We start from the raw sequence: 55,367 nt of genomic DNA on the forward strand, positions 1-55,367 counted from the left end.
GATGTTGACGTCCGGCGGCGGCGGCAGAATGCGCTTGCCGGTTTCAATCTCCCAGTCGCAGGCATAGACGATGCCCATCGTAGTGGCCACCGGGCCTTCCATGCGCGCCATCAGATCGATCCATTGGCCGACGCCCGCATCCTGCTTGAAATAGCGCGGGTCGACCATGTTCATGCTGCCGGTATAGGCGATGTAGTTGTCGATCAGCACCACCTTGCGGTGCTGGCGCAGATCCATGCGGCGCAGGAATACGCGCAGCAGGTTGACCTTCAGCGCTTCGACCACTTCGATGCCTGCGTTGCGCATCATCGCCGGGTAGGGGCTGCGGAAAAATGGCAGGCTGCCGGCGGAGTCCAGCATCAGGCGGCAGTGTACGCCGCGCCGCGCGGCGGCCATCAGCGATTCGGCCACCTGATCGACCAGGCCGCCGGGCTGCCAGATATAGAACACCATTTCGATGTTGTGGCGCGCCAGCTCGATGTCGCGGATCAGCGCTTTCAACGTGTCGTCGGTAGTGGTGAGCAGCTGCAGCTGGTTGCCCTTGACGCCGTCGATGCCCTGGCGGCGGTTGCACAGCTGGAACAGCGGTTCGGCGACTTCACTGTATTCGGTGGCGAAGATGCGGCGGCTCTCTTTCAATTCTTTCAGCCAGCGCGCGGTCGACGGCCACATGGCCTTGGCGCGCTCGGCACGGCGCTTGCCCAGGTGCAGTTCGCCGAACGATAAATAGGCGACGATGCCGAACAGCGGCAGAATATAGATAACCAGCAGCCAGGCCATGGCAGAGGGAACCGCACGGCGTTTCATCAAAATGCGCATCGTCACGCCGGCGATCAGCAGCCAGTAGCCGAACACCATGAGCCAACTGATTACGGTATAAAATGTTGTCATAAAGGCGAAAAATCCCGTTCGCAAACCACCAATGATGAGTGTACGCACAGATCGGGCAAGGCGAAACCTTTTATCGGCGCTTATGTTACATAAATATGATGAAGTTAAGGCACTTGCCGAAATCGAAAGGGCGGCTTTTAGCGGCGCGACGCCTGCGATGTCGCCGATAACGGCGGCTTGGATCGCGGGCGGAAAGGACTATAATGCCCGCGGTTGGCATTAGACGAACGAGTGACGGAATTATGAGACGCAGTAGAAATGAAGTGGGCCGCTGGCGCATGTTGCGGCAGAGCCAACGTCGGCGGCATCGCTGGCTGGAGCGCCAGTCGTGCAGCAATCGCCATATTATCCGGGTGCGGCGCCGCCTGGACGATCAGCATCGGCGCGCGCTGCTGTTTGCGGTATCCTGCGAGTGGTAAAACGAAAACAGTCCCGTAAGGGACTGTTTTGTTATGGTGTCTGAGTTATTTGCCCAAATAGGCGTTGAGCATCCAGACCTGTTTTTCCTGCTCTTTGATGTAATCGCTCATCAGCGACGCGGTGCCTTCGTCGCCGGCGTCTGCCGCCACCGTCAGCAGCTCACGCTGCTGTTGCAGCAAGATTGAATACCCTTCCAACAGGCCGCGCAGCGTACCCTTATCATCGGTCACGTTGGTGTGTTCCTTGATGTCGGCGGTTTTCAGATAATCGCTGAAAGCGTGACGCGGCTGCGAGCCCAACGTCAGAATACGTTCCGCCAGCTCATCTACCTTGGTCAGCAGATCGTTATATGTCTCTTCGAATTTCGCGTGCAGTTCAAAGAACTGCGGGCCGGTAATGTTCCAATGATAGCCGCGCACGTTCATATACAGCACCTGATAGTTTGCCAACAGCGCATTGAGCGCTTCGGCGAGTTTTGCCGATTGTTTACTGTCAAGGCCGATATGGGTTTTCGCTGCTTTCTTTGCCGTTGCCATAATAATCTTCTCCTGATTATTTGTTCCGATAGTAGACAGAATCAATTTCCATAGCTGTTACAGTAACCGGATTTATCGCAGGGTTAAATACGATAACAGGCATTATTGCCATCGCTCAAACCGATGACGATAAATCCGCCGAGCAAATTGCCGAATCAGTTTACGCAGGTTCCGCAGGCGAAAAAAGCCGCTTTTCTCGGTTACTTGCGCAGCGCCAGTTTTACCACACCTGCGCCCAGCGCCATTAACAGCGCGGCGGCGATCAGTACCGAAATAAAGGCGCGATCAAAGGCCAGACGCGCCAGCTGCGTCAACTGCTGCGCTCGATCGGCCGCCATTCCGGCCGCCAGGCGCAACGCTTCGTCGATGCTGTCGTAGGCTAAATCGCTGACCGGCAGCTCCGCCGGCAGCGCCAGGCTGTGGCTGTAAACCGCCGTCATCAGCCCGCCGAGCAGCGTCACGCCCAGCACGCCGCCCAGCTCGTAGGAGACGTCTTCGATGGACGCCGCCATGCCGGATTTCTCCTCCGGCGCGTTCAGCATGATGGCGGTGGAAGCGGCGGTGATCACGCCGCCGAGGCCGAAGCCCACCAGCGCCAGGCTCACCAGCTGCGGCGCTATGCCGCTCTGAGACAACAGGGCGAGGGCGGCAATGCCGACGGCGGTCAGGGCGAAACCGCCGAGGATAATGCTGCGTTCGCCGTAGCGCGGCAGCAGCAAACCGGCCATCGGCCCCGCCAACGCCGAGGCCAGCGGGATCGGCAAGATGAACAGCGCCGCCTGCAGCGGACTGAGGCCGAGCACCAGTTGCAAGCGTTGGCTGAGCACCAGCTCGACGCCGATCAGCGCCACCATCGACAGCAATGCCACGCCGATGCCGCCGGCGAACAGCCGGTTGCGGAACAGAGAGAAATCGATCATCGGGTGGGCGCTGCGCTGCTGACGACGCACGAACAGCGCCAGGAACAGGATGCCGATCAGGGCCGCCGCGAGCAAGGCGCTGACGTCAGGCGCCGGCTTGCTCAATTCTTTCAGCGCATAGATAGCGCCGACCAGGCCTATCATGATCTGTATCGAGCCGACGATGTCGGCGGGGCGCGGGTTATCGCCGCCGCAGCGCGGGATCAGTTTCCATGCCAACGGCCAGACCAGCAACACCACCGGCACATTGATCAGGAACACCGAGCCCCACCAGAAATATTCCAACAGCAGGCCGCCGACCACCGGGCCGATGGCCGCGCCGCCGGAGGCCACCGATGCCCAGATGCCGATCGCCAGCGCGCGTTCGCGTTCGTCGGTAAAGACGTGGCGTACGATGGACAGCGTGGCGGGCATCATCATTGCCGCGCCAACGGCGAGGAATACCCGCGCGGCGATCAGCCACTCGGCGGTAGGCGAGAAAGCGGCGCACAGCGACGCGACGGCAAACACCGGCAGCCCGGCGAGAAACAGCCGTTTATGGCCGATGCGATCGCTCAGCATGCCGGCGCCAGGCAACAGACCGGCCACCACCAACGGGTAGGCGTTGACGATCCAGAGTTTTTGCGAGGCGCTGGCGTCCAGCGCCTGGGTTAAACGCGGCAGAGCGGTATAGAGCACCGTCATATCGATGACGATCAGGAACAGGGCGCTGGCGACCATCGTCAGGATCAACCAGCGGTTCTTGGCGTACATAAGTCATAATCCAGTTAAAGTAGGCGGCGCGAAGGCGCCGCCATTCGGGTAACCCATCCGGCGATGCCGGATGATATACTGGTGATAATATATATCCATACGTTTGTATTGAAAAGAAGGGTTTCTTAATGGGACGTCAACGCAGCATCGATCGCGACAAGGTTTTGGACGCCGCCGAAGAGATCGTCGCCACTCAGGGGGCCGCCGGTTTGACCATCGACGCCGTCGCCAAAGCGATGGGGATCTCCAAGGGCGGGGTGCAGTACTGTTTCGGCAGCAAAGACGCCCTGATTGACGCCATGTTCGATCGCTGGGGCAGTGCCTACGAGACGCTGTTCGCCGCTATCGCCGGTGACGATCCTTCACCGCAGACCGGCGTGCGGGCGCATATGCTGGCGACGCAAAGCTCGGATCAGACCGCCAGCGCCAAGGCCGCCGGGCTGATGGCGACGCTGATTCAAACGCCGGAGCATCTGGCGAGCACGCGCGAATGGTATCGCAGCCGCATCGCCGGTTTGGATTTGACGACGGAAGAAGGCAAGCGCGCGCGCCTGGCGTTTCTCGCCACGGAAGGCGCCTTTATGCTGCGTTACTTTGGTTTGATGGATATCGATCAGGCGGAATGGGAAGCGATGTTCACCGATATGCAGGCGTTGATTTTAACTGGGGGTGCCTATCGCACTGATAGCTAGTAAAGCCCGCAGTGAAAGGCGTATGTTTATCGCACAAGATATTCCCTCGAAGAACTTTTTAGCCAGCCACTCCGTGCTGGCTTTTTTTTGTTTGCAGGCAAGCGCCCCAGCGGGGCCCCCTGAAGGCAGGGGGCGGGGGAAATTATTTACGAGCGTCCAACAGCGACTGGGCGTTCTCTGCGGTAACGACGGTCCACGGAATGTAGTAATGCTTTTGCGTGCCGCCCTCCCATTTCAGATCCTTGGCGTATTGCTTCCAGATCTCCGACTGCGGTTGATAGCTTTCCCCTTTCACGGCGCGCAGCGCGACGTCGATGGAGCCCTGCATCTGGCCTTTGGCATCTTGCAGAATAGAGACCATTTCACCGGCCTGCACCGCATGAATCGCGTCGGAAACGCCGTCAACGCCGGCAATCGCGAAGTCCTTCACATTCAGGCCGGCGCCTTTGATCGCCTCGATAGCGCCCAGCGCCATCTCGTCGTTTTGGCCGATCACGCCGTTGATTTTGCCCCGGTGTTTCTGCAGCCAGTTTTCCATCAGCGGCTGCGCTTCCGCGCGTGACCAGTTGGCCGTTTTACGTTCAAGTACCGTGACCTGGCCGGCGCCGCACTCGGCAATCGCTTTATCATTGCCCTTGCCGCGCTGGATCTCGCCGCTGCCGCCTTTCGGGCCTTCGATAATCACCACGTTCACCTTTCGGTTCTTGCAGTCGAGTTTGTCCAGGACTGCTTTGGCTTCCAGGTATCCCCCCAACTCGTCATTAGACACTACTTCAGACGTCATCGCGTCCGTGTTCAGGCGCGCGTTGGTGACCACCACCGGAATTTTGGCTTCGTTGGCATTAGTGACGATATCGATATTGGCCTCAAAATCCATCGGGTTGACGATAATGGCATCGGCGCGCGTCTGGATAGCGGTGGCGGCCTGATCGTTTTGCACCGAGGCATCATAACGCCCATCGTAGAAGGTCAGCACGGCTTCGCCGCTTTTCACCGCCGGGTGCTCCTTGCCGAATCTTTCCATCAATTGCACGAACTCGGCTTTGTTGCCGTACATCAATACCGCGATTTTTACCGGGGCGGCCTGAGCTGCCGACAGGCTACCGAGCATCATGGCAGAGGCAAACAACGCTATCTTGGTCTTATTCATGGTTTTCTCCTGGTAGAGTTGGGTCTGATGTTATTAATCGCGCTGTTGCTTACGCGATGGGTCGAGCAAGACGGCAAGAACGATCAATGCGCCTTTGATAATTTGTTGGTAATACGATTGCACGCCGAGCAGATCGAGGCCGTTATTCATCACCCCGATAATCAGCACGCCGAAGAAGGTGCCGACCAGCGTACCGACGCCGCCGGCCATGCTGGTGCCACCGATCACCACCGCTGCGATGGCGTCCAGCTCATACCCTGCGCCGGCGTTGGTCTGCGCCGAACCGGTGCGTGCGGTGAGGATCAGGCCGGCGATGCCGGCCAGCGCGCCGCACAGCGTATACACCAGTATTTTGATGCGCGTGACGTTAATCCCCGAGGTGCGCGCGCTTTTCGGGTTGCCGCCGACGGCGTAGATGTAGCGCCCGAAGAGGGTTTTATTCAGCACCAGCCAGGCGAGGGCGAACAGCACGATGAAGATAATGACCGGCACCGGAACGCCGCCGACATAACCATTGCCCAACCAGCGGAAATCGCTGTTCAATTGCGAAACCGGATTGCCGTTGGTGGTCAACATGGTTAAACCGCGCGCCGCAGAGAGCATGCCCATGGTGACGATAAAGGGTTGCAGCCGGTAGCGAGCCAACACGGTGCCGTTCACCAGGCCGCAGACGATCCCGATGCCCAGCGCCACGATCAGCGGCGCCATGACGGCGGTCGCGGTGTCGCCGATAGCCAATCCGCTGTTGTTGGTGGCGAAGCGAGCGGCGACGATCCCGCTTAGCGCCAGCACCGAGCCCACGGAGAGATCGACGCCGGCCGTAATGATGACGAAGGTCATGCCGATCGCCAGAATGCCGTTGATCGAGACCTGGCGCAGGACGATCAGGGTGTTTTCATTGCTGAGAAAATAATTGCTGCTCCAGGCCCCCTGGGCGACCTGATATTCGCCAATCAGCGCCACGATCAGGCACAGCGCGAAGAAGGCGATGATAATGCCGTATTTGTGCATACGGCGCTTATTGCGGGTGAAAAATGAAATTCCTGGTGATAAGGAGTGGGCGCTGCTCATTTTTTTTCTCTCTCTGTTAAACCGCAAGTTTCATCAGTGCTGCCTGGGTCGCATCGGCTGCCGAAAGCTCACCGGCCAACTGCCCGTCACGAAACACCAATATGCGATCGCTCATGCCGATAATTTCCGAAAGCTCGGAGGAAACCATGATGATCCCCTTGTTTTGCAAGGCGAACTCCGACATAAATCGATAGATCTCTTTCTTGGCGCCGACGTCGATGCCGCGCGTCGGCTCGTCGAGCAACAACACCTCCGGATCCAGCAGCGCCCAGCGGCCCAGCACCACTTTTTGCTGGTTGCCGCCGCTTAGGTTGCCCACGGGCTGTTCGCCATCGTGGGTTTTAACGTTGAAGCGCTGGATCATGTCGCGGGTTCGCGCTTGCTCCCGTTTCTCGCTGACGAACCCCATTCGGCTGATGCCGGCAAAAGAGGCGATATTGATGTTTTCACTGACGGAACGGCACAGCACCAGGCCGGTTTCCTTGCGATCTTCCGTCACGTAGGCAATGCCGCTGTCGATGGCCTCTCGCGGGGAATGGCGGTTCAGCGTCTTGTCGCCCAAACGGATCGTGCCGCTGTCGGCATGCTGAATGCCGAAGATAAGATCGAGAAATTCGCTGCGGCCCGATCCCACCAGCCCGTAGATGCCCAGGATTTCACCGTGCTTAAGCTGCAGGCTGATATCCTTTATCTTGCTGCGCCAACACAGGCCGTTGACCTCCAGCAAGACCTCCTCGCCGGGCTGATTGAATTTGGCGAACTCGCTGTCGTACTCGCCGCCGATAATGTGTTCGATCAACTGCTCACGGGTAATGTCGGCGATATAGCCTTCATGGATATAGGCGCCGTCGCGGAAAATGGTGTAGCTGTCCGCAATTTGAAATATCTCTGACAAACGGTGAGAGACGTAAATAATGCCTTTACCTTTCGCCGCCAATTGCTGAAGCGTCTGAAAGATTTTTTGCGCATCCTCCTCGCCAATCGCCGAGGTGGGTTCATCCATGATGATGATGTCGGCATTGGCATGCGACAGCGCTTTGGCGATCTCGACCAGCTGCTGCTCGGCGACGCTCAGGTTGCGCATTTTCTCTCGGGCGTCGATCTTGAAATCGAGTTCCTTGAGCAGGCTGGTGGTGCGTTGATTGAGCGTGGCGAAATCGACGAATCCCAGGCGTCTCGGCTCACGGCCCAGCCAAATGTTTTCGGCCACCGTCAGATCCGGGATCGCGCTCAGTTCCTGCTGCACGATGGCGATGCCGGCGTTGAGGGCTTCCCGGGGATGATGAAATTCACAGCGTTGGCCATTGATAAAAATGTCGCCGCCATCGGGTTGAATAAAGCCCATTAGAATGCTGAGAAAGGTGGATTTACCCGCGCCGTTGCCGCCGCACAGGGCATGGATGGAACCACGCCGCAGGCAAAACTCCGCATTCTTGAGCGCCACGACCGGGCCAAAGGCTTTTCTGACGCCGCTGACCTCCAGCAGGTAGGCGGGCGCTTGCGTATGGGGATCTCGCGTCACAGTTGCACCTCCAGGTAGGTCTGCTGCAAGCGTTGCAGGTACCGTTGATAAAGCGTCTCGTATTGCGCCCGTCTGCCGGCATGTGGCCGTGCACGTGTGGCCTCATCCAGCGCAACGAAACGTTGGCACAGTTCGGACAGCAACGCGCCGGCATTCCGCAGCGGATCGTCGGCCAACGTCGTCGCCCACATCGCCTGAATGGCACCGCCCAGCGCAGCGGTCTCTTTGGCTTTCAGACAGACCACCGGGCACCCCATCACGTCCGCGACGATTTGTCGCCAGGCGGCGCTGCGAGCGCCGCCGCCGGTGAGGCGGATCTCGCGCGCTTCAATGCCCTGACGGCGAAACAGCTCGATGCCATAGCGCAGGCCATAGGTGGCGCTTTCGACCACCGCCAGGCAGAGATTGGCGCGGGTAAAATTGTCGCTATCGAGGTTATGCAGACTGGCGCGCGCGTGAGGCAGCGGCGGAACGCGTTCGCCATTGAAGAACGGCAGCATCTCGACACCGCCTGCGCCGGGTGAGGCCTGCGCCAATAAACCGTTAAAGCCGGCAAGGTCTTCGTCCAGCAGCGTTTGTACCGCGGTGGTGGCCGAGGTGACATTCATGGTGCAAATCAATGGCAGCCACCCGTTGGTGCTGGAGCAGAAGCCGGCAATCATGTCTGATTCCGCCGCGACGGGGGCGGCAGACCAGGCGAACAGCGTGCCGGAGGTGCCCAGGCTCAGGGTGAGGGTGCCGGCCTCGATGTTGCCGGAACCGATGGCCGCCATCATGTTGTCGCCGCCGCCGGTCGATACCCGCACCGTTGGGCTGAGGCCGAGTTTTTCCGCCGCGGCGGGGCGCACCGTGCCGATGCAGCACTCCGCATTTTTGAGCGGCGGCAGGGCTTGCCACAGACGGCCGCTGTCGTCGATGAGATCGACGGCGGCTTTGCTCCAGCTACGGGTGCGCACATCGAACAACCCGGTGCCGGAAGCGTCACCGTATTCCGCTACGCGCTCTCCGGTCAGCCAGAAGTTCAAATAATCATGAGGCAACAATACGGTGTGCAGTTTTGCCCACAACGCCGGATGGTGTGTCTTGAACCAAAGGATTTTTGACGCGGTATAACCGGTGGCGATCCGCAGGCCGAGTGTTTCCAGCGAGCCGTTGGCACCGCCGAGCTGCTGCAGGAGCCGTTCGTTTTCATCTGCGGTTTCGGTATCGCACCACAGCTTGACGCTGTGCAGCACGTTGCCGTCTGCGTCCAGAGGTACAAACCCATGTTGTTGGCCCGAGACCCCCAGAGCATGAATCTCCCGTGCATCAACGCCGGCGTTAGTCACGGCTTGGCGAAAAGCGATGACCAGCGCCTCAATCCACCAGTCGGCCTCCTGTTCGCGCCGGCCATTGGCTTGGCTGATGAGACGGTGAGGGGCGTTGCCCTCACCGAGGATCACGCCCTGTGTGCTGTCGACAATCACGACTTTCGTGCCTTGCGTACCGCAGTCTATGCCAGCATAGAGCGCCATAGGATCACTCCATTTCCAGCATGATTTTGATGTCCGAGGCATGTCCCGCCGCCGCGCGCTCGAAGGCGGCCACGCTGTCGGAGAACTTGTAGGTTTGGCTTATCAACGGCTGGACGCGCAATTTGCCGCTGCTCAACAGTCGCAGCGTGCGCGGGTACATGTTGGCGTAGCGGAAAATGGTCTTGAAGGTGATTTCCTTGGCCTGCGCGGCGACGATATCCATCGGCGCGGCATCGATCGGCATGCCGACCAGCACGGCGGTCGCTCCTGGCGCCGCATGTTCGGCCAGCGTAGCGATGGCCGGTTTTGCGCCGCTGCATTCAAACACGACATCGGCGCCATTGCCGCTGGTGAGCGCGGCCACTTTCCCCGCCAGGTCGCCGGTTTTGATATTGACGGCGTGCAGCCCCTCATAACTGGCCGCAACGGCGAGTTTTTCGTCAAACAGGTCGCAAATAATGACGTCCGAGCAGCCGCCCGCCAGCGCCGCGAGAGCGGTGACCACGCCGATCGGCCCGGCGCCGATCACCAGCGCGATATCGCCGGGTTTGATCCCGGCTTTGGTGGCTGCTTGCATGCCGATGGCTAAGGGTTCCACCATGGCGCCTTCGGCGAAACTGACGTTGTCCGGCAATTTGAACGTGAAGGCGGCGGGGTGGATGACGGTTTCGCGCAGGCAGCCGTGCACCGGCGGCGTCGCCCAGAAGCGCACGGCCGGGTCAAGGTTGTAAATGCCGGCGCGCGTCTGCGCCGAGTTGAGATCCGGAATGCCGGGTTCCATGCAAACGCGATCGCCGATACTGAGGTGAGTGACGTTTTTACCTGTCGCGAGCACCACGCCAGAAGCTTCATGGCCGAGCACCATCGGGGCGTTAACCACGAACGGGCCAATGCGGCCATGTTGGTAATAGTGCACATCACTGCCGCAGATGCCCACGGAATGAATTTTTATCTGCACATCATCGGGCCCCAGCGTTTCGGCAAGCTGGACGTCCTCGATAGCGATTTCCCCCGCTTTGGCCAACACTAATGCTTTCATATTGCCTCCTGGTGAATCATTTTTATGGTAACGATATCATTTCAATGCGGCGATAGTGGGCTAAAGCGGGTGGTTAAACTGTGATCGATGTTGGAATTACTCGATGGGAGTTAATTTTACTGGTGGGTTGTTATTCAATATGGGGATGAAGATCACAAAATCGGCGATGTAATGACGGTTTTAATATCAGTATTCTGATATCGATACCGTTACTTTGCAGGGGAAATGATGAACAAACAACAACGTGCCATAGCCGCTACGCTGGAATATTTGCGCGAGGCGGACATCGTTCTGACCGAAGAAGAACAGCAACGTATTGAAATTGCGACGTTTGGCTTGGCCGACTATCCTGTCTCAGGGCTGCAGCTGCTGACCTATGTCAACTCACCTCGGTATTGTGCGAAAGAGTTGGTGCTGTTTCCTGAGCAGACTTGCCCAGAGCATTTGCATCCTCCTTTTGCCGGCACGCCCGGCAAGCAAGAGACGTTTCGCTGCCGTTGGGGCGAGGTGTTTCTGTTTGTCGAGGATGAAAACCTGACGCTTAATGACGCCGGCGGTGAACCGGTATGCCGGGTGCCGGAAGGCGCGGAGCAGTGGTATACCTGCAATCGCTATATCCTCTTGCGGCCTGGCGAACAATATACCATCGCGCCCAATACCCGGCACTGGTTTCAGGCTGGAAAGCGGGGGGCGGTGGTGTCCGAGTTCTCTTCCGAGAGCCGTGACGAGCTGGATATCTTTACCGATCCCCGGATTAACCGGCTGGCAGGCGTAAACCATTAGCGCCACGATGAAAGTTCTGTCATGATGTTGTTAATGGTACAAAATGATAACCTTAAGCTAAGGAGCTGCATTTGGCGGTGGGGCGAGGACGGAAAGCGACGCTGGCTAGCGTGGCCGCACAGGCAAACGTCAGTAAAATCACCGCGTCGCGGGCATTTTCACAGCCGGACAAGGTTCATCCGGAAACGCTGCGCCGCATTCGGGAGACCGCTGCCGAACTCGGTTATGTGGTCAATGCTGCGGCGCGCAACCTGCGGGCGAAAAGCAGCAGAACCATCGGCATCGTCAACCCTGATATGGCCAACCCGTTCTTTGGCGGCCTGACGCGGTTGATGACGCTTGAAGCGCAAAAAATGGGATATGACACCCTGGTGTTCGATTCCTATGAGTCTCAGGAAAGCGAAGACAGAATCATCGACAAACTGATTGGCTACAACGTCGATGCGATCATTCTCTCGGTCATTTCCAACGATCATCTGTACCAGCCTTCCTATCTAAAGCGGTTGGAAACATTGAATATCCCGGTGGTATTGATCGACCGTGAGCTGGACAATCGCCACTGCAGCGGGGTGTATATCGATAACCTGGACTGCGGCCTTCAGGCGGGGCGCTGGCTGCTGGAACAGAAAGCGCAGCGGGTGGTGGTGGTGTCCGGGCCGGAGAACTCCAACGTTGCACGGGACAGGGTTACAGGGCTGCAGGCGGCGCTGCAAGGGAAAGTGGCGTCGTTTGAAGTGCTGTATGCCGATTTCTTTATGGATGTCGCCTGGCAAGAGACGAGCCGTTGGCTGGCCAATCACCGCGCCCCGGACTTTTTCGTTGGCTGCAATAACCAGATCTCCCTGGGCATTATCAAAGCCTGCATCGAACACCGGCTGCCGTTGATGCAGGAGGTGTCGCTGTTCAGCATCGATGAGGTTTCACATGCCGAGATCTACGGTTTTCATTTCCCGTGCGTGTCACACGACTTGCAAGAGATCGCCTGGCAAGCGTTGAATCTGGCGATCCGTCGTATTGCCGACCCCGAGATCAAGCCGGGCAAGGTGGTGGTGCGGGGAAAACTCGTCGCATAACGGCGCCGCCTTTCGCCTTATCCGTCATTTTTCAGCGCGTTGCGCTGTTTTGGGCTCATCCCGCCCGGCGGGACGGATTAGCAGCCATAAACCGCTTCCCGCCACCGCCGCGCCTAGCAGCATGGGCCAGGAAAGGGGTTCATTGAACATTAACCCTGCCCAGCAGAAGGTGACGAAGGGGCTGAGAAACAGCAGGCTCGTCACGCGCAGCGCAGAAGTGAGCCTTAGACAAAACCAGTACAGACCGTAGCCGGCCAGCGTCGCCAGTAGCGCGGTCCAAAGCACGCCGATCACAAACCCCGTCGTTACCGTTGGCAGCAGCGGGCCTTCCGCGCCGGCCATGGCGGCGAAAGCCAGCGCGGAAACCGCGCTTTGTATCCCCAGCGAGGCTGGCAAACTCATTGCTTGCGTCTGCGGCAGCCGTTCCTGCCACAGCGTTGCCAGCGCCAGCGCCAACATCCCCGCCAGCGGCAACAGGTAACTCCACAATGGGGCATCTCCCCATGAGATGGCGCTGCCGGTCGCCAGCGTTACCCCGCTAACCCCCAGGGCTAACCCGGACCAAACGCGGCCATCGGGCAAGCGGCGTTGCAACAGCATGCTCAGCAGCGCGGTGCCGAGCGGGAGCAAATCGGCGATGAGCGCGGCCAACCCGGCCGGCACGCCATATTCGATGCCTTTGCTGACGCCGGTCAGGTAACCGGTCATGGCGAGCAACCCAATCCCGGCGTGAACAGCTATCGTCAGCGGAGATGCGCGCCTGATGGCGCGCACACTAAGCGGCAGCAACGCGAACGCGACCACCACGCAGCGCCAGAACGCCACCAGTAACACCGGCGCGTAATCGGCGGCGAAGCGGATGCCGACGAAGCCGGAGCTCCAGGCCACGATCAGCAGGACCTCGGCCGCAGCCAGCCAGAGGGCGGCTTTGCCTCGGTGGGAAGAGGGGCGAAATGGTGGCAGGGACATGATGGTCACCTCCTTTCCGCCCGATGGTAGTGAGTGGCTATAATTTAATAAATCGAATGATTTTCGTTCAGTTGTTTAATGGAGTTAAATCATGCGGCCGACATTGGATATCGATCTCTTGCGCACTTTTCACGCTATTGCGCGTTTGGGGCAATTTCGCGCGGCGGCGGCATTTGTCAATCGCAGCCCCGCCGCCGTGAGCGTGCATATCCGGCGCCTGGAACAGGTGGCGGGCGGCCGCTTGCTGGAGCGTGACAATCAGTCCGTGGCGTTGACGCCGCTGGGCAACAAGCTGCTGGCTTCGACGCTCGGGCTGTTGAGCGCCCATGACGATATTCTGCGGGAACTGCGGGGCGCGCCGCTAAGCGGCCATATCAAATTGGGGTTGCCTGATGAGTACGCTTCCCATGTGATACGCCATATTTTGCCGCGGTTTGCCGACAGTTTTCCCGCGGTGGAACTGGAGGTCTCTACCGCTGCCAGTCAGGCGCTGGCGGAACAAGTTGGCCGTAATCGGCTGCATCTCGCGCTGGTGGTTCAACCCTCGGGGAAACCGTGCCAGACACCGCTCGCGGTGACTGCGCCGGTGTGGGCCGGAGGCCGTTCGCTGGCGCTGCAGGCTAACCGGCCACTGCCGCTGGCGTTGCATGCCGCCGATTGCCCTTATCGTGAGGCTATGATCGATGCATTGACCAGGGCGGGAAGGCGTTGGCGAGTGGTTGTGAGCAGCCCTTCGGCCAGCGTGGTGGCGGCTGCCATCGAGGCAGGATTGGCCGTCACGCTGCTCGACCGCGCACGGGTTTCGGCGGCGATGCGGATACTCGACGAATTGCCGTCGGTCGCACCACATGAAGTGCAACTGCTCCGTTCTGCCACGGCCGCCAGTCAACCGGCGGTGGCGATGCTGGAAAGCGTCATCGGTGAGTATTTTCAGAGCGGTGAACACATCGTGCCGTAAACGCGGCCAAACCTATGTGGGCCGCTTCACATTCTGCAACCCAAACAGCACAGCCGCATTGCGATCCAAAATGGCGTTCACATCTTCCTCCGGCAAACCCGCTCGCCGGATGTCGTCGACCGTGGTTTGAAACAGTTCGCCCGGCTGGATTGGAAAATCGGTGCCGAACAACAGTTTCTTTATGGGCGTCGCCTGGCAAGAGACGAGCCGTTAGCTGGCCAATCACCGCGCCCCGGACTTTTTCGTGGGCTGCAATAACCAGATCTCTCTGGGCATCATCAAGGCCTGCATCGAATATCGGCTGCCGTTGATGCAGGACGTGTGCTGTTCAGCATTGATGAGGTTTCGCATGCCGAGATCTACGGTTTTCATTTCTCCTGCATTTCGTATGATTTGCACGAGATCGCCTGGCAAGCGTTGAATCTGGCGATCTGTCGTATTGCCGAACCCGAGATCAAGCCGGGCAAGGTGGTGGTGCGAGGAAAACTCGTCGCGTAACGGCATGTCTCTGCCTTTGTATGGAGGGGATAAAAGGAGCAGAAGGAGGCCATCCAATAGACCGGTATGTTCGGTGGGCAATAGAACAACACTCCCGCTATTGATGCACGGTTCATTCGTTCATAGAGTTATATGGCTGTATATAAATACAGTAACTCTATGAGGATAATATGATGAATACCTGCCCTGATATCGCTACGTTACGAAACACTCTTCCTGGCGCAGTCGGCGAATTGATCGCCGTGACCGCATACTATGGCGATTGGAATGCCGGCAATCGTCAGCCTCTCGGCGGCGGTATCTTCGTCGCCAAAGCACAATCGACACCGATGGATGATGGCGGGATGTTCATCCGCCCCAACGCCGCTTGGTTGTGGGTGCGCGTCCTGGACGTTGCCGGCACGGTGTCGCCTTATATGTTCGGTGCGAAAGGTGACGGTATTTCAGAAGATGCCGCTGCCATTCAAGCCGCTCACGATTATGCCAGTTCGCAGGCTGTATCCAGCGGTTCACGCGTATTGAAAAACGGGAATCTGCAGTTCGGGAGCGGGCAATTTAAATGTACGGAAACGCTAAAGCTGGATTTGAAAACCGTCGATTACGATTTCTCCGGCGCCTTGCTGGATTTTAGCGCCATGACACAGGGCAACGCCACCGAACGTAAAATCGCGATTCAATGGCAAAACAACGCCGGTTATACCCAGGGCAATCTCAGCGTGAAAAATTTGCGTATGATTGGCCCTGGCGCCAATTCATTTGTCGATGGCATGACGTTTTCTACTTCGCTCTCGGCTAGCTATGGTCGCAATTCGTTGACCTTTATCGGGGGTGGGATCGAAGGTTTTGCCTATGGCATAACCGGCACTACCGATTTCTACTTCCTGCGCATGTATGGCTTTAGTTTCAATCACTGCGACATTTGCTATTACTTCCCCGACAATACTTCCAACTCCGGTGAAGAAATGAATTTCCACAGCTGCATTTTCGCTCAGAGCAATTGCGGTGTGAAATTACAGGGGGGCTACAGCTATTTCTTCAACTGTTCCTTCGATTACATTTATGGTAAAAACGGGCCGCAAACCTCCTCCAGCCATGTCGGAAAGTATATGCATATCGAGGGGGGGCAACATATTTTCCGCGATTGTCACGTTGAAGGCTATGGCCCGCAAAATTATATCCTGAACATCCCGGATGCCAAAAGTTGCAAAGTCAACGTTATCGGCGGTCTGTTTACCTTCAAAGCCGGCGGTAGCCCAACGGCCTATCCGACAACCTCTAACCCATTCTATGTGGGTGATTTGGCGCGAGTGGTCTTTGATAAGGTCAATATCGGTCAGATGCAACAAGGTGGTGACTCCAACGTCAGTGGTTGGATTGATGGCACGGGCTCTGTCTCTTTGCGTAATACGCAATTGCCTATCGCCTGGCCTTATCTGTTAACTCAGGTGCGAACCGATACCGCCGTACAGGACAATTGGCTGGATGGCACGACGTATAGCAACGGTAGCGACAAATGGACTGAGGAAGTTTGGGTTCTGCCGCCGGGAGGCGTTAATACGGTGCGCAAATCTCGCTACGGGTGGGGTACGACTAACAGCACCAATTTCAGCCTTATTCGCCAGGCCGGTTTCGTTTCATTGGGGCGCAACGCGGCCGCTGGTAATGGTGTGTTCCAGGCGGTGCTGGGAACCATCAGCCTGAAAGGTTACGGCAGCGTTATTCACCATGTTCGCGCCAACACTTACGCGGGTGATGGGCAACGCTGCCAGGTCAAAATCCTATGGGCGAAGCTGCGCGAATATGGTCCGCAACAAGACGTGGAACCCCAAATTCTCAAGCAGCAAACCGGTCACGTTTACACCTATCAATTTAGCGGCAATGAATCCGATCTGAAGAGCGTTATCATCCCAGGCCAAATGCAGGGTTATCCTACGCAGCCTCCCGCCTTTGAGCGAGCGCCGGACTGGGCTACGCACGCTTTCTTGCTTATTGACGTCACCGAAATGAAAAGCAACTTTGACCTGCGCATTACGGATGTTTACCTGCGACAGGTCTGACGCAGTTTCCCAACATTGACCGGTTCACGACATGTCGCACATCCCGTTATTACGGGGGATGTGCGACATTGAGGACGCAGCGTTTTGCGCGGCTGTCGCTGGCCTGCGTGAAGCACAACGTGAAAGAACCGTATAAAGCCCACTTGAGCTAACCGAAATCCGGGGCCGGAATGGAGTCTCCTGCCCGTTACTGAATGAGGACGGATCTTCAGTCCGCACCCAGCCCAAACAGCGCAGCCGCATTGCGATCCAAAATGGCGTTCACGTCTTCCTCCGGCAATCCCGCGCGCCGGACGTAGTCCACCGTGGTTTGAAACAGTTCGCCCGGCTGGAACGGGAAATCGGTGCCGAACAACAGCCGCTCTGTGCCGAACGTCGCTGCCGCCGCTTGCAACGCGGGCACCTGATCGTGGCCTACCGTGTCGTACCACATGCGCAGGGCGGCGCGGCTCGGGGGTTCCGGCGTATTCGGCGCTTCCCACGCGACGGTTTGGTCGAGGCGTTCCAGTGTCATCGGCAGCAGGCCGCCCAGGTGTGGCACAATGATTTTCATTTCCGCAAAGCGTTGGGGGATGCCGTTGAGGATAAAGTGCATGGCGGCGACCGTGTCTTCGATCGGCGCGCCGATCGACCAGGTTAAAGCGTAATCGGCGATGAGCGGCGAGTGCGCGCCGCGGCCAGCGGGATGAATGGCCAGCACGCTGCGGCGACGGTTGAGTTCCTGATAGAGCGGCTCGAACAGTGGGTTGGCGATAGACAGCCCGAGCACCGAGGTGGTGATACACGCGCCCAGCATGCCGAGCTGGGTCAAGGCTCTGTCCAGCTCGCGTAACGCAGCGTCGATATGCGGCAGCGGCAAGGAAGCGATGGCCCGGAAGCGGGCGGGATAACGCGCTGCCAGCTCCGCATATTCATCGTTGATCCGGCGCGCGGCATCAACGGCCGCCTGCTCGTCTTTCAGGTGCGGCGACAGCGGCGTCGCCGACAAGATTTGCATGTCGATGCCGGCGCTGTCCAGCAGAGCGAAGCGGGCTGCCAGCTCGCGATCGCTGCGGCCGGCGCCCAATTGCCGATAGGCGGCGACTTCGTGCAGGCCATGAGATTGCAAAAGATCCAGATACTCAGTGCTCCACAGGTGAGCGTGAACATCGAGTCGCATCGGTCGATCTCCCGGAGTACGCGGCGATGCCGCTGGTTCAGGAGAGTATAGGCGGGCGGTGCGACAGCCCCTGGAGGGAAGGCATTTTTTCTACCGACGGGAGCGGGCGAGAGCACGCATTGATCCGGGAACGGTGCGCCGCTCCCGGTCAGCTAATGAGGTCAGAACACCTGTTTGAACGGTTTCACCGTCACGTCGGCGTAGACGCCGGCGGCGATATAGGGATCCTGCTGCGCCCAGGCCTGGGCTTCCGCCAACGAGGCGAATTCGGCGATCACCGTCGAACCGGTAAAGCCGGCGGCGCCGGGATCGTTGCTGTCGATGGCCGGGTTAGGGCCGGCGACCACCAGACGGCCGGCGTCGCGCAGCGCCTGCAGGCGCGCCAGGTGTGCCGGGCGCACCGCCAGACGGTTTTCCAGCGAATTGGGGACGTCTTGCGCGTAGATCAGATAAAGCATGTTTCACCTTTAAAATCATGGCTATAAAACGGTGCTACCAAGGTAGCGCAAAAGGCGCGGCAGGGGAACGGCATAGGGCGAATTTCCCGGCGGATTGGCGCTTATGCCTTGAAGCCGCTACTTTTTATTCGTATAGTGCGGCGCGCTTAAACTGATATGCCATTGAGGTGAGGACATGACGGAACTGGTAAGGGAAAAACTCGATTTGCCGGCGGGCAAAAACAAACTGCTGCTGCATTCGTGCTGCGCGCCCTGTTCCGGCGAGGTGATGGAAGCGATTCAGGCCTCCGGGATCGAGTATGCCATTTTCTTCTATAACCCCAACATTCACCCGCAAAAAGAGTATCTGCTGCGTAAAGAAGAGAACATCCGTTTCGCTGAGCAGCACGGGGTGCCGATTATCGATGCCGATTACGACACCGACAACTGGTTCGCCCGCGCCAAGGGGATGGAGAATGAGCCGGAGCGCGGCATTCGTTGCACCATGTGTTTTGATATGCGTTTCGAGCGCACGGCGCTGTATGCGCATGAGCATGGTTACGACACTATCTCCAGCTCGCTGGGCATCTCGCGCTGGAAGAACATGCAGCAGATCACCGACTGCGGCATCCGTGCGGCGGAAAAGTACCCCGATCTGGTGTACTGGGATTACAACTGGCGCAAGAAGGGCGGTTCGTCGCGCATGATAGAGATCAGCAAGCGCGAACGCTTCTATCAGCAGGAATACTGCGGCTGCGTCTATTCGCTGCGCGACACCAACCTGCACCGTAAGGCGCAAGGGCGGCCGCTGATCAAGCTGGGCGTGCTTTACTATGGCGATGAAGAATAACGCTGACTCACCGAAATTAACCCGCTCCGGCGGGTTTTTTACTTTTTGACGCCTGGCCAGACGTTAATAAAGCGTGTCGCCCCGGCGGTAAAAAAGCAACGGCCAGGTTAATATCCTTATGAGTTTGCTGGTTTTCGCCGCGCATACTGACGATTAAAGCGATAGTTTGCCTTTCGTTATTGAATATGATTGCTATTTGCATTTAAACTTGGCGAACCAGAGGAAACAGAATCATTATGCCGCTAAAAAAGATGTTCCTTAATCGCCGTATATCCGTGCCTTTCGTCTTGTCCGTAGGCCTGCACAGCGCCCTGGTGGCGGGATTGCTTTACGCTTCGGTAAAAGAAGTGGTGGAGCTGCCGAAGCCAGAGGACGCGCCGATCAGCGTCATGATGGTCAATACCGCCGCGATGGCCGAACCGCCGCCGCCGGCACCGGCCGAGCCGGAGCCGCCGCAGGTCGAACCTGAGCCGGAGCCAGAACCGGAACCTATTGTGGAGCCGCCGCCGAAGGCGATTGTGAAGCCGGAGCCGGTCAAGCCGAAACCGAAACCCAAGCCGAAGCCGAAGGTCGAAAAACCGGTGAAACCGGAGCCGAAAAAAGTCGAGCCGCGCGAACCGTCGCCGTTCAACAACGACTCGCCGGCCAAGCCGATCGACAAAGCGCCGGTGAAACAGGCGCCTGCCGCGCCGGTGCAGGGCAACTCGCGCGAGCTCGGCCCAAGGCCGATCAGCCGCGCCAATCCGCTCTATCCGCCGCGGGCCCAGGCTTTACAGATCGAAGGCAGCGTGCGGGTGCAGTTTGATATCGACAGCGACGGGCGCGTCAGCAACGTGCGTATCTTGTCGGCCGAACCGCGCAACATGTTTGAACGTGAAGTGAAGCAGGCGATGCGTAAATGGCGCTATGAAGCCAAAGAAGCGAAAGATCGCACCGTCACTATCCGCTTCAAGTTGAACGGCACCACCGAATTGAACTGAGTTTGGTCATACCAAAAAGAAAGGGTCGCCTCGGCGACCCTTTTTGCATTTGCAGTGTAGCGTCAGTTTATTCTTCGAAGCCGACGCGGAAATTCATTTTGCCCTCAGGCAGCGCGCGCGAGTTGCCTTCCGCATCGACCGCCACATAGGTGAACACCGCTTCGGTCGCCCGGTAGCGCTGGCCGATCGGGGCGGAAGAGACTTTTTTGACCCACACTTCGATATTGATGGTGATCGAGCTGCGTCCGGTGCGAATGCAGTGCGCATAGCAGCAAACCACGTCGCCTACCGCCACCGGTTTCAGGAAGGTCATGCCGTCTACGCGTACCGTCACTACGCGCCCCTCGGCGATCTCTTTTGCCTGGATAGCGCCGCCGATGTCCATTTGCGACATCAGCCAGCCGCCGAAGATATCACCGTTGGCATTGGTATCGGCCGGCATCGCCAGCGTGCGCAGCACCAGCTCGCCGCTGGGTAAAGGTCGTTGTTGTGTCATAGCAGTCTGCTTTTAAAAGGAGGGAATAACATCATACTGCCCGCGGCAAGCGCCGCAGGCATTAACAATTTTGTAACTATTTTTTCTGTTCTGCCGGCATGTGCCGGTAAATATAGATACCGCTGAGGAGGGTGAAGACCAGCGTCAGCACCGTCAGGCCAAAGACTTTGAAATTGACCCAGACGCTTTGCGGCAGCCAGAAGGCGACATAGATATTCGCCAGGCCGCAGGCCAGGAAGAAGACCGCCCAGGCCAGGTTAAGGTTGCTCCACACTTTGTCCGGCAGCGTCAGCTCTTTACCCAGCATGCGCTGAACCAGCGGTTTTTTGAGCACCCATTGGCTGATCAGCAGCGCCAGCGCGAACAGCGCGTAAATCACCGTGACCTTCCATTTGATGAACAAATCGTTGTGGAACACCAGCGTCAGGGTGCCGAACACCAGCACCATCAGGAAGGTGATCAGCGTCATCTTCTCGACCTTGCGGTATTTCACCCAGGTGAACACCAGCGCCAGCGCGGTGGCGACAATCAACGCGCCGGAAGCGACGTAAATGTCGTACAGCTTGTAAAAAGCGAAAAAGACAATTAGCGGGAGGAAATCAAGAAACTGCTTCATAAATCAATCCATCATCTGTTCATCGGCCGACTATACCGGATTCGGCGAGCTCTGTGTACCGCCGGGCGTTGCCGATTATCGGCGTTTGGCCGGCGGATTTCTGCCGCGAAAGCAGGAATTTGCATAAACTTACGCAAGAAAGCGCGGGCGCATTGCCAGCGCGGGCCGCAGGCCGCATAGTAAGCGTCATAATAACCAGATAATTTACCGCGGAAAACAGCATGCAGTGGAAATCTCTCCAGGCCCTGACGCCTGGTTTGACGCATTTATTGGGCTATCAACGCAGCTGGCTCAAGCCGGATATTCGCGCCGGTCTTTCCGTCGCCGCCGTGGCGTTGCCGGTGGCTATCGCCTACGCAGAGTTGGCCGGGGTCAGCCCGGTAGTGGGGCTCTATTCCTGCGTCTTGCCGATGGTGGCCTATGCGCTGTTCGGCTCGTCACGCCAGCTGATCGTCGGGCCTGATGCCGCCACCTGTGCGGTGATCGCCGCGGTGGTGACGCCGCTGGCGGCGGGCAATATGGAACGCCATTGGCAATTGACCATCATGATGACCGCCATGATGGGCGGTTGGTGCCTGCTGGCCAGCCGGTTCAAGCTGGGGGCGCTGGCGGATCTGCTGTCGCGGCCGATCCTCAGCGGGCTGCTGAACGGGGTGGCGATCACCATTATCGTCGATCAGATTGGCAAGGTGTTGGGGTTTACGATGCGCCCGGCACAGTTGATCGAGCGCATCTACGCGCTGCCCGGTAACCTGCTGCACAGCGACTGGCTGACGATGGCGGTGTCGTTGCTGACGCTGGTGACGCTGCTTGGATTTAAAAAATGGCGGCCTAATTGGCCGGCGCCGCTGTTCGCTATCGTGCTGGCGGCGTTCGTGACCTGGGCGGGCGGCCTGCAGCAGCATGGCGTGGTGACGGTGGGCGGTTTTAGCGGCGTGCTGCCGATCGTCCAGTGGCCGGACTTCCAGCCTGGTTTGCTGCGCGATATGGTGATCCCGGCGCTTAACCTGGCGGTCGTGAGCTTTGTCAGCATGATGCTCACCGCCCGCAGCTTCGCCGCCAAAAACGGTTATGAGGTGAACGCCGACGCTGAGTTTCGCGCGCTGGGACTGGTGAATATCGTCTCTGCACTGTCGCAAGGTTTCGCCATCAGCGGCGCAGATTCTCGCACCGCGGTGAATGACTCCAACGGCGGCAAGAGCCAGTTGGTGTCGATCATCGCCGCCGCTGTCATCGCCTTTGTCTTGCTGTTCCTGATGGCGCCGCTGCAGTTTATTCCTGTGGCGGGATTGGGTGTGGTGCTGATGTATGCGGCCTGGTCGCTGCTGGACATTCGCGGCATCTGGATCTTGCGCCGTCGCAACGCGCAGGCGTTCCGCCTGGCGCTGTTTACCTTCCTCAGCGTGCTGCTGGTGGGCGTGATCAGCGGCATCGGGCTGGCGGTGTTGCTGGGGCTGATGCAGTTTCTGCGCACCGTCTTCCGGCCGACGGAACAACTGCTGGGCGTCAACGATGAAGGCATGATCCATTCCATGGGCAATAACAATGGGGTGAAGGCGGTACCTGGCGTCATGATGTATCGCTTCAATTCGCCGCTGACCTATTTCAACGTGGCGTATTTCAAACGCCGTATCCTCAATTTGGTCGACGGCACGCCGTTCCAGCCGCGTTGGGTGGTGGTGGATGCGGTGGCCAGTTTTACCCATGCCGATATCAGCGTGCTGGCGGCTATCGATGAATTGAAACGCGATCTGTTACAACGTAACGTAAGGCTGGTGCTGGCGGGGCGTCGCACCGAACTGACGCGTTGGTTCCGCATCAACCGCTTAGGACGCGATAAAGAGTTGATTTTGGTGCCGGATCTGTACCTGGCGCTGAAGCTGATTCAGAGTAAGGAGCAGGCGGAAGCCGCCGTGGTGGGGTAAACAAAAAAGGGGCGCGCCGAAGCGTGCCCCTTGGTCTTTGCTTACGCCGGCGTTAGCCGCGCAGCAGCATATACAGCCGGAACAGGTAGATCAGCAGCAGGGCGGAGACCAGGTTGCTCAACGCGGTCAGCACCACGCTGGCGACGTTCGGCGTCAGCACCGACAGATGGCTCACCAGGAACAGCACCAGCAGCTTGGCCGCCAGCCACAGCATCATCGCCGGCACAATCACGCGCGCATTGGCGAAAGCCAATTTGCTGCTCAGCTTGAGCGAAGCGAACACGCCTTTTTTATCGACGGAGGCGATCACCGGCGCCAGCGCGAAGGCGATAGCCATTAGCACGCCCGGCACCACAAACAGCGTCAGGCCGAGCTGGATCAGCAGGGTGCAGATAAACAGCAGCAGCAGCAGGCGCGGCAAGTCGGGCGCCGAGGCGCCGAGCGCGCGCAGGGCGCTGGTGCGTTGCCCTTGCGACACCAGACGGATCAGCGTCAGCATCCCGCCGACCAGCAGCACGTTGCCGACCAGCGCAGAGAAGGTGGCGGCCGCCGACACTTTCAGCAACACCATCTGCTGTTCCGGCGTCATCTGCTGGATCACTTCCTGAATGCCCATGCCGGTAGACGAGGCGAAATCGCTGGTGGTGGCAGCGAGCGTCGCCAACTGTTCGGCATCAGGGCTGAAGGCCTGATTCAGCAGCACGGAGATAAACGCCGTCAACAGCGCCAGCATCAGGATGCTGGCCAGTTGGTTGCGTAAAAAGTTAAAACTGTCACGGTACAAAGCGTTGGCCGTGATAGGCATGCAGACTCCTTGGCGTCGGGAAAACAGAGATAAATCAGTGGGTGATTGTACCCTGTTCCACGCCGCTGTGGCACCCCGCGAATTGCACTACGCCTATTTCTTCAACGATCGTCGTCTCAGGCAGCGAAAGCGGCAAGGGCACCGGCAACGGCGGCAGGCCGTAGCGTTCCCGGGCGCGATCGCAGGCTTCGTTGCGCAGGCCGTTTTCACCGGACTGATCGAACTCTCTGCACGGGCTGGGCCGATTGAGGTAGATCGAGCAGGACACGGCGGTGCCGATCTCGCCGTCCAGCGCGGTGCAGCGCGGGGACTTGCTGTTGGTCCCCTGCATGCAGCGCAGGAACGGGGTCAAAGGCTCCGTTAGGGAAAGAGGGACGGTGCCGCCGCCGTCTTCGGCTTCGGCCCAATAGAATGACACTCGAAAATAACCGCAGCATGCGCCGCAGCTGACACAGGGATTAAGGATTTCGCTCATCTTGATTGCCCGCCGACTCCTTACGGCACCAACCAAAACCAACACGGAAAACGAAATTACCTCAGCCGCATTTTTCTCCGCAACTGAAATTTGAACATGTAGATAATTTGCAACAAAATCGATTTTTTGATGCAGATCAATCCTTGATTTATTAAGCGGTTAGGTAACCTTGTTTTTAGTGGGATTTTAAATTTTTACACATAAGATGTGATCTCGATGGGATCACAAATACCCGAAAGTAGGTATATTCCTCCCCGAGAGATTAACCACACAAATGGAATGGATAATGAAAAAGACAACTCTGGTGGTATTGGCGACGATGATGGCGCCTATGTTGGCAAGTGCGCATCAGGCTGGTGATTTCCTGTTCCGCGCGGGTACCGCGACGGTACGCCCGAATGCGGGGTCGGACAACGTGCTGGGCTTAGGTTCGCTGGATGCGAAAAACAACACCCAGCTCGGCCTGACCTTCGGGTATATGGTGACGGACAACATTGGCGTTGAGCTGTTGGCCGCAACCCCATTCCGCCACAAGGTGACGCTAGGCGGCACCGATCTGGCGACCGTTCACCAACTGCCGCCAACGCTGATGGCGCAATACTACTTCGGCGACAAGCAGGACAAACTGCGTCCTTACCTGGGCGTCGGCGTTAACTACACCACTTTCTTTGACGAGAAGTTCAACGACTACGGCAAAAGCGCCGGGTTGAGCAACCTCGATCTGAAAGACTCCTGGGGTGTTGCGGCGCAGGCCGGTCTGGATTACAACCTGGACGAACACTGGATGCTGAACATGTCGGTGTGGTGGATGAATATCGAAACCAAAACTCGCTTCAACGATGCGAATGGCGGTCACCACAGCTTCGATACGCGTCTGGATCCGTGGGTGTTCATGTTCGGGGCGGGTTACCGCTTCTGATCAAAGCCGCAAGCAGGGAGGCGCAAGGCCTCCCTGTCGGTATTATTTAACCTGCATCACGTTTTCAACCGATTTCACGCCGGCCACGCCGCGTGTGACCTGCACCGCACGGTTGGCGTCATCGCTGGATGTCACGAAGCCGCTAAGCTGTACACGCCCTTTAAAGGTTTCCACGCTGATCTCGCGCGACTTGATGTTTTTATCCGCCAGCAACGCCGATTTCACTTTGGTGGTGACTACGGTGTCATCGATATAACCGCCCGTTCCCTCTGATTTTGCCGTCGGCGCGCAAGCGCTCACCGCGACCGCCACAACGGCTGCCATGCACAAGGCTGAAAGGGTTTTAAACAGCTTCATAAATTACTCTCCATGCAATGTTATGGTTGAAATTCGCTACGGTTTTTCGCCGCAGCGAGCGCATTCCCCAAATCAAACGAAGAAATGCATAGCGAACAAAGTTCATTGTGAGACAAGACGGCGGTTTGTTCAAATTTTTGCGGTAAATAAATGGAACAAACTTTGAAGGGAAACAAGCTGTTAAAGCGAGCGCCGGCAAGGCGCTCGCCAAAGAGGCTCATGCCCGGGTGGCGTGCTTCATCGCGCTGACGAAGGTCGCCAGTTTAGCCAGCATCTCCGCCGGGTTGGCATGGTACTGTTCGATGATTTTGACGATGGCCGAGCCGGAGATCGCGCCGGCGGCGCCGGCCTGCAGCGCGGCCTTCACCTGCTCCGGTTCGGAGATGCCAAAGCCCTGCAGCGGCGGCGCGGCGTGGTACTCGCGCAGCTTGTTCACCAGATGATGCAGCGGCAGCTGCGCCCGGCTTTCGGTGCCGGTTACGCCGGCGCGCGACAGCAGGTAGGTATAGCCGCGGCCGTGCGAAGCGATTTCACGCAGCAGCTCGTCATCGGCGTTCGGTGGGCAGATGAAGATCGGCGCGATACCGTGGCGCGCGGCGGCGGCGCGGAACGGCGCAGACTCTTCAAACGGCACGTCGGCGACCAGCACCGAATCCACGCCCACTTCGGCGCAGCGTTGGTAAAACCCATCGATGCCTTTATGGAACACCAGATTGGCATACATCAGCAGGCCGATAGGAATGGTCGGGTGCTTTTGGCGGATGGCCGCCAGCATCTCGAAGCACTGGGTCGGGGTGACGCCGGCGGCGAAGGCGCGCAGCGTCGCGTTCTGGATCGTCGGCCCGTCCGCCAGGGGATCGGAGAAGGGGATGCCCAGCTCCAGCGCGTCTGCGCCGGCTTCAATCAGGGTGTCGATAATCTGCAGTGACAGCGCCGGGTTGGGATCGCCCAGCGTGACGAACGGGACGAAGGCGCCTTCCTTGCTGCTTTCCAGACGCGTGAACAGTTGCTGATAACGTTCCATCAGATTTCTCCCCGTGCTTTCAAAATGTCGTGAACGGTAAATATGTCTTTGTCGCCGCGGCCGGACAGGTTGACCACCAGGATCTGCTCTTTCTGCGGCGTTTCACGGATCATTTTCAGCGCGTGCGCCAGGGCGTGCGAAGATTCCAGCGCCGGGATGATGCCTTCATGGCGCGACAGCGCCTTGAACGCTTCCAGCGCTTCGTCGTCGGTGATTGACACGTATTCTGCGCGGCCGATGCTGTTCAGGTAGGCGTGCTGTGGCCCGACGGACGGGAAGTCCAGCCCGGCGGAGATCGAATAGGACTCTTCAATCTGGCCTTCGTCGGTTTGCATCATCGGCGCTTTCATGCCGAAGTAGATGCCGACATGGCCATGCTTGAGCGGCGCGCCGTGCTGACCGGTTTCGATGCCCAGACCGGCGGGTTCCACGCCGATCAGGCCCACTTCGGCGTCATCGATAAAATCGGCGAACATGCCGATGGCGTTGGAGCCGCCGCCGACACAGGCGATGACCGCATCCGGCAGACGGCCTTCGCGCTCCAGCACCTGCGCTTTGGTCTCTTCGCCGATCATGCGCTGGAATTCACGCACGATGGTGGGATACGGGTGCGGGCCGGCGGCGGTGCCGAGCATATAGTGCGCGGTTTCATAGCTACCGGACCAGTCGCGCAACGCTTCGTTGCAGGCGTCTTTCAGCGTGGCGGAACCGCTGTGCACCGGGATCACTTCCGCACCCATCAGCCGCATGCGGAAGACGTTCGGCGACTGGCGTTCGACGTCCTTGGCACCCATATAGATGCGGCATTTCAGGCCGAGCAGCGCGCAGGCCAGCGCGGAGGCGACCCCGTGTTGACCGGCGCCGGTTTCCGCGATGATCTCGGTTTTGCCCATGCGTTTGGCCAGCAGGGCCTGGCCCAGCACCTGGTTGGTTTTGTGCGCGCCGCCGTGCAGCAGATCTTCACGCTTCAGATAGAGCTTGGTGTTGCTGCCGGCGGTGAGGTTTTTGCACAGCGTCAACGCCGTTGGGCGGCCCGCATAGTTCTTCAACAGATCGATAAATTCTGCCTGAAACGCCGGATCGCGCTGAGCGCTGACAAAGGCTTCTTCCAGTTGTTTCAAGGCCGGCATCAGAATTTGCGGCACGTATTGGCCACCAAATTCGCCGAAGTAGGGGTTAAGCAGCGTCATGAGAGTTCCCGTTATTATCCGTTATTAATGTAGAGCCATATTCAGTAGGCGCGCAGGGTCTGGAAGACCGAGGCCAGGCGCGCGGGATCTTTGATGCCCGGTTCGCTTTCCACGCCGGAGTTGAAGTCCAGACCGGCGCAGCCGAGCTTGGCCGCTTCAACGCAGTTGTCTGCGCGCAGGCCGCCCGCCAGCATGACGTTAGTCAGGTCTTCGCCTTGCAATACCGACCAGTCGAAGCGTTGGCCGGTGCCGCCTGCGCCGTTGTCGAGCAGATAGCGATCGACATGCTGCAGATCGCGCGCCGGCACCCGATCTTTCACGCTCAGCGCTTTCCAGATGCGGCAATCGGCCGGCAAACGGGCGCGCAGTGCGCTGATATAGGCCTGGTCTTCCGCACCGTGCAGCTGAACCGCCTGCAAGCCGAGACGCTCAACGGTCAACGCCACGGTATCGACCTGGGCGTCGCAGAATACGCCGACGTACTTCAGCGGCGCGCCGGAGATCACTTCACGGGCGCGGGTGATGTCCACATAGCGCGGCGAACGGCCGACGAAGATTAGCCCGCCGTAGATGGCGCCGGCCTGATAAGCGGCGGCGGCGTCCTGCGGGCGAGTCAGTCCGCACACTTTGTTGTCGCCGAGGATCACGCGACGCACGGCGGCGCGCAGATCGGGCTCCGACATCAATGCGCTGCCGATCAGGAAGCCGTTGGCGTAGTGGCTCAGCTCGCGGATCTGCCCGTAGTTGTTGATGCCCGATTCGCTGATCACCGTCACGCCATGCGGCACGCGGGGCGCCAGTTGACGGGTGCGGTTCAGGTCGATGCTCAGATCGCGCAGATCGCGGTTATTGATGCCAACCACCCGCGCTTCCAGCGCGATCGCACGCTGCAGCTCTTCTTCACTGATCACTTCGGTCAGCACGCCCATATTGAGGCTGTGGGCCACCGCCGCCAGCTGGCGATACTGGTCGTCGGTCAACACCGACAGCATCAGCAGGATGGCATCGGCCTGATAGTAGCGCGCCAGGTAAATCTGATACGGATCGATGATAAAGTCTTTGCACAACACCGGTTGGCTGACGGTTTTACTGACCAGCGGCAGGAAATCGAAGCTGCCCTGGAAGTATTTCTCGTCGGTCAGCACCGAGATCGCCGAGGCGAAATCTTTATACACCGTGGCGATCTCTACCGGATCAAAGTTTTCGCGAATCAGCCCTTTGGAAGGCGAGGCCTTCTTGCATTCGAGAATGAAAGCCGTCCGGGTGCCCTGCAGCGCGTGATAAAAGCTGCGTTCGCTCGGCACGATGTCGTTCTGAAAGCCGGCCAGGGGCTGTTGCTGTTGTCGCGCCGCGATCCATTGCGCTTTGTCGCGGACAATCTTGTGTAGCACGGTTTCCTGCATCATTTATCCTCTTGCCGCCAGTGCGATGACACGCTCATAGGCCTGCCCGCTGTTGATCATATCCAGTGCCTGCCGCGCATTTTGGCGCAGGTCTTCATGTCCGAATAACTTCAGAAGCAACGCGACGTTGGCCGCGACCGCCGCGGCGTGCGCCGGCTCGCCTTTACCTTGTAACAGCCGCGCCAAAATGTCACGGTTTTCTTCCGGCGTGCCGCCCAGCAAGGCTTCCAGCGGATAGGTTTCCAATCCGAAGGACTGCGGCGTGAGCTGGTAGCTGCTGATTTCGCCGTTGTTCAATTCCGCCACGTGCGTCGGGGCGTGGATCGCCACCTCGTCCATGCCGCCGCCGTGAACCACCGCCGCACGCTGATAACCCAGCACGCGCAGGGTTTCGGCGATCGGCAGCACCAGTTCCGGGCTGTAAACGCCGATCAGCGCCAGCGGCGGACGCGCCGGGTTGATCAGCGGGCCCAGCACGTTGAACAGTGTGCGGGTCTTCAGCTGCTGGCGCACCGGCATGGCGTGACGAAAACCGGTGTGGTACTGCGGCGCGAACAGGAAGCACACGCCAAGATCGTCCAACGCCTTGCGCGCTTCTTCCGCCGGCAGATCCAGACGGATACCGAACGCCGCCAGCAGATCCGAAGAGCCGGAACGGCTAGAGACGCTGCGGTTGCCGTGTTTGGCGATCTTCGCGCCGCACGCCGCCGCGACGAAGGCGCTGGCGGTGGAAATATTGATGCTGTTGGTGCCGTCGCCGCCGGTGCCGACGATATCGGCGAACAGATAGTCAGGGCGCGGGAACGGCTGAGCGTCGTCCAGCAGCGCTTTGGCGGCGCCGGCGATCTCTTCCGGGCGCTCGCCGCGGACTTTCATGCTGATCAACGCCGCCGCCAGTTGGCTCGGTTCCAGCTCGCCGCGCACGATGGCGCTGAACAGCTGTTGGCTTTCCTGCTGGCTCATCGACTCGGCGCGGTACAGTTTCTCAAGAATAGGTTGCATCGTCGTGTTCCTTATATTACTTCGCCAGCGCCCAGGCCAGGGTCTGCTCAAGCAGGCGCGCGCCGTGGGTGGTCAGAATCGATTCCGGGTGGAACTGGAAGCCGCACACGCGGCGGCGGTCGTCGCGCACCGCCATCACCATTTCGCCGAAACGGGCGTTGACGGTGAGATCGGCCGGGATATTGCTGCCGACCAGCGAGTGGTAGCGCGCCACCGGCAGCGGATTGGCCATGCCGGCGAACATGCCTTCGCCATCGTGAGCGATCGCCGAGGCTTTGCCGTGCAGGATCTCGCCCGCCTGGCCGACCTGGCCGCCATAGGCTTCGACGATCGCCTGGTGGCCTAGGCAGATGCCGATGATCGGCAGTTGGCCGCGCAGACGCTGCAGCAGTTCCGGCATGCAGCCCGCTTCGGAAGGGGCGCCAGGGCCGGGCGACAGCATCAGCACCGGCTGTTCCATCTGTTGCAGACGCTCGATGATCACCTCGGCGGCGATCTGGTTACGGTAAATCACCACCTGGTGGCCGCTGGCGCGCAGCTGATCGACCAGGTTGTAGGTAAAGGAGTCGACGTTGTCGAGCAGCAGGATATCGGCCATCAGAACACCTCCTTGGCATGGTGCGCAGTGGCGATGGCGCGCAGCACGGCACGGGCTTTATTACGGGTTTCGTCGGCTTCCGCCTGCGGGATGGAATCCAGCACGACGCCGGCGCCGGCCTGCACGGTGGCGATGCCGTCTTCAACGTAGGCGGAGCGAATGACGATGCAGGTATCCAGATCGCCGGTGGCGGTGAAGTAGCCTACCGCGCCGCCGTAGCTGCCGCGGCGCGTGCCTTCGGAGGAGGCGATCAGCTGCATCGCCCGCACTTTCGGCGCGCCGCTGAGGGTGCCCATGTTCATGCAGGCCTGGTAGGCGTGCAGCACGTCGAGATCGGCGCGCAGGGTGCCCACCACGCGGGAAACCAGGTGCATGACGAACGAATAGCGATCCACTTTGGTCAGGTCGGCCACGTAGCGGCTGCCGGCCTGGCAGATGCGCGCCAGATCGTTGCGCGCCAGATCGACCAGCATCAAGTGCTCGGCCAGCTCTTTGTGGTCGGTGCGCATTTCCAGCTCGATGCGGCTGTCGAGATCCAAATCCAGCGACCCATCGGCGCGGCGGCCGCGCGGGCGGGTGCCGGCGATCGGGTAGATTTCGATTTGGCGATTGCCCGCGTCGTATTTCAGCGCGCTCTCCGGCGAAGCGCCGAACAGGGTGAAGTCATCATCCTGCATGAAGAACATGTACGGGCTGGGGTTGTTGTCTTTCAACGTTTGGTAGGCCGCCAGCGGCGCCGGGCACGGCAGGGAAAAGCGGCGCGACGGCACCACCTGGAAAATCTCGCCCTGGCGGATCGCTTCCTGCAGCTCGCTGACCACCGCGCCGTACTCTTCGTCGCTCTGGTTACAGCTCAGCTGCATGTTTTCCAGCGTTTGGTGCGGGATTGGCTGCGGGGGTTGTTGCAACTCAGCCTGCAGCTGTTCCAGGCGGTGCTGTAAACGCTGCGCTTCACTCGCCTGCTCACTGAAGACGCTGGCCTGCAGACGGGCCGAGCCGCGTTGATGATCCAGCACCAGCAGGGTTTCCGCCAGATAGAAGCAGAAGTCCGGGCAGCGTTGATCCTGGCGCAGCGCCGGCAGGTTTTCAAAACCGGCGACCAAATCATAGGCGAACAGGCCGCCCAGCATCACGGCTTCGCGCTCGTCCGCCGGGGAGTCCACCAGCGTCAGCAGTGTGCGCAGTGCGTCGAACACCGACAGGGAGCGCAGGCGCGCGTCTTCGTCCTGCACCTCGTCGATCGCCGGGAAGGTCAGCTCGCGGCCGTTAGGGCGTGCCTGATTGCGCACCTCGGGCGGCAGCGCTTCGTCCAGCAGCGGCAGCAGCGCCGCGCCGTTGGCGGTCAGCGCCTGCACGCTGACGGTGTGGCCCAGTGCGGTAATGCGCAGCGCGCTGTCGATGACCAACAGGCTCTGCAGATTCTGTTTGCTGTTGATTTCCGCCGACTCCAGCAGCAGGGTGGCCGGCCGCGCGCCGCACAGCTGGTGGAAAAGGGTGGTGGGGTCGCCCCGGTAGCTGGCTTGCGCCTTCAGCAGTGTCAGTTGTGGTTTGGTGTTCATCATCGGTGGTTCCAGTGAATTCTGTCCATAAAAAAGCCCGCATCAGGTGCGGGCTCAGGAAATCTGCATTGTCAGATGACAGCTATGCGCGATTACACCGCCCGCAAGAGGGAGGTACGCCACCAACCGTGAAGAGAAATGTATGTGTTCATTTGCAGACTCTCTTTGTTAACTCTCATCCGACACGGCCGTTGCCGTGAACTTGTGTACTAGTTAACTGGTTCGAGAAGGCAAAGTCAACCCTCTTTTTGCACAATGTTTTAGCGGTCAGCGTGAATTCTATTCATCGTCTGCCTGGCGCAGAATAGATTTCCGTCCGGCCGCCGATCGCGGGTATGATAGAAAACCAAGCCATTGCCGGATAGCCGTTTTGACAGACAGTAACCCCCCATCCACCGCTTTTACTCTGTACGATCTCCACAGCCACACGACCGCCTCCGACGGCTATCTGACGCCGACGCAGCTGGTGCAGCGGGCGGTAGAGATGCGTGTGGGCGTGCTGGCGATCACCGATCACGACACCACCGCAGGCTTGGCTGAGGCCGCCGCCGCCATTGCGGAGCAGGCGTTGCCGCTGCGGCTGGTCAACGGGGTGGAAATCTCGACGCTGTGGGAAAACCATGAAATTCATATCGTTGGGTTGGGCATGGACGTCGCGCACCCGGCGCTGGTGGCGCTATTGGCGGAACAAACCGAACGTCGCAACCGGCGGGCGCAGGAGATCGGCGCGCGTCTGGGTAAAGCGCGCATTCCCGACGCCTATGCCGGCGCCCAGCGGTTGGCGGGGGCCGGTGCGGTGACCCGCGGCCATTTCGCCCGTTACCTGGTGGAGATTGGCGTGGCGGACAATATGGCGCAGGTGTTCAAGAAATATCTGGCCAAAGGCAAAACCGGCTACGTGCCGCCGCAGTGGTGTACAATAGAACAAGCCATTGATGCGATTCATCAATCGGGCGGCCAGGCGGTGATAGCGCATCCCGGCCGTTACGATCTGACCGCGAAGTGGTTGAAACGTTTGCTGGCGCATTTCGCCGAACACGGCGGCGACGCCATGGAAGTGGCGCAGTGTCAGCAGGCGCCGCATGAGCGCTCGCAGTTGGCGAAATACGCCCAGGACTACCGCCTGTTGGCCTCGCAAGGATCTGATTTTCATCAGCCTTGTTCGTGGATCGAACTGGGCCGCAAACTGTGGCTGCCGGGCGGGGTCGAGCCGGTGTGGCGCGATTGGCCGCAGCCTGGCGAGGCGGTCTGATTTTTCGCGCGTGGCAACGCGCGCGGGCATCATTTTAGGAGCAAGTCATGAGTCAGCTTTTTTATATTCACCCGGACAACCCACAACCGCGTTTGATTAACCAGGCGGTTGAGGTGCTGCACAAGGGCGGGGTGATCGTTTATCCCACCGATTCCGGCTACGCGCTGGGTTGCATGTTGGAGGAGAAGGCGGCGATGGAACGCATTTGCCGCATCCGTCAGTTGGACGGCAACCACAATTTCACCCTGATGTGCCGCGATCTGTCCGAGTTGTCCACTTATGCGCACGTCGATAATACGGCGTTCCGCCTGATTAAAAACAATACGCCGGGCAACTACACCTTCATTCTGAAAGCGACCAAAGAAGTGCCGCGCCGCCTGATGAATGAAAAGCGCAAAACCATCGGCCTGCGCGTGCCGTCGAACCCGATCGCATTGGCGCTGCTGGAGGCGCTGAACGAACCGATGATGTCAACCACCCTGATGCTGCCGGGCAATGATTTTGCCGAGTCCGATCCGGAAGAGATCAACGATCATTTGGGCAAGGTGGTCGATCTGGTGATCCACGGCGGCTTCCTCGGCCAACAGCCGACCACGGTGATCGATCTGACTGAATCCTCGCCGGAAGTGGTGCGTGAGGGGGCGGGCGACGCGGCGCCTTTCCGTTGATGTCAATTGTTGCCACCTTGCCCATTGTCTGAAAATCGGCTGAAGCGACGCTATTTCGCGTGAAAGCCGCTATTCTTGAAGACTTCAGAATTGATAATGGGCAGGATGCGCAGCAATGATTAAACAGGTTTCTTTTTTAGCGGCCTTATTATTTTCCTCAATGGCAAATGCGGGGTTTTATTCGGGCAGTGGTCTGCTGGCGGAATCCAGCGGTTACGTAAAAAATAAAAGCGGTGAAGCCACCGTGGCCGAAGCGCTGAATGGCGGCATGTTCATGGGATACGTCGCCGGCGTATTCGATACTTATTCCATGCAGGGCAACCGCAATATCTGCCCGGAAGCCGGGATGAGCATCGGCGTAGCCGCCGACGCGGTGATGCAGTATTTGAACGAGCATCCTGAGCAACTGCATTATTCCGCACCGTCGGTGATCATGCTGGCGTTAAGTGCCGCCTATCCCTGCGTGCGCCATTAAGTTCCCATTCCAATTAGTGCGCATTTTTTCATAAGGTGCGCCCAGGGGGCTTTCCGCACGAACTTCAATAGATCAATACCTGCTGCGCTGTCACCTTATCCCCGTCGGTATTCCCCGAACGGGTCGGGGAGAGACGCGCAGGAGGTAATATGACCGCATTTCACAGTGCCAACATGATACTCGACTATCAGGATGTCGGCTCAGGGCCGCTCACGTTGGTGTTGCTGCCCGGCTGGTGCGAACCGAAAACCGTGTTTGAGCCGTTCATCGCTCTGGCGGCCGAACGCTATCGGGTGATCAGCATCGACTGGCGAGGCCATGGCCTGTCTTCAAAAGCCACGGAGATGTCGCTGACGGCGGACGACTTGCTGGAGGATGTGCGCCAACTGCTGACGGCGCTGCGTTTGGATAACGCGGTCACTCTGTCGGTGGCGCACGCCAGCTGGCTGGCGGTAGCGTTGGCCGAAGCGTTGCCGCAACGGGTACGGGGCATGGTGTTTCTCGACTGGATCATGACGCAGCCGGAGCCGGCGTTCTTTACGGCGGTGAGCCGCATGCAGCAGCCGCAGCAGTGGCTGGCGGCACGCGACGCCTTGTTCGACTTTTGGCAGGGCGGCATCCGCCACGATCGGGTCAAACGCCATCTGGAGGTCGAGATGGCGCAGGAGGATTACCGGCTTTGGCGTGCCGCCGGGGTGGCCATCGAACAGGCCTACCGGCAATTCGGCTCGCCGCTGCAACGCCTGGCGGGCATGAGCGCGCCGCCGCCGTGCCGGCATATCTACTCGTTGGATCGCCGCGACGACTACCTGCGGCAACAGCAGGCATTTGCCGCCGAGCAGCCGTTCTTCTCCGTGGTGCGTCTAGGGGAGGCCCGCACTCACCTCGGTATTCTGGAACGGCCTGACGCGGTGCTATGGGCAGTGGAGGATTTTTTGGCGCCGTGAACGCCGCCTGTGGGGGCCACCGCCGATAAAGTGGGTTTCAACACCTTAGAAAGCCTGTATAATACGCGGTTCGATCCTGATAAACGTATTATTACCGTGGTGGCGGTTGGCCGCGGCGGTATCCCCCCCGACGCCTGTGAAGGCGACATTAGAGGTTGCTCAATGAGCGAAAAGTTACAGAAAGTTTTAGCGCGCGCCGGGCATGGCTCGCGTCGTGAAATCGAAACCATGATTGAAGCCGGGCGCGTCAGCGTCGACGGCAAGGTCGCCAAGCTGGGCGATCGCGTTGAAGTGACCCCGGCGATGAAAATTCGTCTGGACGGTCATGTCCTGTCGATCAAAGAGTCCGAAGAGGTGGTTTGCCGGGTGCTGGCTTACTACAAACCGGAAGGCGAGCTGTGTACCCGCAGCGATCCTGAAGGCCGCCCGACGGTGTTCGATCGCCTGCCGAAGCTGCGCGGTTCGCGCTGGGTGGCGGTAGGGCGCCTGGACGTCAACACCTCCGGTCTGCTGCTGTTCACTACCGATGGTGAACTGGCCAACCGTCTGATGCACCCGAGCCGTGAAGTGGAGCGCGAATACGCGGTGCGCGTGTTCGGCCAGGTCGACGATGCGAAAGTGAAGCAACTGAGCAAAGGCGTGCAATTGGAAGACGGCCCGGCCGCCTTCCGCACCATCAGCTTCCAGGGCGGTGAAGGCCTCAATCAGTGGTACAACGTGACCCTGACTGAAGGCCGCAACCGTGAAGTGCGTCGCCTGTGGGAAGCGGTGGGCGTGCAGGTGAGCCGCCTGATCCGCGTGCGTTACGGCGACATCGATCTGCCGAAAGGCCTGCCGCGCGGCGGCTGGTCCGAACTGGATCTGCCGGCGATCAACTACCTGCGCGAGCTGGTGGAGTTGAAACCGGAAACGGTCAGCAAAATGCCGGTGGAGCGTGAGCGCCGCCGCGTGAAGGCCAACCAGATCCGCCGGGCGGTCAAGCGCCACTCGCAGGTGGCCGGCAGCGGCCGCCGCAGTGCGCCAGGCAGCAAACCAGGCAAGCCAAGCAAACGCAGCTAATCCCGCCGTTCTGGCCCCGTTCGGGGCCAGAACGTTTTGTTACCAATCGATCCCTTGTTGCGCCTTCACGCCCGCGTCGAACGCGTGTTTCACCGGCCGCATCTCCGTGACCGTATCCGCCAGTTCCAACAGATCGCGATGGCAGCCGCGCCCGGTCAGGATCACCGTTTGATGCGCAGGGCGTTGCAGGAGCGCTTCCTTCAGCTCTTCCAGTTCCAGATAGCCGTAGGTCAGCATGTAGGTCACTTCGTCCAGCAGCACCAGATCCAGGCTGTTGTCGGCCAGCATGCGTTTGCCGTGCTGCCACACCGCCTGGCAGGCGGCGGTGTCGCCGGCCTTGTTCTGCGTTTCCCAGGTAAAACCGGTGGCCATCACCTGAAATTCAACGCCGTGTTGCTGCAGCAGATTCTTTTCGCCATTGGGCCATTCGCCCTTGATGAACTGGATCACCCCGGCGCGCATGCCGTGGCCGACCGCGCGGGTGACGGTGCCGAAGGCGGCGGTGGTTTTGCCTTTGCCGTTGCCGGTAAACACCAGCAGCAGGCCGCGGGTGTCCTGCGCCGCGGCGATGCGCGCATCGACCTGTTCTTTCAGGCGCTGCTGGCGCTGTTGATGACGATCTTCCGCCATGAAACGCTCCTGATTATTCGGCTGCGCCGGGTTTGCGGTTCGGCTGCGCGTCGAAGCTCATGCCGGTTTTGCGGCGGCTGTCTTCGCCCATCAAATACAGATACAGCGGCATGATATCGGCCGGGGTTTTCAGCTTGTTCTTGTCTTCGTGCGGGAAGGCAGATGCGCGCATTTTGGTGCGAGTGCCGCCCGGATTGATGCAGTTCACCCGCAGATTGCGGTTTTTGTACTCGTCGGCCAACACCTGCATCATGCCCTCGGTGGCGAACTTCGACACCGCATAGGCACCCCAGTCTGCGCGGCCGGTACGCCCGACGCTGGAGCTGGTGAACACCAGTGAACCGGCGTGGGATTTCAGCAGCAGCGGCAGCAGAGCCTGAGTCAGCATAAAGGTGGCGTTGACGTTAACCTGCATCACTTCTTGCCACATGGTCATCGACAGGTCGGCCATCGGCGCGATGTCGCCGAGCAGGCCGGCGTTGTGCAGCACGCCGTCAAGGCGGGGGATCTGGCGCGCCAGATCGTCGGCTATCTGCCGGCATTGCTCCTGAGTGGCGTGCAGCAAGTCCAGCGTCACCACCAGGGCCGGGGCACCGCCCTGGGCTGCGATCTCTTGTTGTACCGCCAGCAGTTTGCTCTCGGTGCGCCCCAGCAGCACCAACTGGGCGCCGAAGCGCGCGTAGGTCAGCGCCGCTTCACGGCCGATGCCGTCGCCGGCGCCGGTGACCAAAATGATTCGTTGTTCGAGCAGATCTTGTTTGGGTTGGTAATGCACGATAAATCCTCGCCTGGGTGGCTGTTCTCCCGCAGATATCGGGGAGCAAGGGTGAAACGCGCGGCCGGGGCGGGAGCGAAGGCTCGACCGTCTGCGGGCCGCGCAGCGAATCTGTCTCATCATATTGATGAATAATGGGTGTTATATGCCTTAATCCGCGGGCATTTTCAATGCGTAGCAGGCTGAAATGGCATTCTTTTGTAACAAAAGCGCGGCGGTGGCGGCTTGGTTCGGCCGTAAATCGTCCCCATAGTGATGCTCTGTGCGCAATGAATTTTCATTTAGCCGCGACAGCAGCCGCTGCGGTTGGCTAAAATGGAAATAAGCATACTAACAACCTGTAAATAAAGGCGGAATCTGTGGAGTTTATATCTGTTTATGGCCTGTTTCTGGCCAAGGTCGCCACGGTGGTGCTCGCCATCGCCGCGTTGGCCATCCTGGCGGTCAGTTTGGGGCAACGCAAGAGCCGCCAGAAAGGGGAGCTGCAACTGACCGATCTCGGCGAACAGTATCGCGAGATGCAGCGCGATATGCGCCTGGCGCGCATGGATGCCGCCGAGCAGAAGGTTTGGCTGAAACAGTTCAAAAAGCAGACCAAATCTGATGACAAATTGAAGAAACAGCGCGCCAAGTCCGGCGCGGTGGAAGTGGCCAAGCCGTGCCTGTATGTGCTGGACTTCAAGGGCAGCATGGACGCGCACGAGGTCACCTCGCTGCGCGAAGAGATCTCGGCGGTGCTGGCGGTGGCGTCGGCGCAGGATGAAGTTCTGTTGCGCCTGGAAAGCCCTGGCGGGGTGGTGCATGGCTACGGCCTGGCGGCTTCGCAGTTGGAGCGCCTGCGCAAAGGCGGCATTCGTCTGACGGTCGCGGTGGATAAAGTGGCGGCCAGCGGCGGCTACATGATGGCTTGCGTTGCGGATCGCATCGTGGCGGCGCCGTTCGCCATCATCGGTTCCATCGGCGTGGTGGCGCAGATCCCGAACTTCCACCGCCTGTTGAAAAAGAACGATATCGACGTGGAGTTGCACACCGCCGGGCAATTTAAACGCACGCTGACGCTGTTTGGCGAAAACACCGAACAAGGGCGCGAGAAGTTCCGAGAAGATCTGAACGAAACGCACGAGCTGTTCAAGCGCTTTGTGCATGAGCAGCGCCCGTCGCTCGACATCGACAGCGTCGCTACCGGTGAGCACTGGTTCGGTTCACAGGCGAAAGAGAAGGGCCTGATCGACGCCATCGGCACCAGTGATGATTTGCTGATCGCCGAGCTGGATAACCACGAAGTGATCGCTGTGCGCTATACGCGCCGCAAACGCCTGATGGATCGCTTCACCGGCAGCGCGGCGGAAAGCGTCGATCGTTTGCTGCTGCGCTGGTGGCAGCGTGGGGAAAAGCCGTTGTTGTAACGGCAACGAGAGCGGGAATCAACGGGGGCCAGGCGCCCCCGTTTTCTTGTCTTAATCGACCAGGTGGTATTTTTCCGAAAGCAGGTGAGCCAAATGTTTAAACATATTAAATACCGCGGTGGTTTTGGCGGTGGGCAATCCATCGGCATCCAAAAAGTATTCGCCGCGAAAAACTAAAACGCCGCTTTTTTGTTCAACGTCGGTGGCGATCATGCCGTGCAGATAATCTTCGTGTTGGCGGATGATGTTATTTGCTTCCGCCAGCAGGGCCTCGCGGCCGATAGGTGCAGTATTCGTGCGCATTTATTAGACTCCAAACTAAAAACTCTGCGCATATTCTAACGCCGGTTCGCTTTTATCCGCAAACCGACTAAGGTTTATTTGCCGTCTGGATGGCCATGGGCGGCCGCCGGTTGGCGAAATCGGACTTTCCATGCTAATTAGGTTGCGTGACGCTTTTTATCAGGTACAGTGTGGGATTTTGCGGCGTCGGGTGGAAGGTTTTGTTTACGCCATGAATAAAACTCACACAGCCATACTTCTGGGGCATGGGTGAATAGCAGGCAGGATCAACAACTTGCGTTCAGGTTGAGCAGTTGGGCAACCAAAAGAAAAAAATCTGTTGATCTCTTGCCAGACTGCCGCAATATAAAAAAAGAGACACGAATTGCCGCGGCACGGCGAGATAAAAGACTTCTTTTTAGAAGAAATAAATTAGGTAAAGGTAAATATGGGTAAAGCTCTCGTAATAGTTGAGTCCCCGGCAAAAGCCAAAACTATTAATAAATATTTAGGAAGTGACTACGTGGTGAAGTCCAGCGTCGGTCACATCCGTGATTTGCCGACCAGTGGCTCAGCCAGCAAAAAGAGCGCTGACTCAACCGAAGACAAAGCCAAGAAAAAAGTTAAAAAAGATGAGAAGGCGGCGCTGGTAAATCGCATGGGCGTCGACCCTTACCACGGCTGGAAAGCGCATTATGAAATCCTTCCGGGTAAAGAAAAAGTGGTCGCCGAGTTAAAATCGTTGGCGGAAAACGCCGACCACATTTATCTCGCAACCGACCTTGACCGCGAAGGGGAAGCCATCGCCTGGCACCTGCGGGAAGTGATCGGTGGGGATGACAAACGCTTTAGCCGCGTGGTGTTTAACGAAATCACCAAAAACGCGATCCAACAGGCGTTCAAACAGCCGGGCGAGCTGAACATTGATCGCGTCAACGCGCAGCAGGCGCGCCGGTTTATGGACCGCGTGGTGGGCTATATGGTCTCGCCGCTGCTGTGGAAGAAAATCGCCCGCGGCCTGTCCGCCGGCCGTGTGCAGTCGGTGGCGGTGCGTCTGGTGGTTGAGCGCGAACGCGACATCAAGGCGTTCGTGCCGGAAGAGTACTGGGAGCTGCATGCCGATCTGCTGGCGAAGGGTGAAACCGCGCTGCAGATGGAAGTGACCCATGCGCACGACAAACCGTTCAAGCCGGTCAACCGCGAGCAGACGCACGCCGCGGTCAAGTTGCTGGAAAAAGCCCGCTACACGGTGCTGGATCGCGAAGACAAACCGACCAGCAGCAAGCCGGGCGCGCCTTTCATTACCTCCACGTTGCAACAGGCCGCCAGCACCCGACTGAGCTTCGGCGTGAAGAAAACCATGATGATGGCGCAACGGCTGTATGAAGCCGGCCACATCACCTATATGCGTACCGATTCCACCAACCTGAGCCAGGATGCGCTTAACATGGTGCGTGGCTACATCGGCGACAACTTCGGCGATAAATACCTGCCGAAGGCGCCGAATCAGTACAGCAGCAAAGAGAATTCGCAGGAAGCGCACGAAGCGATCCGTCCTTCGGACGTGAACGTGCTCGCCGAACAGCTCAAAGACATGGAAGCGGACGCGCAGAAGCTGTATCAGCTGATCTGGCGTCAGTTCGTAGCCTGTCAGATGACGCCGGCGCAATACGATTCCACCACGCTGACGGTAAAAGCCGGCGATTATCAGCTGCGCGCCAAGGGCCGTACGCTGCGCTTTGACGGCTGGACCAAGGTGATGCCGGCCCTGCGCAAAGGCGATGAAGATCGCACGTTGCCGTTCGTCGAAATCGGCAGCGAGCTGGATCTGCAGAAACTGATCCCGAGCCAGCACTTCACCAAGCCGCCGGCGCGTTACAGCGAAGCTTCGCTGGTGAAAGAGTTGGAGAAACGCGGCATCGGCCGTCCGTCCACCTACGCCTCCATCATCTCGACCATTCAGGATCGCGGTTATGTGCGGGTGGAAAGCCGCCGTTTCTATGCCGAGAAAATGGGCGAGATCGTCACCGATCGTCTGGAAGAGAACTTCCGCGAGCTGATGAACTATGACTTCACCGCACGCATGGAAGACGGCCTCGATGAGGTCGCCAACAATCAGGCTGAGTGGAAAGCGGTGCTGGACGAATTCTTCGTTGATTTCAGCGAGCAGCTGGAAACGGCGGAGAAGGATCCGGAAGAAGGCGGCATGCGGCCTAACCAGATGGTGATGACCAGCATCGACTGCCCGACCTGCGGCCGCAAGATGGGCATCCGTACCGCCAGCACCGGCGTGTTCCTCGGCTGTTCCGGCTACGCGTTGCCGCCGAAGGAGCGTTGCAAAACCACCATCAACCTGGTGCCGGAAGCGGAAGTGCTCAACATCCTCGAAGGCGACGACGCGGAAACCAACGCGTTGCGCGCCCGCCGCCGCTGCCAGAAATGCGGTACGGCGATGGACAGCTATCTGATCGACAACCAGCGCAAGCTGCACGTCTGCGGCAACAACCCGGCGTGTGACGGCTATGAGATCGAAGAGGGCGAGTTCCGCCTGAAAGGCTATGACGGCCCGGTGGTGGAGTGCGACAAGTGCGGTTCGGAAATGCACCTGAAAATGGGGCGTTTCGGCAAGTACATGGGCTGCACCAACGAGAACTGCAAAAACACCCGCAAGATACTGCGTAACGGCGATGTGGCGCCGCCGAAGGAAGATCCGGTGCCGTTGCCGGAGCTGCCGTGCGAGAAGTCCGACGCCTATTTCGTGCTGCGTGACGGCGCTGCCGGCGTGTTCCTGGCGGCCAACACCTTCCCTAAATCGCGCGAGACCCGCGCGCCGCTGGTGGAAGAACTGGCTCGCTTCAAGGATCGTCTGCCGGAGAAGCTGCGCTACCTGGCCGATGCGCCGGTGGCGGATGCCGAAGGCAACAAAACGCTGGTGCGTTTCAGCCGTAAAACCAAGCAGCAGTACGTCTCCTCTGAAAAAGACGGCAAGGCGACCGGTTGGTCTGCGTTCTACGTGGACGGCAAGTGGGTCGAAGGCAAGAAGTAAGGGCGATGCCCTGCCTGCAAGATGAAAAACCAGCCCCGGCGGCTGGTTTTTTTATTGGTGAAAAGAGGCAAACGGATCTATCCTTTGCTGTTTTTATCCCTCCGACACCGGCGTTTCACGTTGATACCAATGCAAAATAATCGTTATCATAGTGTGACGCGGATCTATACTTGAAGCTGCATCGTGGTATAGTGGTTATATAAAAAGTTTTTTTATTATTAAAGCTTATTAACAACGGCGTTTTCTTCACCATCAGGGTAGAACACGGGGTTTATGGCTTGTGAGTTTCAGCATACCGGGGCGACACCGATATACCTGGCTGCGGGTAAGCCGCAGTGTTTAACCTAGGATGGTATAAGATATGAAATTGCAGCAGCTTCGTTACATTGTGGAAGTGGTTAACCACAACCTGAATGTCTCCTCGACGGCAGAAGGGCTCTATACCTCTCAACCTGGCATCAGCAAACAGGTGCGCATGCTCGAAGATGAGCTGGGCATCCAGATTTTCGCCCGCAGCGGCAAGCACCTGACCCAGGTCACCCCCGCCGGCCAGGAAATCATTCGCATCGCGCGTGAAGTGTTGTCCAAAGTAGACGCCATCAAAGCCGTTGCCGGTGAACACACCTACCCGGACAAAGGCTCGCTGTACGTCGCCACCACGCATACGCAGGCTCGCTACGCCTTGCCAAACGTGATCAAGGGCTTTATCGAGCGTTATCCGCGCGTCTCGCTGCACATGCATCAGGGCTCGCCGACGCAGATCGCCGAAGCGGTCTCCAAGGGCACCGCCGATTTTGCCATCGCCACCGAGGCGCTGCACCTGTACGACGATCTCATCATGTTGCCGTGCTACCACTGGAACCGTGCGGTGGTGGTGAAGCCCGATCATCCTTTGGCGGGCAAAAGCAGCATCAGCATTGAAGAGCTGGCGGCTTACCCCATCGTCACTTACACCTTCGGCTTTACCGGCCGCTCGGAGCTGGACACCGCCTTCAACCGCGCCGGCCTGACGCCGCGCATCGTCTTCACCGCCACTGACGCTGACGTCATCAAAACCTATGTGCGTCTGGGATTGGGGGTGGGGGTGATCGCCAGCATGGCGGTGGATCCGGTGCAGGATCCGGATCTGGTGACGGTGGATGCGCGCGACATCTTCACCTACAGCACCACCAAAATCGGCTTCCGCCGCAGCACTTTCCTGCGCAGCTACATGTACGATTTCATTCAGCGCTTCGCGCCGCACCTGACGCGCGACGTGGTCGACAGCGCGGTGGCGCTGCGCTCCAACGAAGAGATCGAGGCGATGTTCAAGGACATCAAGCTGCCGATTAAATAGGTTCAGGTTGGCAGAGCGTGCGTCAAAACAGGAGGGGTTGTCCCTCCTGTTTTGTTTGCTGCCGCTTACGACACATCTTGGTTATTCGTCGGAGGTTGAGACTGAGGTAAAGCGTTAACGTGTTGATTGATGCGCTTATCCAACGCTTTGGCCCGTTTGGCGGCGACGATCGCTATAACAGCCAGGTAAAGCAGATAAAGGCTTGATGCCAAAAGTGTCCATCCTATTCTCTTTTGTACTTTGACATCGGCGCGCCGTTCACTGTCATCACCGGTGGTGAGTCGATAACAGATTGATTGTACTTCACTTTCCAATAGACCCACCTCGCCGGCGCGGTGAAAAGCATCGCGGGTGCCGCATTGCTCTCGTGTCAGTTCCCATTTTTTGTCTGATGTGAACGGAATAAACAGATCTGAGTTTTTCGCATAGTCTTTGCCCAACAGAAAACTGTGCGTGGTCTGTTTGAACTCATACCAGGCTTCATTGGTGATTGTCAGTTTCGTTGCGGCAATGGTAATGAAGTACAAAAGCACGATAGATACGGCAAGGTAGGCAAACTCCATGGCGCTTGCCAGCCTAATTTTCTGATCTTTAGGGGTAAATCTGTCCTTTATGCGCCGCAACTCATACATTGCGACGTCTTTGTTCTTCATCCAATGCAGCGTTGCCTCAATTTCCGTGAGGTTTCTTACCTTGATGCCGTAATGGTAAATAAAGCGATGCACCTCATACTGTTCACTGTCGAATGTTTTGATGCTCTCATACTGGCTGCCCTTACCGCGCAGTACTTTATCCCACAAGAATTTGAGCAGAATATACCCCGAACGCGTGCGATAGATAATAATGATAAACAAAATCAACGGTATGAGTGATGTTGCCGCTACCATTAGATTTTGGAAAGTTGGATCGATGGTGATATTCAAAATGTGCTCCATGCGCGTGCTTTATTGTCAGAATGTTCAATATCGCTGATGTATCGGGAAATGCCGATTGAAATTATCGCGCATGCTCGATGAAACCGTTTCATGCGGCGTTGGCGTTTCAGGCACGGAGCGGCGGTTAAGGTAACTCGCTGACACTCTTCACATTAACCTCTGTGATTGTTCCCGCCTATCGTTGTGATCAAATCGTGTTGTTATCAAAACGTTAACTTATCTTTGTGGTATCTTTAAACAAGACCTCACTGATTACCCTGTTTTAGTCACAATAAGAAATGGAGGAGCTATGTCGTCCGATCTTCGTGAAACAAGTCTGGATAAGCTGGTTGCGCTGAATAGCGAATATTACTACTACAGTCTGCCGCTGGCGGCGAAGCAGCTGGGTGATATCGACCGGTTGCCGAAATCAATGAAAGTGCTGTTGGAGAACCTGCTGCGCCATGTGGATGGCGACACCGTGCAGGTTGACGACCTCAAGGCCATCGTCGCCTGGTTGCAAACCGGCCATGCTGACCGTGAGATCGCCTACCGTCCAGCACGCGTGCTGATGCAGGATTTTACCGGCGTTCCGGCGGTGGTGGATCTGGCGGCGATGCGTGAAGCGGTGCGGCGGCTGGGCGGCAATGTCGACCAGGTGAACCCGCTGTCGCCGGTGGATCTGGTGATTGACCACTCGGTCACCGTCGATGAATTTGGCGACGATAATGCCTTTGAAGACAACGTGCGCATCGAAATGCAGCGTAACCACGAGCGCTACACCTTTCTGCGCTGGGGGCAGAAGGCCTTCAACCGCTTCCGCGTGGTGCCGCCGGGCACCGGCATTTGTCACCAGGTTAACCTCGAATACCTTGGCCAAACGGTGTGGCACAGCGACGAAAGCGGCCGCCGCGTGGCCTATCCGGATACGCTGGTGGGCACCGATTCTCACACCACCATGATCAACGGCCTGGGCATTCTCGGCTGGGGCGTCGGCGGTATCGAAGCGGAAGCGGCGATGCTGGGCCAGCCGGTGTCGATGCTGATCCCGGACGTGGTCGGCTTCAAGCTGACCGGCAAGCTCCGCGAGGGCATTACCGCCACCGATCTGGTGCTGACCGTCACCCAAATGCTGCGCAAACACGGCGTTGTCGGCAAGTTCGTCGAGTTTTACGGCGACGGCCTGGCCGATCTGCCGCTGGCCGATCGGGCGACCATCGCCAACATGTCGCCGGAGTTCGGCGCTACCTGCGGCTTCTTCCCGGTAGACGATGTCACGCTCGGCTACATGAAACTCAGCGGCCGCAGCGCCGAACAAATCGCGCTGGTGGAAGCCTACGCCAAGGCGCAGGGCATGTGGCGCAACCCGGGGGATGAGCCGGTATTCACCAGCTCGCTGGCGCTGGATATGTCGACGGTGGAGGCGAGCCTCGCCGGGCCGAAACGCCCGCAGGATCGCGTGGCGCTGCCGAATGTGCCGCAGGCGTTCAAGGCTGCTACCGAGCTGGATATCGGCGGTCACAAGGCCAAAACAGACAGCAAAACCTTTACGCTGGACGGGCAGCAGCACGAACTGCGCGACGGCGCAGTGGTGATCGCGGCGATCACCTCCTGCACCAACACCTCGAACCCGAGCGTGATGATGGCGGCCGGCCTGCTGGCGAAAAACGCCGTCAAGAAAGGGCTGCGCAGCAAACCCTGGGTAAAAACCTCGCTGGCGCCGGGTTCCAAAGTGGTGACCGACTACTTCGACAGCGCCAAACTCACCGCTTATCTGGAAGAGTTGGGGTTCAACCTGGTGGGGTATGGCTGTACCACCTGCATCGGTAACTCCGGCCCGCTGCCGGATCCGATCGAGCAGGCGATCAAAGAGGGCGATCTGACCGTGGGCGCGGTGCTGTCGGGCAACCGTAACTTCGAAGGGCGCATCCACCCGCTGGTGAAAACCAACTGGCTGGCCTCGCCGCCGCTGGTGGTGGCTTATGCGCTGGCGGGCAGCATGAAGATCGATCTGACCAAAGAGCCGCTGGGCGAGGGCAACGATGGCCAGCCGGTCTACCTGAAGGACATCTGGCCGAGCAGCCGGGACATCGCTCAGGCGGTGGAAGAAGTGCGCACCGAGATGTTCCACAAGGAGTACGGCGAAGTGTTCGACGGCGATGCCAACTGGCAGGCGATCCAGGTGACCGGTTCGGCGACCTATCAGTGGCAGGAGGATTCTACCTATATCCGCCATCCGCCGTTCTTCAGCACCATGAAGGTGAAGCCGGATCCGGTGCAGGACATCAAAGATGCGCGCATTCTGGCGATTCTGGCCGACTCGGTGACCACCGATCACATCTCGCCGGCGGGTAACATCAAGCGCGACAGCCCGGCGGGGCGTTACCTGAGCGAGCATGGCGTAGCGCCGCAGGATTTCAACTCCTACGGTTCACGCCGCGGCAACCACGAAGTGATGATGCGGGGCACCTTCGCCAACATTCGCATCCGCAACGAAATGGTGCCGGGCGTGGAAGGCGGCTATACCCGCCATATTCCTTCGCAACAGCAGCTGTCTATCTACGACGCCGCCATGCAGTATCAGCAGGAGAAGGTGCCGCTGGCGGTGATCGCCGGTAAAGAGTACGGTTCCGGCTCCAGCCGCGACTGGGCGGCGAAGGGGCCGCGCCTGCTGGGCGTGCGGGTGGTGATTGCCGAATCCTTCGAGCGTATTCACCGCTCTAACCTGATCGGCATGGGGATTTTGCCGCTGGAGTTCCCGCAAGGGGTGACGCGTAAAACGCTGGGGCTGACCGGGGATGAGCAGATCAGCATTGGCGGCCTGCAACAGCTGCAGCCGGGCCAGACGGTGCCGGTGCACATCACCTATGCCGACGGGCGCAAGGAAGTGGTCGACACCCGTTGCCGCATCGATACCGGCAATGAGCTGACTTACTACGAAAACGACGGCATCCTGCACTATGTGATCAGGAAAATGCTGTAATTAATCAATAAAAAGGGCGCCGTAAGGCGCCCTGATTGTTTCCGCGGCGGTGGCGATCACTTCTGGTCGAGCAAATGGCCCATTTTGGCGGCCTTGGTTGCCAGATAGCGTTCGTTCTTCGGGTTGCGGCCGACGATCAACGGCACGCGTTCGCTGATGTTGATACCGGCTTCGGTCAGGATCTCGACCTTTTTCGGGTTGTTGGTCAGCAAACGCACCGCGTCGACGCCCAGCAGTTTGAACATGTCGGCACACAGGGTGAAGTCGCGCTCGTCGGCGGCGAAGCCGAGCTGGTGATTGGCTTCCACGGTGTCTGCGCCCTTATCCTGCAGGGCGTAGGCGCGGATCTTGTTCAACAGGCCGATATTGCGGCCCTCCTGGCGATGGTACAGCAGGATGCCGCGGCCTTCTTCCGCAATCTGCTCCAGTGCGGCTTCCAGTTGAAAACCACAGTCGCAGCGCAGGCTGAACAACGCGTCGCCGGTCAGGCATTCGGAATGCACGCGTGCGAGCACTGGCGCTTCGCCGGAAATATCACCGAATACCAGTGCCAGATGGTCATGTCCGGTCGCCAGTTCTTCGAATCCTACCATCAGGAAATCGCCCCAAGGTGTCGGCAGTTTAGCCTCTGCCACCCGTTTCAGCTGCATGTCACTCTCCACAAAAACCTACGATTCAATCATTGTCGCGCATCCTAAGTCCGGTTCAGTAAATTGACCAAGACTAAAACGTGCTACGCCGATCTCTATTTCGTTAATTATCGGCTATTTTGCCACAACTTCTTGCCGGGCGGTGCTCAGCAAACCAGCAGATGGCGTTTTCTGGCCACCTATTATTGCGATAGGTTTCCTATCTGTTTAATTTTTCGCGTGTTATCAATATTGCACTCTTGTTACACTGCAGCCTGATTCACGCAGAGGAAAATGGGAATGTATGAGATAGCAAAACGTACGGCGGGCGGCGCGCTGCTGCTGCTGTTGATGCCGCTGGTCGTATGGGCATCCGGCTGGCATTGGCAGCCCGGCGGCAATGATCGGCTGCTCAAAGCGCTGTTCTGGGTGACCGAAACCGTAACCTCGCCGTGGGGTATTCTGACCAGCGCTGTCCTTTGCGGTTGGTTTTTGTGGTGCCTGCGCTTTCGGCTGAAGGCGGCCATCGGTCTGGCGATCCTGCTTTCCGCCGCGTTGGTGATTGGGCAGGGGGTCAAGTCGTTGATCAAGGATCGGGTGCAAGAACCGCGGCCGTTTGTGGTATGGCTCGAGCAAACCCACGGCGTGGACGGAAAATATTTCTATTCGCTGCATCGCAAAGAGCGCAGCGCGCTGGTGCGCGAGCAACTGCAAGACCAGACGCTGGTACCGAACTGGCTGCGCAAGCACTGGCAGTTTGAAACCGGCTTCGCTTTCCCGTCGGGGCATACGATGTTCGCCGCCACCTGGGCGCTGTTGGGCGTAGGGCTGCTGTGGCCGCGCCGCCATTATAAAACCGTTGCGCTGCTGATGGTGTGGGCAACGGGGGTGATGGGCAGCCGTCTGCTTCTGGGCATGCACTGGCCGCGCGATCTGGCGATGGCTACGCTGATCAGTTGGCTGCTGGTGGTGGTCACCTGCTGGCTGGCGCAGCGCTGGTTCGGCCCGCTGACGCCGCCGCCACAAGAGCAGCAGGAAATCGCGGCGCGCAAGCCGGAGATATGATCGCTATGTGACCATGTCACAAAATAGGCGGCATCGGATCGGTGCCGCATTAACCGCTTACATTTTCCCGCCATTGCAATTCGCCCGGTTGCCCCCATATCCTTATAAATTCGACGTTTTGAGAAGCTTTCTCATCAATTTGTTCGCTAAGACCGTTTACTGCCGAATATGCCAGCAGATATGTGGTTTTATCGTGCGGCAGGGTTTCCCTGCCGCAGCGGGAAATGCTAACTTAAGGGTTAGGGACGCCACATTTTGGCATCGTTCATCCGATTCACTCGGCATCGCGGGAAAGAATGTGAAATATTTGCTGATTTTTTTGTTGGTTCTGGTGATCTTCGTGATTTCCGTCACCTTGGGTGCGCATAACGATCAGGTGGTCAATTTTAACTATCTGGTTGCGCAGGGCGACTATCGCGTATCGACCCTGTTGGCCACGCTGTTTGGTGCCGGTTTCGTTCTCGGCTGGATCATTTGCGGCCTGTTCTACCTGCGCACGCGTATTGCGCTGGGTCGCGCCGAGCGCAAGATCAAAAGGCTGGAGCTGCAGCTTGAGCAGCCCGCTGAACCGGCGGCTCAGCCTGTTGTCAGCAAGGAATAATCCTCTATGTTAGAACTGCTGTTTCTGTTGCTGCCCGTGGCTGCCGCGTACGGTTGGTACATGGGGCGCAGAAGCGCTCAGCAGGATAAACAGCAAGAAGCCAACCGCCTGTCGCGCGAATACGTGGCAGGGGTGAACTTTCTGCTCTCCAACCAGCAGGACAAGGCGGTCGATCTGTTCCTCGACATGTTGAAAGAGGACAGCAACACCGTTGAAGCCCACCTGACGCTGGGTAACCTGTTCCGTTCGCGCGGTGAAGTCGACCGCGCCATCCGCATCCATCAGGCCTTGATGGAAAGCGCCTCCCTGACCTTCGAACAGCGCCTGCTGGCGGTGCAGCAGCTGGGCCGCGACTATATGGCGGCCGGGCTGTACGACCGCGCGGAAGACATGTTCAGCCAGTTGACTGACGAAGCGGATTTTCGCGTCTCGGCGCTGCAGCAACTGCTGGTGATCCATCAGGCGACCAGCGACTGGCAGAAAGCGATCGACGTGGCGGAAAAGTTGGTCAAGCTGGGCAAAGAGAAACAACGCGTCGAGATCGCGCACTTTTATTGTGAACTGGCGCTGCAGGCGATGGGCAGCGACGATCTCGATCGGGCGATGAGCCTGCTCAAGCGGGCGGACGCGGCCGATAAACAGTGTGCGCGCGTGTCCATCATGTTCGGGCGCATCTACATGGCGCAAAACGACTACGCCAAAGCGGCAGAGTCGCTGCAACGCGTACTGAGCCAGGATAAAGAGTTGGTCAGCGAAACGCTGCCGATGCTGCAGGAATGCTACACGCATCTGCCGGAACAACAGCACAACTGGGCCGATTTTCTTAAGCGCTGCGTGGAAGAGAACACCGGCGCTACCGCCGATCTGATGCTGGCCGAGATCATCGAGCAGCACGAAGGGCGCGACGTGGTGCAGGTCTATATCAACCGTCAGCTGCAGCGTCATCCCACTATGCGGGTGTTTTATCGGCTGATGGATTATCACCTGGCGGACGCTGAAGACGGCCGTGCGAAAGAGAGTCTGCTGCTGTTGCGCGACATGGTCGGCGAGCAAATTCGCACCAAGCCGCGCTACCGCTGCCACAAATGTGGCTTCACCGCGCACTCGCTCTATTGGCATTGCCCGTCGTGCCGCGCCTGGTCATCGGTCAAACCGATCCGCGGTCTGGACGGGCAATAACGCGGCGGCGCGACAAAATAAAACGGGGCGATTTATCGCCCCGTTTTTTTATGTTCATACTTACTTTTTCTTGCCGCCTTTGGCGCCGGTTTTTAACAGCTGGCGGAGTTTCTTCAGCTCTTTCTGGCTCAGCGGCTGTTCAATTTCTTCTTCGGTGCTTTGATTGTCGATCTCGCCGTGGTGCAGGTCATCCGCCTTTTTGGCCGGTTTTTCTGCTTTGGTGGCGGGCGCGCTGAAACTGCTTTCCAGGCGCTGGCACACTTCCACGCTCAACGAAAATTCGTTTTCAGCGGCGGCGGCGCGGATTTTTTCCTTCAGTTCCAGAGGAATTTTAATGGTAAGTGTCGATATCTCGCTCATTTTGAAAGCCTTTCTGCAGGAAGATGCCTTCAAGCTAAGCCACTGACGATCGGGTGTCTAGTGTGTAATAAAAATTTAATATTTTTGTAACAAAGCGGGGCGGGGAAAATGCGTTTTTTTCAGGCGGCAAACAGAGGCAGGGCCCGAACGTTCGGGCCCTGTACCGGAAACATTATTTGTAGATGATCGCGGTGCCGCTCAACATGTTGTTACCACCGGCGGAGATGATGCGGTAGCTGCTGGCGCCCTGGGCATCCGCTTTAGCGGCCAGCTTTTTCTCCAGGCTGCTGAGGGTCGTTGCGTGACCTGCGGAAACGATGCCGGTGGCGGTCAGGTTATCGGCCTGCTGGCTGCTGATCGGTTCAGCGGCTAAGGTGGCGAAAGAGGTCAGTGCGATAGCGGCTGCGGCTGCAAAATATTTGATGGTTTTCATAGGTGACTCCAGTCTGTTTATTTAGGAAGGAAGCCGTTCGCTTCCGATGTGGTGAATAATAAAGCATCCGTGCCGATTGAAAATCTGATAATGCTGAGCAAGTCTTTCAAAATATCTGATTAACAATTTACGCATCTTTACGGCGTTTTACGCTGCGTGGTTTATTGCTGACGGGCGTTCATTGACGCGCCATGACAAAGGCGGGAGGTAACATGACAGAGCGTAGGTGCGCGCTGCGGCTGGGATTTCGGGCCCCCGACATGTAGAATGCGGCGGTCAGTTTCGCGGGTGAGTCCCTGATTATCTCCATTTTACAAAAGGTAGAAGAAATGAAGTCTGAAAATAACGCTAATAACAATGACTTAAAATCATCTCCAATCGTTGTGGCGTTAGATTACGCCGATAAGAACGCTGCGCTGGCGTTCGCCGACCGTATCGATCCGCAAGACTGCCGGCTGAAAGTGGGCAAAGAAATGTTCACGCTGTTTGGGCCGCAGCTGGTGCGCGATCTGCATGGGCGCGGTTTCGACGTGTTTCTCGACCTGAAATTCCACGATATTCCCAATACCACTGCGCATGCGGTAGCGGCGGCGGCCGAACTGGGCGTTTGGATGGTTAACGTCCACGCCAGCGGCGGCTCGCGCATGATGACTGCCGCTAAAGAAGCGCTGGCGTCATTCGGGACGGATGCGCCGCTGTTGATCGCCGTAACCGTGCTCACCAGCATGGAAGCGGAAGACCTGCGCGGCATCGGCATCGAGGCCAGCCCGGCGGAACACGCCGAGCGCCTGGCGCGCCTGACCCGCGACTGTGGGCTGGACGGCGTAGTGTGTTCGGCACACGAAGCGCAGCGGCTGAAGGCGGCCTGCGGGCAGGCTTTCCAACTGGTTACGCCGGGGATCCGCCCTGAAGGCAGCGCGGCGGGCGATCAGCGCCGTATCATGACGCCGGTGCAGGCGCAGGGCGCCGGCGTGGACTATATGGTGATCGGGCGTCCGATCACCCAATCTGCCGATCCGGCCGCGACGCTGCGCGCGATCCGCGCCTCTTTGGCCTGAGGAACCGCCGATGAGTGACGATAACAGCCGCCTGGTGTATTCCACGGACACCGGCCGCATCAAGCAGGAAGAGGTTAAACCGCAACGCGCCAAGGGCGACGGCATCGTGCGCATCCAGCGCCAGACCAGCGGTCGCAAGGGGAAGGGCGTATGTCTGATCGCCGGCGTCGATCTGGATGATGCTGCGCTCGATAAACTGGCGGCCGAGCTGAAAAAGAAATGCGGCTGCGGCGGTTCGGTGAAAGACGGGGTCATCGAGATCCAGGGCGATAAACGCGATCTGCTCAAGCAACTGCTGGAAGCCAAAGGCATGAAGGTCAAACTGGCGGGCGGTTGAGGTGAATCGCCATGCCGCGGTGCAATGCCGTGGCATGGCTTGAGGTTGTTGCTGCCGGGGGTTAGCCCGTTAACGGCAAAAGAACCATAGACTTAACGTAAAACAGACCTGAAATCATCGTTATTGGTTAATACGTCAAAGCGCCAAGGCGCTTTTGCCCGCCTGTCGGCGGAGGGCTCTCGGTCAGGTTATTTACCTACCTGGTGACCGATAATGCCCCCTACCGCAGCCCCACCCAGCGTACCCAGCGCGCTGCCGTCTGTCAGCACTGCGCCGCCGACTGCACCGGCGCCGGCGCCGATAGCGGTGTTGCGATCGCGTTTGGACATGTTGGAACAGGCACTGAGTGAAAACGCCAGAGTCAGTGCCAGAGCGGCGGTGGCGAAACGTTTATTGATAATCATCATAATGACTTCTCCTTAGCATTGGCTATATGGAAGTGCCCTATAAGTATAGGCGTTAACCATAAATCAGGCCTGCTGTTGATTCCCGCACAGTATCGATATAAAAAATGGCATTTTTTGTTAACGGCCGAATAATTAGCGGGTTACGGCCCAAAAGTCGCCGAAACTGAGTATAGGTTTCTCGGGAAGGATAAACAGGTAAATAGTCTTAAAATCCTGCGGTGCAAGGGGAAAGACGCGCGGCGTGGCCCGCGCGGTGCGGCGGTGGTCTGCGTTATTCGTTGACCAATTCCACCTGTACGCCCTGGCGTTTCAGCTGATGCTGATACTCCAGCGCCAAACGTGAATCGGTGATCACCCGGCTGATTTGCCCCGGCTGCGCCAGCGGATTGGGCTGGATCTGGCCGAATTTGCTGGAGTCCGTCAGCACGATATTCTCCACGCCCTTGGCCAGTACCGCGCTGACCACATCGGCGCGCATCATGTCGCGGCCGGTAAAGCCGGTTTCGGCCTGAAAGCCGTCAATGCCGATAAACGCCTTATTGAAATGCACCTGCTGAATGCACAGCCGCGTCAGCGGGCCGACCACGGTCTCGCTTTTCTTCTGGTACATGCCGCCCAGCACAATCACGTCGCAGTCGGTTTCTTTCAGCAGGTTGGCGATGTAGTGGCTGACGGTGATCAGCGTAATGCGCTTGCGTTCGGCAATGTAGCGCGCCAGCAGGGCGTTGGCGCTGCCGCTCTCGATAAAGATCGTCTCGCCGTCGTTGACCTGCGCGGCGGCGTATTGCGCCAGCCGCTGCTTGAGGGTGAAATTGGACATCATGCGGGCGTCGACGTCGTCGCTCTCCAACGCCACGGCGGAACCGTGCACCCGCTTCAGATAA

The 55,367-nt window shown here is 58.6% G+C and carries 54 protein-coding genes, 2 pseudogenes and 1 other annotated feature (2 of these 57 running past the window's edge); of the genes and pseudogenes, 25 read left to right on the top strand and 31 right to left on the bottom strand.

The features are described from left to right. Positions 1–891 carry the 5' portion of a cardiolipin synthase gene (gene cls, locus ACMGF7_RS18655; RefSeq protein ID WP_004932137.1) on the bottom strand. 570 nt of this gene lie to the left of the window's left edge, so the window shows 891 of its 1,461 coding nt (coding positions 1–891); its start codon is at positions 889–891; its stop codon lies off the left edge, out of view. Positions 892–1,133: 242 nt separating this feature from the next. Between cls and ACMGF7_RS18660 the strand changes: the two genes are divergently transcribed. Beyond that, positions 1,134–1,310: a YciY family protein gene (locus ACMGF7_RS18660; RefSeq protein WP_025159792.1), complete on the top strand. Its 177-nt coding sequence runs from the start codon at positions 1,134–1,136 to the stop codon at positions 1,308–1,310. Positions 1,311–1,355: 45 nt separating this feature from the next. Here ACMGF7_RS18660 and ACMGF7_RS18665 read toward each other — a convergent pair whose 3' ends face one another. Continuing rightward, positions 1,356–1,847 (bottom strand): Dps family protein, encoded by a 492-nt coding sequence (locus tag ACMGF7_RS18665; protein ID WP_004932132.1) that lies wholly within the window; start codon positions 1,845–1,847, stop codon positions 1,356–1,358. Positions 1,848–2,047: 200 nt separating this feature from the next. Beyond that, positions 2,048–3,520: a multidrug efflux MFS transporter SmfY gene (gene smfY / locus ACMGF7_RS18670; RefSeq protein ID WP_021503842.1), complete on the bottom strand. Its 1,473-nt coding sequence runs from the start codon at positions 3,518–3,520 to the stop codon at positions 2,048–2,050. Between the two features lie 128 nt (positions 3,521–3,648). Here smfY and ACMGF7_RS18675 point away from each other — a divergent pair, with 128 nt between their 5' ends. Beyond that, positions 3,649–4,212 (top strand): TetR/AcrR family transcriptional regulator, encoded by a 564-nt coding sequence (locus ACMGF7_RS18675; RefSeq protein WP_021503841.1) that lies wholly within the window; start codon positions 3,649–3,651, stop codon positions 4,210–4,212. Positions 4,213–4,354: 142 nt separating this feature from the next. Here the strand turns inward: ACMGF7_RS18675 and ACMGF7_RS18680 are convergent, their stop codons facing one another. The 5 genes from ACMGF7_RS18680 to ACMGF7_RS18700 form a co-directional block, all read right to left on the bottom strand. Then, positions 4,355–5,362, bottom strand: coding sequence for a substrate-binding domain-containing protein (locus ACMGF7_RS18680; protein WP_021503840.1), 1,008 nt, complete (start codon positions 5,360–5,362; stop codon positions 4,355–4,357). Positions 5,363–5,395: 33 nt separating this feature from the next. Then, on the bottom strand, positions 5,396–6,373 hold the full coding sequence (locus ACMGF7_RS18685; RefSeq protein ID WP_016927501.1) for an ABC transporter permease: 978 nt from the start codon (positions 6,371–6,373) through the stop codon (positions 5,396–5,398). Positions 6,374–6,449: 76 nt separating this feature from the next. Then, entirely contained in the window at positions 6,450–7,955 is a 1,506-nt protein-coding gene (locus tag ACMGF7_RS18690; protein ID WP_004932117.1) for a sugar ABC transporter ATP-binding protein, read from the bottom strand. Continuing rightward, entirely contained in the window at positions 7,952–9,469 is a 1,518-nt protein-coding gene (gene xylB / locus ACMGF7_RS18695; protein ID WP_420286566.1) for a xylulokinase, read from the bottom strand. The genes ACMGF7_RS18690 and xylB overlap by 4 nt, the downstream gene beginning before the upstream one ends. 4 nt (positions 9,470–9,473) lie before the next feature. Further along, positions 9,474–10,508 (bottom strand): NAD(P)-dependent alcohol dehydrogenase, encoded by a 1,035-nt coding sequence (locus tag ACMGF7_RS18700; RefSeq protein WP_004932112.1) that lies wholly within the window; start codon positions 10,506–10,508, stop codon positions 9,474–9,476. Positions 10,509–10,736: 228 nt separating this feature from the next. Here ACMGF7_RS18700 and ACMGF7_RS18705 point away from each other — a divergent pair, with 228 nt between their 5' ends. Continuing rightward, entirely contained in the window at positions 10,737–11,291 is a 555-nt protein-coding gene (locus ACMGF7_RS18705; protein ID WP_420286768.1) for a D-lyxose/D-mannose family sugar isomerase, read from the top strand. A gap of 71 nt (positions 11,292–11,362) precedes the next feature. After that, entirely contained in the window at positions 11,363–12,364 is a 1,002-nt protein-coding gene (locus ACMGF7_RS18710; RefSeq protein ID WP_015378079.1) for a LacI family DNA-binding transcriptional regulator, read from the top strand. Positions 12,365–12,388: 24 nt separating this feature from the next. Here the strand turns inward: ACMGF7_RS18710 and ACMGF7_RS18715 are convergent, their stop codons facing one another. After that, positions 12,389–13,333: a DMT family transporter gene (locus ACMGF7_RS18715; RefSeq protein ID WP_049242977.1), complete on the bottom strand. Its 945-nt coding sequence runs from the start codon at positions 13,331–13,333 to the stop codon at positions 12,389–12,391. A gap of 91 nt (positions 13,334–13,424) precedes the next feature. Here ACMGF7_RS18715 and ACMGF7_RS18720 point away from each other — a divergent pair, with 91 nt between their 5' ends. Further along, entirely contained in the window at positions 13,425–14,291 is an 867-nt protein-coding gene (locus tag ACMGF7_RS18720) for a LysR substrate-binding domain-containing protein (protein ID WP_164094886.1), read from the top strand. 12 nt (positions 14,292–14,303) lie between these two features. On the opposite strand, the gene ACMGF7_RS18725 is transcribed toward ACMGF7_RS18720, so the two are convergent. Beyond that, entirely contained in the window at positions 14,304–14,462 is a 159-nt protein-coding gene (locus tag ACMGF7_RS18725) for an amidohydrolase family protein (protein WP_021503833.1), read from the bottom strand. A gap of 4 nt (positions 14,463–14,466) precedes the next feature. Here ACMGF7_RS18725 and ACMGF7_RS18730 point away from each other — a divergent pair. Both ACMGF7_RS18730 and ACMGF7_RS18735 read left to right on the top strand, forming a co-directional pair. Then, positions 14,467–14,789: pseudogene (locus tag ACMGF7_RS18730) on the top strand (substrate-binding domain-containing protein); the annotation flags it as partial. Between the two features lie 170 nt (positions 14,790–14,959). Further along, a complete protein-coding gene (locus ACMGF7_RS18735; RefSeq protein ID WP_015378075.1) occupies positions 14,960–16,846 on the top strand; it encodes a hypothetical protein in 1,887 nt (628 codons plus the stop codon). 208 nt (positions 16,847–17,054) lie between these two features. Here the strand turns inward: ACMGF7_RS18735 and ACMGF7_RS18740 are convergent, their stop codons facing one another. Further along, on the bottom strand, positions 17,055–18,005 hold the full coding sequence (locus ACMGF7_RS18740; protein ID WP_049242970.1) for an amidohydrolase family protein: 951 nt from the start codon (positions 18,003–18,005) through the stop codon (positions 17,055–17,057). A gap of 161 nt (positions 18,006–18,166) precedes the next feature. After that, positions 18,167–18,463, bottom strand: a complete 297-nt coding sequence (locus ACMGF7_RS18745) for a YciI family protein (RefSeq protein WP_004932096.1) — start codon at positions 18,461–18,463, stop codon at positions 18,167–18,169. 175 nt (positions 18,464–18,638) lie between these two features. On the opposite strand from ACMGF7_RS18745, the gene ACMGF7_RS18750 reads away from it, so the two are divergent. After that, a complete protein-coding gene (locus ACMGF7_RS18750) occupies positions 18,639–19,292 on the top strand; it encodes an epoxyqueuosine reductase QueH (protein ID WP_015378073.1) in 654 nt (217 codons plus the stop codon). A 236-nt stretch (positions 19,293–19,528) separates the two neighbouring features. Then, positions 19,529–20,272: a TonB system transport protein TonB gene (gene tonB / locus ACMGF7_RS18755; protein ID WP_021503828.1), complete on the top strand. Its 744-nt coding sequence runs from the start codon at positions 19,529–19,531 to the stop codon at positions 20,270–20,272. A 67-nt stretch (positions 20,273–20,339) separates the two neighbouring features. Here the strand turns inward: tonB and yciA are convergent, their stop codons facing one another. Then, complete coding sequence (yciA, locus tag ACMGF7_RS18760) at positions 20,340–20,768, bottom strand: acyl-CoA thioester hydrolase YciA (protein WP_004932085.1); 429 nt, start codon at positions 20,766–20,768, stop codon at positions 20,340–20,342. 76 nt (positions 20,769–20,844) lie between these two features. Further along, positions 20,845–21,384 (bottom strand): septation protein A, encoded by a 540-nt coding sequence (locus ACMGF7_RS18765; RefSeq protein ID WP_019452719.1) that lies wholly within the window; start codon positions 21,382–21,384, stop codon positions 20,845–20,847. A gap of 221 nt (positions 21,385–21,605) precedes the next feature. Between ACMGF7_RS18765 and ACMGF7_RS18770 the strand changes: the two genes are divergently transcribed. Then, the gene (locus ACMGF7_RS18770; protein WP_164094889.1) at positions 21,606–23,309 is read left to right on the top strand and encodes a SulP family inorganic anion transporter; all 1,704 of its coding nucleotides are present in this window, start codon (positions 21,606–21,608) and stop codon (positions 23,307–23,309) included. A gap of 52 nt (positions 23,310–23,361) precedes the next feature. Here the strand turns inward: ACMGF7_RS18770 and ACMGF7_RS18775 are convergent, their stop codons facing one another. Further along, positions 23,362–24,114, bottom strand: a complete 753-nt coding sequence (locus ACMGF7_RS18775; protein WP_004932079.1) for a YciC family protein — start codon at positions 24,112–24,114, stop codon at positions 23,362–23,364. Positions 24,115–24,148: 34 nt separating this feature from the next. Beyond that, positions 24,149–24,589: a YkgJ family cysteine cluster protein gene (locus ACMGF7_RS18780; protein WP_025159790.1), complete on the bottom strand. Its 441-nt coding sequence runs from the start codon at positions 24,587–24,589 to the stop codon at positions 24,149–24,151. A 286-nt stretch (positions 24,590–24,875) separates the two neighbouring features. On the opposite strand from ACMGF7_RS18780, the gene ompW reads away from it, so the two are divergent. Further along, entirely contained in the window at positions 24,876–25,508 is a 633-nt protein-coding gene (gene ompW / locus ACMGF7_RS18785; RefSeq protein WP_019452715.1) for an outer membrane protein OmpW, read from the top strand. A 42-nt stretch (positions 25,509–25,550) separates the two neighbouring features. On the opposite strand, the gene ACMGF7_RS18790 is transcribed toward ompW, so the two are convergent. The 6 genes and pseudogenes from ACMGF7_RS18790 to ACMGF7_RS18815 form a co-directional block, all read right to left on the bottom strand. After that, positions 25,551–25,865, bottom strand: coding sequence for a BON domain-containing protein (locus tag ACMGF7_RS18790; protein WP_016927515.1), 315 nt, complete (start codon positions 25,863–25,865; stop codon positions 25,551–25,553). Positions 25,866–26,082: 217 nt separating this feature from the next. Further along, entirely contained in the window at positions 26,083–26,889 is an 807-nt protein-coding gene (gene trpA, locus ACMGF7_RS18795; RefSeq protein ID WP_164094890.1) for a tryptophan synthase subunit alpha, read from the bottom strand. After that, entirely contained in the window at positions 26,889–28,079 is a 1,191-nt protein-coding gene (gene trpB, locus ACMGF7_RS18800; RefSeq protein ID WP_049242960.1) for a tryptophan synthase subunit beta, read from the bottom strand. The genes trpA and trpB overlap by 1 nt, the downstream gene beginning before the upstream one ends. A 41-nt stretch (positions 28,080–28,120) precedes the next feature. Then, on the bottom strand, positions 28,121–29,482 hold the full coding sequence (trpCF, locus tag ACMGF7_RS18805; protein WP_164094986.1) for a bifunctional indole-3-glycerol-phosphate synthase TrpC/phosphoribosylanthranilate isomerase TrpF: 1,362 nt from the start codon (positions 29,480–29,482) through the stop codon (positions 28,121–28,123). Between the two features lie 3 nt (positions 29,483–29,485). After that, positions 29,486–31,082, bottom strand: a pseudogene (gene trpD, locus ACMGF7_RS18810) (bifunctional anthranilate synthase glutamate amidotransferase component TrpG/anthranilate phosphoribosyltransferase TrpD). Continuing rightward, entirely contained in the window at positions 31,082–32,644 is a 1,563-nt protein-coding gene (locus ACMGF7_RS18815; protein ID WP_049242955.1) for an anthranilate synthase component 1, read from the bottom strand. The pseudogene trpD and the gene ACMGF7_RS18815 overlap by 1 nt, the downstream one beginning before the upstream one ends. A gap of 24 nt (positions 32,645–32,668) precedes the next feature. Then, positions 32,669–32,772 (bottom strand) — a sequence feature (Trp leader region). A gap of 239 nt (positions 32,773–33,011) precedes the next feature. Here ACMGF7_RS18815 and rnm point away from each other — a divergent pair. From rnm to rluB, 5 genes are all read left to right on the top strand, one after another. Continuing rightward, positions 33,012–33,893, top strand: coding sequence for an RNase RNM (gene rnm, locus ACMGF7_RS18820; protein ID WP_197799037.1), 882 nt, complete (start codon positions 33,012–33,014; stop codon positions 33,891–33,893). Positions 33,894–33,940: 47 nt separating this feature from the next. Continuing rightward, on the top strand, positions 33,941–34,561 hold the full coding sequence (locus ACMGF7_RS18825; RefSeq protein ID WP_197842857.1) for an L-threonylcarbamoyladenylate synthase: 621 nt from the start codon (positions 33,941–33,943) through the stop codon (positions 34,559–34,561). A gap of 115 nt (positions 34,562–34,676) precedes the next feature. Then, complete coding sequence (locus ACMGF7_RS18830) at positions 34,677–35,036, top strand: Rap1a/Tai family immunity protein (protein ID WP_004932057.1); 360 nt, start codon at positions 34,677–34,679, stop codon at positions 35,034–35,036. Between the two features lie 149 nt (positions 35,037–35,185). Beyond that, complete coding sequence (locus tag ACMGF7_RS18835; RefSeq protein WP_015378063.1) at positions 35,186–35,983, top strand: alpha/beta fold hydrolase; 798 nt, start codon at positions 35,186–35,188, stop codon at positions 35,981–35,983. A gap of 162 nt (positions 35,984–36,145) precedes the next feature. Beyond that, the gene (rluB, locus tag ACMGF7_RS18840) at positions 36,146–37,042 is read left to right on the top strand and encodes a 23S rRNA pseudouridine(2605) synthase RluB (protein WP_420286569.1); all 897 of its coding nucleotides are present in this window, start codon (positions 36,146–36,148) and stop codon (positions 37,040–37,042) included. A 39-nt stretch (positions 37,043–37,081) separates the two neighbouring features. Here the strand turns inward: rluB and cobO are convergent, their stop codons facing one another. Then, positions 37,082–37,672: a cob(I)yrinic acid a,c-diamide adenosyltransferase gene (gene cobO, locus ACMGF7_RS18845; protein ID WP_049242952.1), complete on the bottom strand. Its 591-nt coding sequence runs from the start codon at positions 37,670–37,672 to the stop codon at positions 37,082–37,084. 13 nt (positions 37,673–37,685) lie between these two features. Beyond that, complete coding sequence (locus ACMGF7_RS18850; RefSeq protein ID WP_004930705.1) at positions 37,686–38,447, bottom strand: YciK family oxidoreductase; 762 nt, start codon at positions 38,445–38,447, stop codon at positions 37,686–37,688. Between the two features lie 359 nt (positions 38,448–38,806). On the opposite strand from ACMGF7_RS18850, the gene sohB reads away from it, so the two are divergent. Next, a complete protein-coding gene (gene sohB, locus ACMGF7_RS18855; protein ID WP_004930703.1) occupies positions 38,807–39,853 on the top strand; it encodes a protease SohB in 1,047 nt (348 codons plus the stop codon). 51 nt (positions 39,854–39,904) lie between these two features. On the opposite strand, the gene ACMGF7_RS18860 is transcribed toward sohB, so the two are convergent. Next, positions 39,905–40,156, bottom strand: a complete 252-nt coding sequence (locus ACMGF7_RS18860) for a YciN family protein (RefSeq protein ID WP_004930700.1) — start codon at positions 40,154–40,156, stop codon at positions 39,905–39,907. A 427-nt stretch (positions 40,157–40,583) separates the two neighbouring features. On the opposite strand from ACMGF7_RS18860, the gene topA reads away from it, so the two are divergent. Both topA and cysB read left to right on the top strand, forming a co-directional pair. Continuing rightward, a complete protein-coding gene (topA, locus tag ACMGF7_RS18865; protein ID WP_015378045.1) occupies positions 40,584–43,181 on the top strand; it encodes a type I DNA topoisomerase in 2,598 nt (865 codons plus the stop codon). 361 nt (positions 43,182–43,542) lie between these two features. Further along, a complete protein-coding gene (cysB, locus tag ACMGF7_RS18870) occupies positions 43,543–44,517 on the top strand; it encodes an HTH-type transcriptional regulator CysB (RefSeq protein WP_004930690.1) in 975 nt (324 codons plus the stop codon). A 65-nt stretch (positions 44,518–44,582) separates the two neighbouring features. On the opposite strand, the gene ACMGF7_RS18875 is transcribed toward cysB, so the two are convergent. Further along, on the bottom strand, positions 44,583–45,440 hold the full coding sequence (locus ACMGF7_RS18875) for a DUF6216 family protein (protein WP_164094891.1): 858 nt from the start codon (positions 45,438–45,440) through the stop codon (positions 44,583–44,585). Positions 45,441–45,741: 301 nt separating this feature from the next. On the opposite strand from ACMGF7_RS18875, the gene acnA reads away from it, so the two are divergent. Continuing rightward, positions 45,742–48,414, top strand: a complete 2,673-nt coding sequence (gene acnA, locus ACMGF7_RS18880; RefSeq protein WP_049242947.1) for an aconitate hydratase AcnA — start codon at positions 45,742–45,744, stop codon at positions 48,412–48,414. A gap of 56 nt (positions 48,415–48,470) precedes the next feature. Here the strand turns inward: acnA and ribA are convergent, their stop codons facing one another. Beyond that, positions 48,471–49,064, bottom strand: a complete 594-nt coding sequence (gene ribA, locus ACMGF7_RS18885) for a GTP cyclohydrolase II (RefSeq protein ID WP_004930678.1) — start codon at positions 49,062–49,064, stop codon at positions 48,471–48,473. A gap of 279 nt (positions 49,065–49,343) precedes the next feature. Between ribA and pgpB the strand changes: the two genes are divergently transcribed. The 3 genes from pgpB to lapB all read left to right on the top strand — a co-directional run bounded on the left by pgpB (position 49,344) and on the right by lapB (position 51,888). Continuing rightward, entirely contained in the window at positions 49,344–50,108 is a 765-nt protein-coding gene (gene pgpB / locus ACMGF7_RS18890; RefSeq protein WP_021503815.1) for a phosphatidylglycerophosphatase B, read from the top strand. 298 nt (positions 50,109–50,406) lie between these two features. Continuing rightward, entirely contained in the window at positions 50,407–50,709 is a 303-nt protein-coding gene (locus tag ACMGF7_RS18895; RefSeq protein ID WP_004930650.1) for a LapA family protein, read from the top strand. Between the two features lie 6 nt (positions 50,710–50,715). Continuing rightward, the gene (gene lapB / locus ACMGF7_RS18900) at positions 50,716–51,888 is read left to right on the top strand and encodes a lipopolysaccharide assembly protein LapB (protein ID WP_015378034.1); all 1,173 of its coding nucleotides are present in this window, start codon (positions 50,716–50,718) and stop codon (positions 51,886–51,888) included. A 60-nt stretch (positions 51,889–51,948) separates the two neighbouring features. Here lapB and ACMGF7_RS18905 read toward each other — a convergent pair whose 3' ends face one another. Beyond that, positions 51,949–52,248, bottom strand: coding sequence for an Arc family DNA-binding protein (locus ACMGF7_RS18905; RefSeq protein WP_004930644.1), 300 nt, complete (start codon positions 52,246–52,248; stop codon positions 51,949–51,951). Between the two features lie 172 nt (positions 52,249–52,420). Then, on the bottom strand, positions 52,421–52,681 hold the full coding sequence (gene bhsA / locus ACMGF7_RS18910; RefSeq protein ID WP_049242944.1) for a multiple stress resistance protein BhsA: 261 nt from the start codon (positions 52,679–52,681) through the stop codon (positions 52,421–52,423). Positions 52,682–53,010: 329 nt separating this feature from the next. On the opposite strand from bhsA, the gene pyrF reads away from it, so the two are divergent. Together pyrF and yciH are read left to right on the top strand one after the other, a co-directional pair. Then, positions 53,011–53,739, top strand: coding sequence for an orotidine-5'-phosphate decarboxylase (gene pyrF, locus ACMGF7_RS18915; protein WP_049242941.1), 729 nt, complete (start codon positions 53,011–53,013; stop codon positions 53,737–53,739). Positions 53,740–53,749: 10 nt separating this feature from the next. Beyond that, positions 53,750–54,076: a stress response translation initiation inhibitor YciH gene (gene yciH, locus ACMGF7_RS18920; protein WP_049242939.1), complete on the top strand. Its 327-nt coding sequence runs from the start codon at positions 53,750–53,752 to the stop codon at positions 54,074–54,076. A 188-nt stretch (positions 54,077–54,264) separates the two neighbouring features. Here yciH and osmB read toward each other — a convergent pair whose 3' ends face one another. Further along, the gene (gene osmB / locus ACMGF7_RS18925; RefSeq protein ID WP_004945176.1) at positions 54,265–54,483 is read right to left on the bottom strand and encodes an osmotically-inducible lipoprotein OsmB; all 219 of its coding nucleotides are present in this window, start codon (positions 54,481–54,483) and stop codon (positions 54,265–54,267) included. 271 nt (positions 54,484–54,754) lie between these two features. After that, a protein-coding gene (locus ACMGF7_RS18930; RefSeq protein WP_004930631.1) for a DNA-binding transcriptional regulator YciT crosses the window boundary here: on the bottom strand, positions 54,755–55,367 show its 3' portion. 134 nt of this gene lie beyond the right edge of the window; only the last 613 of its 747 coding nucleotides appear in the window; the start codon falls outside the window, past its right edge — the gene reads right to left on this strand; its stop codon occupies positions 54,755–54,757.

It is taken from the genome of Serratia sp. BNK-17 (assembly GCF_048684935.1).
GTDB classification, from domain to species: domain Bacteria; phylum Pseudomonadota; class Gammaproteobacteria; order Enterobacterales; family Enterobacteriaceae; genus Serratia; species Serratia nematodiphila.

What these genes read in the sequence shown, in the direction of transcription:
- ACMGF7_RS18660 (WP_025159792.1), top strand. Translation starts at nt 1,134, where the DNA reads ATGAGACGCAGTAGAAATGAAGTGGGCCGCTGGCGCATGTTGCGGCAG.
- ACMGF7_RS18665 (WP_004932132.1), bottom strand. Translation starts at nt 1,847, where the DNA reads ATGGCAACGGCAAAGAAAGCAGCGAAAACCCATATCGGCCTTGACAGT.
- smfY (WP_021503842.1), bottom strand. Translation starts at nt 3,520, where the DNA reads ATGTACGCCAAGAACCGCTGGTTGATCCTGACGATGGTCGCCAGCGCC.
- ACMGF7_RS18675 (WP_021503841.1), top strand. Translation starts at nt 3,649, where the DNA reads ATGGGACGTCAACGCAGCATCGATCGCGACAAGGTTTTGGACGCCGCC.
- ACMGF7_RS18680 (WP_021503840.1), bottom strand. Translation starts at nt 5,362, where the DNA reads ATGAATAAGACCAAGATAGCGTTGTTTGCCTCTGCCATGATGCTCGGT.
- ACMGF7_RS18685 (WP_016927501.1), bottom strand. Translation starts at nt 6,373, where the DNA reads ATGCACAAATACGGCATTATCATCGCCTTCTTCGCGCTGTGCCTGATC.
- xylB (WP_420286566.1), bottom strand. Translation starts at nt 9,469, where the DNA reads ATGGCGCTCTATGCTGGCATAGACTGCGGTACGCAAGGCACGAAAGTC.
- ACMGF7_RS18700 (WP_004932112.1), bottom strand. Translation starts at nt 10,508, where the DNA reads ATGAAAGCATTAGTGTTGGCCAAAGCGGGGGAAATCGCTATCGAGGAC.
- ACMGF7_RS18705 (WP_420286768.1), top strand. Translation starts at nt 10,737, where the DNA reads ATGAACAAACAACAACGTGCCATAGCCGCTACGCTGGAATATTTGCGC.
- ACMGF7_RS18715 (WP_049242977.1), bottom strand. Translation starts at nt 13,333, where the DNA reads ATGTCCCTGCCACCATTTCGCCCCTCTTCCCACCGAGGCAAAGCCGCC.
- ACMGF7_RS18720 (WP_164094886.1), top strand. Translation starts at nt 13,425, where the DNA reads ATGCGGCCGACATTGGATATCGATCTCTTGCGCACTTTTCACGCTATT.
- ACMGF7_RS18735 (WP_015378075.1), top strand. Translation starts at nt 14,960, where the DNA reads ATGATGAATACCTGCCCTGATATCGCTACGTTACGAAACACTCTTCCT.
- ACMGF7_RS18740 (WP_049242970.1), bottom strand. Translation starts at nt 18,005, where the DNA reads ATGCGACTCGATGTTCACGCTCACCTGTGGAGCACTGAGTATCTGGAT.
- ACMGF7_RS18745 (WP_004932096.1), bottom strand. Translation starts at nt 18,463, where the DNA reads ATGCTTTATCTGATCTACGCGCAAGACGTCCCCAATTCGCTGGAAAAC.
- ACMGF7_RS18750 (WP_015378073.1), top strand. Translation starts at nt 18,639, where the DNA reads ATGACGGAACTGGTAAGGGAAAAACTCGATTTGCCGGCGGGCAAAAAC.
- tonB (WP_021503828.1), top strand. Translation starts at nt 19,529, where the DNA reads ATGCCGCTAAAAAAGATGTTCCTTAATCGCCGTATATCCGTGCCTTTC.
- yciA (WP_004932085.1), bottom strand. Translation starts at nt 20,768, where the DNA reads ATGACACAACAACGACCTTTACCCAGCGGCGAGCTGGTGCTGCGCACG.
- ACMGF7_RS18765 (WP_019452719.1), bottom strand. Translation starts at nt 21,384, where the DNA reads ATGAAGCAGTTTCTTGATTTCCTCCCGCTAATTGTCTTTTTCGCTTTT.
- ACMGF7_RS18770 (WP_164094889.1), top strand. Translation starts at nt 21,606, where the DNA reads ATGCAGTGGAAATCTCTCCAGGCCCTGACGCCTGGTTTGACGCATTTA.
- ACMGF7_RS18775 (WP_004932079.1), bottom strand. Translation starts at nt 24,114, where the DNA reads ATGCCTATCACGGCCAACGCTTTGTACCGTGACAGTTTTAACTTTTTA.
- ACMGF7_RS18780 (WP_025159790.1), bottom strand. Translation starts at nt 24,589, where the DNA reads ATGAGCGAAATCCTTAATCCCTGTGTCAGCTGCGGCGCATGCTGCGGT.
- ompW (WP_019452715.1), top strand. Translation starts at nt 24,876, where the DNA reads ATGAAAAAGACAACTCTGGTGGTATTGGCGACGATGATGGCGCCTATG.
- ACMGF7_RS18790 (WP_016927515.1), bottom strand. Translation starts at nt 25,865, where the DNA reads ATGAAGCTGTTTAAAACCCTTTCAGCCTTGTGCATGGCAGCCGTTGTG.
- trpA (WP_164094890.1), bottom strand. Translation starts at nt 26,889, where the DNA reads ATGGAACGTTATCAGCAACTGTTCACGCGTCTGGAAAGCAGCAAGGAA.
- trpB (WP_049242960.1), bottom strand. Translation starts at nt 28,079, where the DNA reads ATGACGCTGCTTAACCCCTACTTCGGCGAATTTGGTGGCCAATACGTG.
- trpCF (WP_164094986.1), bottom strand. Translation starts at nt 29,482, where the DNA reads ATGCAGGAAACCGTGCTACACAAGATTGTCCGCGACAAAGCGCAATGG.
- ACMGF7_RS18815 (WP_049242955.1), bottom strand. Translation starts at nt 32,644, where the DNA reads ATGATGAACACCAAACCACAACTGACACTGCTGAAGGCGCAAGCCAGC.
- ACMGF7_RS18825 (WP_197842857.1), top strand. Translation starts at nt 33,941, where the DNA reads ATGAGTCAGCTTTTTTATATTCACCCGGACAACCCACAACCGCGTTTG.
- ACMGF7_RS18830 (WP_004932057.1), top strand. Translation starts at nt 34,677, where the DNA reads ATGATTAAACAGGTTTCTTTTTTAGCGGCCTTATTATTTTCCTCAATG.
- ACMGF7_RS18835 (WP_015378063.1), top strand. Translation starts at nt 35,186, where the DNA reads ATGACCGCATTTCACAGTGCCAACATGATACTCGACTATCAGGATGTC.
- rluB (WP_420286569.1), top strand. Translation starts at nt 36,146, where the DNA reads ATGAGCGAAAAGTTACAGAAAGTTTTAGCGCGCGCCGGGCATGGCTCG.
- cobO (WP_049242952.1), bottom strand. Translation starts at nt 37,672, where the DNA reads ATGGCGGAAGATCGTCATCAACAGCGCCAGCAGCGCCTGAAAGAACAG.
- ACMGF7_RS18860 (WP_004930700.1), bottom strand. Translation starts at nt 40,156, where the DNA reads ATGCGCACGAATACTGCACCTATCGGCCGCGAGGCCCTGCTGGCGGAA.
- topA (WP_015378045.1), top strand. Translation starts at nt 40,584, where the DNA reads ATGGGTAAAGCTCTCGTAATAGTTGAGTCCCCGGCAAAAGCCAAAACT.
- cysB (WP_004930690.1), top strand. Translation starts at nt 43,543, where the DNA reads ATGAAATTGCAGCAGCTTCGTTACATTGTGGAAGTGGTTAACCACAAC.
- acnA (WP_049242947.1), top strand. Translation starts at nt 45,742, where the DNA reads ATGTCGTCCGATCTTCGTGAAACAAGTCTGGATAAGCTGGTTGCGCTG.
- ribA (WP_004930678.1), bottom strand. Translation starts at nt 49,064, where the DNA reads ATGCAGCTGAAACGGGTGGCAGAGGCTAAACTGCCGACACCTTGGGGC.
- pgpB (WP_021503815.1), top strand. Translation starts at nt 49,344, where the DNA reads ATGTATGAGATAGCAAAACGTACGGCGGGCGGCGCGCTGCTGCTGCTG.
- lapB (WP_015378034.1), top strand. Translation starts at nt 50,716, where the DNA reads ATGTTAGAACTGCTGTTTCTGTTGCTGCCCGTGGCTGCCGCGTACGGT.
- ACMGF7_RS18905 (WP_004930644.1), bottom strand. Translation starts at nt 52,248, where the DNA reads ATGAGCGAGATATCGACACTTACCATTAAAATTCCTCTGGAACTGAAG.
- bhsA (WP_049242944.1), bottom strand. Translation starts at nt 52,681, where the DNA reads ATGAAAACCATCAAATATTTTGCAGCCGCAGCCGCTATCGCACTGACC.
- pyrF (WP_049242941.1), top strand. Translation starts at nt 53,011, where the DNA reads ATGAAGTCTGAAAATAACGCTAATAACAATGACTTAAAATCATCTCCA.
- yciH (WP_049242939.1), top strand. Translation starts at nt 53,750, where the DNA reads ATGAGTGACGATAACAGCCGCCTGGTGTATTCCACGGACACCGGCCGC.
- osmB (WP_004945176.1), bottom strand. Translation starts at nt 54,483, where the DNA reads ATGATGATTATCAATAAACGTTTCGCCACCGCCGCTCTGGCACTGACT.